The 57,671-nt window shown below is 46.4% G+C and carries 48 protein-coding genes (1 of these 48 cut by a window edge); 43 read left to right on the forward strand and 5 right to left on the reverse strand.

Features of this window, described 5'->3' with window-relative positions; all coding sequences use genetic code 11:
- The first annotated feature begins 47 nt into the window (after positions 1-47).
- Positions 48-722, forward strand: coding sequence for a response regulator transcription factor (locus tag ACUUJN_RS11280; protein WP_023988348.1), 675 nt, complete (start codon positions 48-50; stop codon positions 720-722).
- Positions 719-1,843: a sensor histidine kinase gene (locus tag ACUUJN_RS11285; protein WP_484669641.1), complete on the forward strand. Its 1,125-nt coding sequence runs from the start codon at positions 719-721 to the stop codon at positions 1,841-1,843. The genes ACUUJN_RS11280 and ACUUJN_RS11285 overlap by 4 nt, the downstream gene beginning before the upstream one ends.
- 87 nt (positions 1,844-1,930) lie before the next feature.
- On the opposite strand, the gene ACUUJN_RS11290 is transcribed toward ACUUJN_RS11285, so the two are convergent.
- On the reverse strand, positions 1,931-2,800 hold the full coding sequence (locus tag ACUUJN_RS11290) for a DUF421 domain-containing protein (protein ID WP_068940750.1): 870 nt from the start codon (positions 2,798-2,800) through the stop codon (positions 1,931-1,933).
- A gap of 271 nt (positions 2,801-3,071) precedes the next feature.
- On the opposite strand from ACUUJN_RS11290, the gene ACUUJN_RS11295 reads away from it, so the two are divergent.
- The 27 genes from ACUUJN_RS11295 to ACUUJN_RS11425 all read left to right on the forward strand — a co-directional run bounded on the left by ACUUJN_RS11295 (position 3,072) and on the right by ACUUJN_RS11425 (position 33,514).
- A complete protein-coding gene (locus ACUUJN_RS11295) occupies positions 3,072-3,341 on the forward strand; it encodes a glutaredoxin family protein (RefSeq protein WP_023988351.1) in 270 nt (89 codons plus the stop codon).
- 142 nt (positions 3,342-3,483) lie between these two features.
- Positions 3,484-4,824, forward strand: coding sequence for an LLM class flavin-dependent oxidoreductase (locus ACUUJN_RS11300; RefSeq protein WP_023988352.1), 1,341 nt, complete (start codon positions 3,484-3,486; stop codon positions 4,822-4,824).
- Between the two features lie 17 nt (positions 4,825-4,841).
- Positions 4,842-5,372: an NADPH-dependent FMN reductase gene (ssuE, locus tag ACUUJN_RS11305; protein ID WP_484669642.1), complete on the forward strand. Its 531-nt coding sequence runs from the start codon at positions 4,842-4,844 to the stop codon at positions 5,370-5,372.
- Positions 5,373-5,480: 108 nt separating this feature from the next.
- Positions 5,481-6,371 (forward strand): LysR family transcriptional regulator, encoded by an 891-nt coding sequence (locus tag ACUUJN_RS11310; protein ID WP_013310069.1) that lies wholly within the window; start codon positions 5,481-5,483, stop codon positions 6,369-6,371.
- Positions 6,372-6,531: 160 nt separating this feature from the next.
- Complete coding sequence (locus ACUUJN_RS11315; protein ID WP_023988354.1) at positions 6,532-7,380, forward strand: transporter substrate-binding domain-containing protein; 849 nt, start codon at positions 6,532-6,534, stop codon at positions 7,378-7,380.
- Positions 7,381-7,456: 76 nt separating this feature from the next.
- On the forward strand, positions 7,457-8,236 hold the full coding sequence (locus ACUUJN_RS11320; RefSeq protein WP_023988355.1) for an amino acid ABC transporter permease: 780 nt from the start codon (positions 7,457-7,459) through the stop codon (positions 8,234-8,236).
- Positions 8,233-8,943, forward strand: coding sequence for an amino acid ABC transporter permease (locus tag ACUUJN_RS11325; RefSeq protein WP_023988356.1), 711 nt, complete (start codon positions 8,233-8,235; stop codon positions 8,941-8,943). Before ACUUJN_RS11320 ends, ACUUJN_RS11325 begins: the two co-directional genes overlap by 4 nt.
- The gene (locus tag ACUUJN_RS11330; RefSeq protein ID WP_023988357.1) at positions 8,940-9,692 is read left to right on the forward strand and encodes an amino acid ABC transporter ATP-binding protein; all 753 of its coding nucleotides are present in this window, start codon (positions 8,940-8,942) and stop codon (positions 9,690-9,692) included. Before ACUUJN_RS11325 ends, ACUUJN_RS11330 begins: the two co-directional genes overlap by 4 nt.
- 15 nt (positions 9,693-9,707) lie before the next feature.
- Entirely contained in the window at positions 9,708-10,724 is a 1,017-nt protein-coding gene (locus ACUUJN_RS11335; protein ID WP_484669643.1) for an LLM class flavin-dependent oxidoreductase, read from the forward strand.
- A 56-nt stretch (positions 10,725-10,780) separates the two neighbouring features.
- Positions 10,781-11,938, forward strand: a complete 1,158-nt coding sequence (locus tag ACUUJN_RS11340) for an amidohydrolase (protein WP_484669644.1) — start codon at positions 10,781-10,783, stop codon at positions 11,936-11,938.
- A gap of 187 nt (positions 11,939-12,125) precedes the next feature.
- The gene (locus ACUUJN_RS11345) at positions 12,126-13,061 is read left to right on the forward strand and encodes a dockerin (RefSeq protein ID WP_484669645.1); all 936 of its coding nucleotides are present in this window, start codon (positions 12,126-12,128) and stop codon (positions 13,059-13,061) included.
- A 371-nt stretch (positions 13,062-13,432) separates the two neighbouring features.
- On the forward strand, positions 13,433-14,842 hold the full coding sequence (locus ACUUJN_RS11350) for a discoidin domain-containing protein (protein ID WP_076160212.1): 1,410 nt from the start codon (positions 13,433-13,435) through the stop codon (positions 14,840-14,842).
- Between the two features lie 250 nt (positions 14,843-15,092).
- Complete coding sequence (locus ACUUJN_RS11355) at positions 15,093-16,028, forward strand: ArsR family transcriptional regulator (RefSeq protein WP_279830658.1); 936 nt, start codon at positions 15,093-15,095, stop codon at positions 16,026-16,028.
- Positions 16,029-16,228: 200 nt separating this feature from the next.
- Positions 16,229-17,950: an ABC transporter substrate-binding protein gene (locus ACUUJN_RS11360; protein ID WP_484669646.1), complete on the forward strand. Its 1,722-nt coding sequence runs from the start codon at positions 16,229-16,231 to the stop codon at positions 17,948-17,950.
- Between the two features lie 107 nt (positions 17,951-18,057).
- On the forward strand, positions 18,058-19,011 hold the full coding sequence (locus ACUUJN_RS11365; RefSeq protein WP_339201968.1) for an ABC transporter permease: 954 nt from the start codon (positions 18,058-18,060) through the stop codon (positions 19,009-19,011).
- Positions 19,012-19,026: 15 nt separating this feature from the next.
- Positions 19,027-19,953, forward strand: a complete 927-nt coding sequence (gene opp4C, locus ACUUJN_RS11370) for an oligopeptide ABC transporter permease (protein ID WP_069079650.1) — start codon at positions 19,027-19,029, stop codon at positions 19,951-19,953.
- Between the two features lie 13 nt (positions 19,954-19,966).
- On the forward strand, positions 19,967-20,950 hold the full coding sequence (locus tag ACUUJN_RS11375; RefSeq protein ID WP_053325318.1) for an ABC transporter ATP-binding protein: 984 nt from the start codon (positions 19,967-19,969) through the stop codon (positions 20,948-20,950).
- Positions 20,943-21,911 carry an ABC transporter ATP-binding protein gene (locus ACUUJN_RS11380; protein ID WP_053325319.1) on the forward strand — a complete coding sequence of 323 codons (969 nt, stop codon included), beginning with the start codon at positions 20,943-20,945 and terminating at the stop codon, positions 21,909-21,911. Before ACUUJN_RS11375 ends, ACUUJN_RS11380 begins: the two co-directional genes overlap by 8 nt.
- Before the next feature lie 262 nt (positions 21,912-22,173).
- Positions 22,174-22,443 (forward strand): 30S ribosomal protein S14, encoded by a 270-nt coding sequence (gene rpsN / locus ACUUJN_RS11385; protein WP_028542369.1) that lies wholly within the window; start codon positions 22,174-22,176, stop codon positions 22,441-22,443.
- A 259-nt stretch (positions 22,444-22,702) separates the two neighbouring features.
- Positions 22,703-23,695, forward strand: coding sequence for a cation diffusion facilitator family transporter (locus ACUUJN_RS11390; RefSeq protein ID WP_023988369.1), 993 nt, complete (start codon positions 22,703-22,705; stop codon positions 23,693-23,695).
- Positions 23,696-23,901: 206 nt separating this feature from the next.
- Positions 23,902-25,806 (forward strand): heparinase II/III domain-containing protein, encoded by a 1,905-nt coding sequence (locus ACUUJN_RS11395; RefSeq protein ID WP_484669647.1) that lies wholly within the window; start codon positions 23,902-23,904, stop codon positions 25,804-25,806.
- Between the two features lie 28 nt (positions 25,807-25,834).
- Entirely contained in the window at positions 25,835-27,745 is a 1,911-nt protein-coding gene (locus ACUUJN_RS11400; protein ID WP_028542367.1) for a hypothetical protein, read from the forward strand.
- A 60-nt stretch (positions 27,746-27,805) separates the two neighbouring features.
- On the forward strand, positions 27,806-28,942 hold the full coding sequence (locus ACUUJN_RS11405; RefSeq protein ID WP_075154127.1) for a glycoside hydrolase family 88 protein: 1,137 nt from the start codon (positions 27,806-27,808) through the stop codon (positions 28,940-28,942).
- Positions 28,943-29,339: 397 nt separating this feature from the next.
- Complete coding sequence (locus tag ACUUJN_RS11410; RefSeq protein WP_023988373.1) at positions 29,340-29,837, forward strand: RDD family protein; 498 nt, start codon at positions 29,340-29,342, stop codon at positions 29,835-29,837.
- Between the two features lie 120 nt (positions 29,838-29,957).
- On the forward strand, positions 29,958-30,962 hold the full coding sequence (locus tag ACUUJN_RS11415; RefSeq protein WP_023988374.1) for an ABC transporter substrate-binding protein: 1,005 nt from the start codon (positions 29,958-29,960) through the stop codon (positions 30,960-30,962).
- Positions 30,963-31,253: 291 nt separating this feature from the next.
- Positions 31,254-33,221 (forward strand): ATP-dependent DNA helicase, encoded by a 1,968-nt coding sequence (locus ACUUJN_RS11420; protein WP_339201974.1) that lies wholly within the window; start codon positions 31,254-31,256, stop codon positions 33,219-33,221.
- Positions 33,215-33,514, forward strand: a complete 300-nt coding sequence (locus ACUUJN_RS11425) for a DUF6509 family protein (protein ID WP_023988376.1) — start codon at positions 33,215-33,217, stop codon at positions 33,512-33,514. Before ACUUJN_RS11420 ends, ACUUJN_RS11425 begins: the two co-directional genes overlap by 7 nt.
- A gap of 129 nt (positions 33,515-33,643) precedes the next feature.
- Here the strand turns inward: ACUUJN_RS11425 and ACUUJN_RS11430 are convergent, their stop codons facing one another.
- Positions 33,644-34,006, reverse strand: a complete 363-nt coding sequence (locus tag ACUUJN_RS11430) for a hypothetical protein (RefSeq protein WP_220027749.1) — start codon at positions 34,004-34,006, stop codon at positions 33,644-33,646.
- A gap of 255 nt (positions 34,007-34,261) precedes the next feature.
- Between ACUUJN_RS11430 and ACUUJN_RS11435 the strand changes: the two genes are divergently transcribed.
- The 5 genes from ACUUJN_RS11435 to fabG all read left to right on the forward strand — a co-directional run bounded on the left by ACUUJN_RS11435 (position 34,262) and on the right by fabG (position 40,914).
- Positions 34,262-35,185 (forward strand): PLP-dependent cysteine synthase family protein, encoded by a 924-nt coding sequence (locus ACUUJN_RS11435; RefSeq protein WP_023988377.1) that lies wholly within the window; start codon positions 34,262-34,264, stop codon positions 35,183-35,185.
- A 1-nt stretch (position 35,186) separates the two neighbouring features.
- Complete coding sequence (locus tag ACUUJN_RS11440) at positions 35,187-36,317, forward strand: bifunctional cystathionine gamma-lyase/homocysteine desulfhydrase (protein ID WP_025724184.1); 1,131 nt, start codon at positions 35,187-35,189, stop codon at positions 36,315-36,317.
- 135 nt (positions 36,318-36,452) lie between these two features.
- Positions 36,453-36,791 (forward strand): hypothetical protein, encoded by a 339-nt coding sequence (locus ACUUJN_RS11445; RefSeq protein WP_023988379.1) that lies wholly within the window; start codon positions 36,453-36,455, stop codon positions 36,789-36,791.
- Positions 36,792-37,065: 274 nt separating this feature from the next.
- A complete protein-coding gene (locus ACUUJN_RS11450; protein ID WP_484669648.1) occupies positions 37,066-39,822 on the forward strand; it encodes a PHB depolymerase family esterase in 2,757 nt (918 codons plus the stop codon).
- Between the two features lie 336 nt (positions 39,823-40,158).
- Positions 40,159-40,914 (forward strand): 3-oxoacyl-ACP reductase FabG, encoded by a 756-nt coding sequence (fabG, locus tag ACUUJN_RS11455; protein ID WP_068940776.1) that lies wholly within the window; start codon positions 40,159-40,161, stop codon positions 40,912-40,914.
- A 180-nt stretch (positions 40,915-41,094) separates the two neighbouring features.
- Here the strand turns inward: fabG and ACUUJN_RS11460 are convergent, their stop codons facing one another.
- The 3 genes from ACUUJN_RS11460 to ACUUJN_RS11470 all read right to left on the reverse strand — a co-directional run bounded on the left by ACUUJN_RS11460 (position 41,095) and on the right by ACUUJN_RS11470 (position 42,491).
- The gene (locus ACUUJN_RS11460; RefSeq protein WP_023988383.1) at positions 41,095-41,256 is read right to left on the reverse strand and encodes a hypothetical protein; all 162 of its coding nucleotides are present in this window, start codon (positions 41,254-41,256) and stop codon (positions 41,095-41,097) included.
- Positions 41,257-41,428: 172 nt separating this feature from the next.
- Positions 41,429-42,346 (reverse strand): hypothetical protein, encoded by a 918-nt coding sequence (locus tag ACUUJN_RS11465; protein ID WP_023988384.1) that lies wholly within the window; start codon positions 42,344-42,346, stop codon positions 41,429-41,431.
- Positions 42,339-42,491, reverse strand: coding sequence for a hypothetical protein (locus ACUUJN_RS11470; protein WP_023988385.1), 153 nt, complete (start codon positions 42,489-42,491; stop codon positions 42,339-42,341). Before ACUUJN_RS11470 ends, ACUUJN_RS11465 begins: the two co-directional genes overlap by 8 nt.
- A gap of 300 nt (positions 42,492-42,791) precedes the next feature.
- Here ACUUJN_RS11470 and ACUUJN_RS11475 point away from each other — a divergent pair, with 300 nt between their 5' ends.
- The 9 genes from ACUUJN_RS11475 to ACUUJN_RS11515 form a co-directional block, all read left to right on the forward strand.
- Positions 42,792-44,594 carry a vWA domain-containing protein gene (locus tag ACUUJN_RS11475; RefSeq protein ID WP_023988386.1) on the forward strand — a complete coding sequence of 601 codons (1,803 nt, stop codon included), beginning with the start codon at positions 42,792-42,794 and terminating at the stop codon, positions 44,592-44,594.
- Positions 44,595-44,618: 24 nt separating this feature from the next.
- Complete coding sequence (locus tag ACUUJN_RS11480; protein ID WP_023988387.1) at positions 44,619-48,008, forward strand: tubulin-like doman-containing protein; 3,390 nt, start codon at positions 44,619-44,621, stop codon at positions 48,006-48,008.
- Between the two features lie 3 nt (positions 48,009-48,011).
- A complete protein-coding gene (locus ACUUJN_RS11485) occupies positions 48,012-50,378 on the forward strand; it encodes a transcription initiation factor TFIID (RefSeq protein ID WP_484669649.1) in 2,367 nt (788 codons plus the stop codon).
- A 46-nt stretch (positions 50,379-50,424) separates the two neighbouring features.
- Positions 50,425-51,714 carry a vWA domain-containing protein gene (locus ACUUJN_RS11490; RefSeq protein ID WP_023988389.1) on the forward strand — a complete coding sequence of 430 codons (1,290 nt, stop codon included), beginning with the start codon at positions 50,425-50,427 and terminating at the stop codon, positions 51,712-51,714.
- Positions 51,715-51,732: 18 nt separating this feature from the next.
- Entirely contained in the window at positions 51,733-52,386 is a 654-nt protein-coding gene (locus ACUUJN_RS11495; RefSeq protein ID WP_071558813.1) for a beta-mannanase, read from the forward strand.
- A gap of 16 nt (positions 52,387-52,402) precedes the next feature.
- On the forward strand, positions 52,403-53,668 hold the full coding sequence (locus ACUUJN_RS11500; protein ID WP_023988391.1) for a TRAFAC clade GTPase domain-containing protein: 1,266 nt from the start codon (positions 52,403-52,405) through the stop codon (positions 53,666-53,668).
- Positions 53,665-56,658, forward strand: coding sequence for a GAP1-N2 domain-containing protein (locus ACUUJN_RS11505; protein WP_484669650.1), 2,994 nt, complete (start codon positions 53,665-53,667; stop codon positions 56,656-56,658). The genes ACUUJN_RS11500 and ACUUJN_RS11505 overlap by 4 nt, the downstream gene beginning before the upstream one ends.
- A gap of 229 nt (positions 56,659-56,887) precedes the next feature.
- Positions 56,888-57,355 (forward strand): MarR family winged helix-turn-helix transcriptional regulator, encoded by a 468-nt coding sequence (locus tag ACUUJN_RS11510; RefSeq protein ID WP_023988393.1) that lies wholly within the window; start codon positions 56,888-56,890, stop codon positions 57,353-57,355.
- A gap of 93 nt (positions 57,356-57,448) precedes the next feature.
- On the forward strand, positions 57,449-57,671 hold the start of the coding sequence (locus ACUUJN_RS11515) for an MFS transporter (protein WP_028542356.1). The gene runs 1,160 nt beyond the window's last position; 223 of the gene's 1,383 nt are visible here — the first part of the coding sequence; it begins with the start codon at positions 57,449-57,451; its stop codon lies beyond the right edge, outside the window.

Genomic DNA, 57,671 nt, shown 5'->3' on the forward strand with positions numbered 1-57,671 from the left:
TGACGAGGACGAGAGATTTAAGGCAGAGTTAGTTAGGGGGGATTGAAATGACGTGTGTATTAGTCGTTGATGATGATCCGCATATTCGTGAACTGGTCGGACACTTTTTGAGAATGGAAGGTCTGGAGGTAGTCGAGGCGGTGGATGGTTTGGACGCGATGCGCATTTTTGATCAAATCAAGGTCGATTTGCTTGTTCTTGATATCATGATGCCGGGAATGGATGGTTGGGAGCTGTGCCGTAAGCTGCGAGAGCAGACCGACCTGCCGCTGCTTATGCTTACAGCCAAAGGCGAGACGTCACAGATCGTGAAAGGCTTCGCGCTCGGAACGGACGACTATCTTGTTAAGCCATTCGACCCCATGGTGCTTGTCGCACGCGTGAAGGCTTTATTAAAACGTTATCGTATCATGGCTTCAAAATCAGTGACTGTCGGAGATCTTGTCCTGCGCAGCGATACATTTGAGTGTCGGGCTGGAGAGAAGGAGATTACCCTGCCGCTCAAGGAGTTTGAGCTGCTCTTCAAGCTGGCCAGCTATCCTGGCAAAACCTTTACCCGCGACCAGTTGATCGAACAGATCTGGGGTTATGATTATGAGGGAGACGAAAGAACAGTTGATGTCCATATCAAGCGCCTTCGGGAACGATTTCCGGAGGCAAGGCACTCTTTCCGGATCAGTACGATCCGAGGATTGGGTTATCGGCTGGAGGTAAGGCAATGAAGCGGGAACCGGGATTCCTCCATATCCTTGCGAGACTCATGCTGGTGTTATTGGTGCTGTATCTCAGCTGGACTGCCGCGTACTTTATTACGGCGGCGATCTATTCGCGCATGTCATGGGCTTTTCATGATTTGTTCGTCTTTCTTATTAATGCGACGCTTGGCTTTTTCTTCTTCGGTATTTTCAGTATGACGGTAAGGCGCTTCATCCAACCTAGAGAGCAGCACGCTTTTACCGAAATGATCGATGCTTTAAAACGTATTTCGCAAGGAGACTTTCACATTAATCTGGATTGGGACCTCGGCGGGCGGAACGGAAAACATCGGAGGCCGCATCCTTATGTACAGTTGGTGGACAGTATCAATGATATGGCTGCAAATCTGAAGGCTATGGAAAAACTGCGGGAGGAGTTTATTTCGAACGTATCCCATGAAATCGGCTCACCACTGACCTCGATAATCGGATTCGCCAAGGCGCTTAAGGATGAGAATCTGGATCGTGAGCAGCGAGACCGGTATTTGTCGATCATCGAGACGGAGTGTATTCGTCTATCCAAGCTAAGCGATAATCTCATGAAGCTGGCGATTCTGGATTCGGAGCGGCATCCGTTTCGTCCGTCCCTTTATCGGCTGGACAAGCAGCTGATTTCGCTTATTCTCGCCTGCGAACCGCAATGGGAGGCTAAAAAAATCGATATGACTGTTGAGGTGGATATAGTTGAGGTCAACGCGGACGAGGATCTGATGGGCCAGGTTTGGGTGAATCTTCTTCACAATGCCATTAAATTTACACCACAGGGTGGAAGCATATCTGTTTCTCTTTCAAGTAATGGTGATCAGGCGGTTATCTGCATTGCGGATACGGGACAGGGCATCAACGAACAGGATCAGCAGCGCATTTTTGAACGTTTTTATAAAGCAGACCAGTCACGGGCCCGAACTGCAGGAGGCAGTGGTTTGGGACTTTCCATTGCTTATAAAATAACAGAGATGCATACCGGCTCTATCTCTGTATCCAGCAAGGTGGGAGAAGGAACGGTATTTACAGTTATGCTGCCGCTGCGCCAGAAAGTAATGAAAGGCAGCAGCAACTGTGAAATGTACAACGGCACAGTAATTTAAAAAGGAGCGTCTTCAAAGCCACAAACGGCTGAAGGACGCTCCTTTTTAGTTCCCATACTTATACTCTTATGGCATATGCGTATGTGCTCAGGACTTAGATGTATTTACCGGCTTCATCTCCTGTATAGCTTCTTTCAAGCTTTGTGAGCATTGCTCATATAGCTGTTTTCTTTGTTGCTCACTGGAACCAGATGCGAGTTTTTGCAACTCCGTTGTGCATTGTTCCAGCAAAGTCAGCACGGTTTGATTCGAATCCTGCACCTTGTTTAGCTGTACATTGTCACTATATTGGTCAATGTACAGTTCTCCTTGCGGATCCACCTGCGCGAAAAACACATCTTTGACTGTTAAACTCTTTTCCTTTAGCTTGGCATCCAGCCATTGTTGAGTGATCCCCATATATGCCATTTGTTGCTCCATAAGTTGTCCATCCATAATGACTGCTGTTGGTTCCTTCTCCGGTAATTGCTGCATATTCAAATCCTTAAGTGTCACAGGCTGCTTGTCTTTGGTTAACAGCACATTGACTTCGCCACTGGTTTCCATAAGAGCAAATTCCACGTCAGATACTTTGAATACATTTTTGCTTCGAAGCTGCTCCATGAGTTCATCCAGGGTGAGCCGTTCTTTTCTCAGATTATCCTCTAAAATTTTGCCGTCTTTGATCAGGATTGTTGTCCTTCCATCTGTTATATCTCTGATTTTCTTGCTTTTAATTTGCAAATATTCAATGCCAAGTGTTGTCAGTACCCATACTGACAAGGCTATGAGGCCTAGATACCAGGTGGATTCACGCTCCATAGGAATGGTAGCAGCCAGGTTACCTATCGTGATTCCTGTTATATATTCGAACAAGGAAAGCTGGGATACCTGACGTTTTCCAAGAATTTTGGTGATTAAAAATAATATAGCGACAGCCATTAATGTGCGTATAGCAACCTCGGCCCAATCCTGCATTTGCTCAACCTCATTTCATTTCGCCACAAGGACGCTACTATTCCAAGGATATCCGCGTCAAGGCACATTTAAACTCCAATTCCCCTAAATTTAAATAACCAAGCTGCCAATAAGCGATGAAATACAATATATAATTAAAATTTTCTATCGATGAATTATCATTGTCTATTGCACAAGCGATTGACGGAAAGGAGGGGGGAGGATACATTATAGATATAATTCTTATTTAATTCATCGGGATTATAAACATTAAGCTCACGGAGGTATGTATATGTCGTCCAAACCTAAAGTTGTATTGTGGAGTAAAACCGGCTGTCATTTTTGTGGAGAGATCAAATCGTACCTGGAATCCCAAAATCAGCCGTATGAAAATATCCAAGTGGACGGAAATGATGCGCTGCGTGACGTGCTGGAGACCAAATATGGTATTCGTTATGTCCCTGTCGTCGAGGTAGGCGGGGATAATAAATATGAAGCACTGCTCAACCCGGATCTGGAAGAGTTGGGTAAAGTGCTGGAAAGTTACAATCAAGTAGTATAGGCCAATAGGAAAAGGATCAGTTACTCCGCTGCCTATACAAAATAAGTAGCGGAGACTGCCCTACAAACCATTAGCAGCCTAGCTGCCCTAAAAAAATGATAGCCGTAGGATAACAATTATGTTCAAGAGAGGTGGAAGAGTTATGGCTAAGAATAGACAAATTAAATTTGGTGCGATTATTCACGGTGTTGGGGGAAGCATGACGACTTGGCGTCACCCTGAAGTACCTGCGGATGCGAGTGTTAACTTTGAATTTTATAAAACGCAGGCGCAAAAGGCAGAGGAAGGAAAGTTTGACCTCGTATTTATCGCAGATGGCCTGTTCATTAACGAAAAATCTATTCCCCACTTTCTGAACCGTTTTGAACCAATTACGATTCTGTCCGCTTTGGCTGGGGTGACGAAGCATATCGGACTGGTCGGCACACTGTCGACTTCCTATAGCGAACCGTTCACGGTAGCACGCCAGTTTTCTTCCATTGATCATATTAGCGGAGGTCGTGCAGGCTGGAATGTGGTAACTTCTCCGCTGGAAGGCTCTGCCCTTAACTTTAGCAAAGGCGAGCACCCGTCGCATCCGCAGCGCTATAAAATTGCAGAGGAATATTTACAGGTTACCAAAGGACTGTGGGACTCGTGGGAAGAGGATGCGTTCGTTCGTGATAAGGAAGCCGGCGTATTCTTTGATCCTGAAAAGCTGCATACATTGAACCATAAAGGTGAGTTTTTCTCTGTGCAGGGTCCACTGAACATTGGACGATCCAAGCAGGGACAGCCGGTTATTTTTCAGGCAGGTTCCTCGGAGGATGGCAAAAACCTGGCCGCCAAGGAAGCGGATGCTGTATTTACAGGACATGAAACGTTAGAGGAAGCGCAGCAGTTTTATCGTGATGTGAAAGAACGTGCGGTACGCTATGGTAGATCCGAAGAGGATATTGTCATTTTGCCGGGCATATCGCCGATTATTGGCAGCACGACGGAGGAAGCGGAACGTAAGTATGAAGAGATCACTAATCTGGTGACGATTGAGGCTGCGTTAAAATATTTGGGACGTTTCTTCGATCATCATGATTTCTCACAATATCCGCTGGATGAGCCATTCCCTGAGCTTGATGGTATTGGCAGCAATGCGTTCCGCAGCGGTACAGATAAAATCAAACGAGTAGCCAAGGAACAAAATTTGACCTTACGCGAGGTTGCGTTGCGTTCAGCTACGCCGAGAACCTCTTTTATCGGAACCGCTGAGCAGGTGGCGGATCGAGTGCAGGAGTGGTTTGAAAGAAAAGGAGCAGACGGATTCATCATTGGTTCTGATGTACCCTCGGGTCTGCATGACTTCGTAAATCTGGTTGTGCCTATTTTGCAGGAACGCGGTATTTACCGTCAGGATTATGAATTTAGCACACTACGTGAAAACCTGGGCGTGCCTATTCCTGAGAACCGCTATACAGCAGCCAAATCCAAAGTGAAGGTTGACGCATAACAGAAGGAGGAAAAAATATGTCCAAGGTTGTCATCCTATCAGGCAGTCCGTCTACACAATCCCGTTTATACGGCTTGATTAACTATACAACGGAGCAGTTGCAGCAGGCTGGAGCGGAGGTTACATTACTGAATGTGGTTGACTTGCCAGCTGAGGATCTGGTCACAGCTAACTTTAACAGCCCCGACGTCACAGCATCACTTGCATTGATTGCAGCAGCGGATGCCGTTATTGTGGCTTCTCCAGTCTATAAGGCGTCCTATTCAGGACTATTGAAAATATTCCTGGATTTGGTTCCGCAGGAGGGGCTAAGAGGAAAACCTGTCCTGCCTTTATTTATCGGAGGTACGCTGGCTCATCTGCTGGTCATTGACTATGCCTTGAAGCCGGTTATTAATGCACTGGGCGGAAGACATATTCTTAGCGGGGTGTATGCAGTGGATCAGTGGGTCGAACGTCTACCAGATGGAGCATACGGGTTGTCCGAAGAATTGGTTGCACGGTTGGAACGTTCTGTTAAAGAAATAAATGAGCTATTAAAATTATAGATATTTTCAATATTTCCATTGACAGGTCGTTCAGTGAGTTTTATGATACAAAAAAACCAAGTTAACATATTGGATAAATGTATATAAAACTTACTGGGGGACTTACGTATGAATATCGAGAATATGGAAGCCTTTGTATACGTGAATCATTATGGGAGCTTTAACAAGGCGGCAGAAGCCTTGTTCTTGTCCCAGCCCTCCGTTACAGCACGGATTCAGACGCTAGAGCGCGAGCTAGAATGCAAGCTGTTCGACCGCCAAAGCAAGCAAACGGTTCTGACGGAGGATGGACGAAAGTTTCTTCCTTATGCGGAGCAGATGCTTCAGGTGCTGCAAAAAGGGAAGCAAAAGCTCCAACAGCGTAAGAAAGCCCCTCAGCAAATTCGAATTGGCTGCACGATATCGGTGTCGAACTACATCATTCCTGAGATATTAAAGCAGCTTCGTGCCCGTTATCCAGAGGTTAACTACAAAATTGTGACGGCTACGACGGATCAACTGGTACATAAACTGTTGAACCGTGAGGTAGACATTAGTTTTGTCCGTAAAGTGATGCATCCGGCTATCCGTACGCTTGCTTTTTATGAAGATCCGATTTCCCTGTATGTATACGACGGCCATCCGTTTATGAAAACAGGAAAGGCCAGCATACAGGATATTCAACGTGAAACACTGGTATTTTTCGAATGCGGATCACTAGATTGGATGAGGATTCATCGCGCTTTTGAATCACTGGAGCAGCCACCGGACATTGCTTTTCAGGTAGACAATGTGGTCACGGCCAAAAAGCTGGTATTGGAAGAAGCGGGTATTGCCTTTTTGCCGGATGTCTGTGTGAACCGTGAAGTGAAAGATCAGAAACTGTTCCGTATCCATGTTCCAGAGGTAGCTGGGGTGTCTATGCAGATTAGCATAATAGCGACCAAAGAAGACTGTGCAGTGACCTCGGATTTTGCAGATGCACTGACAGAAGGTTTCCGGGGTGCTGTTTTGTTATAGGAATGTTCTATAGCTTGGTGGATTGACGTATAGGTTTCCAGGTGTTAAATTAATCACATCCTAAAACCAATTAAGCTTATAGGAATTATGAATTATTGGATGTTGTAGCTACCATGTATGTCGCAAACTGCTGATATACAAAGAGATGAGGGGGATTCATATGAAAAAGTGGTTTGCAATATTGTCTGTTATGGCAATCATCCTGGTGTTGGCAGGCTGCGGTTCCTCAGATAACGCGTCTAGCGCGTCAGGTTCAAGCGGAGACGTGAAGAAAATTATCGTAGGCACAGGTACTCAATTCAAAAATGTATGCTTTATTGACGAAAACGGAAATTTAACAGGTTTTGATGTGGAGCTGATTAAGGAGCTGGACAAGCGCCTGCCTCAATACGAATTTGAATTCAAAACGATGGACTTTGGAAATTTGCTGCTAAGTCTCGATGCCGGCAAGATTGATCTGGTATCGCATCAAATGGAAAAAAACCCGGAGCGCGAAGCCAAGTATCTGTTCAACAAAAATCCGTATAGCATTTTTCTGAACAGAGTCGCTGTAGCGAAGGATAACAATACCATTCATTCAATTGATGATTTGAAAGGGAAAAAGGTACTCACCAGCCCAACCAGTAATGCGGCGTATGTGCTGAAAGAGTATAACAAAACCCACGGAGATGCCCTGAATATCGTTTATACGAGTGGTGCAGCCAATGATACGGTGCAACAAATTACGAGCGGCCGTATAGATGCTACCGTTACGACAGACTTTGCGAACCGTTTTAACACCGATGAAAAAGGAGAAGTAGCTCTGAAGACCGTTGGTGATCCTTTGACTCAATCGGATGTACTGTATGTACTGAACAAAAATGAGCAAGGGTTGGCGGATGACCTGGACAAAGCCATTCAGGAAGTGAAGGACGACGGTACGTTGTCGAAGCTGAGCATTAAATGGCTTGGAGAGGATTTCACTAAGTCTCTGGAAGATGTGAAAAAAGAAGGTAGCAGTAAGAAGTAAGGATAGACTTGGACATTTCAGCGGTCAGGGTACTCTATGTATTCTGACCGTTGATGTATAGAAAGGAGGCAGGCATATGAGCAGAGAGTTCAATATTGACTATGTTTTTAGCTTTATCCCGAAAATGCTGTCTTACTTACACATCACCTTGTTTATTGTGGCAAGCTCGCTTGTATTGGGGCTTATCATTGGTCTGTTGGTTGCGCTGCCTCGCATGTATAACATTCCATTTCTCAAACGTGTTTCTCAAGTGTATGTTTCCTTTTTTCGCGGAACACCTATTCTAATCCAATTGTTTCTGGTGTATTACGGCCTGCCAGAGCTACTAAAGCTGGTGGATATCAATTCCTCCAGATGGGATGTGCTGTGGTTTGCCGTAGCGACCTACGCGCTCAATAGTGGAGCCTTTATTTCCGAAATTATCAGGTCAGGAGTAGAGGCAGTAGATCGAGGACAAATCGAGGCTGCGCAGTCCGTCGGCATGTCAGGCTACCAGACCTTTACACGTATCATAATGCCGCAAGCGCTGGCTGTGGTGGTTCCGGTATTTTCCAATCTGGTGATTGGCAATCTGAAGGATACTTCGCTGGCATTTACGATCGGAGCGATGGAGATGACAGGGAAATCACAGACATTAGGGTCGGCTACCCAGCATTTTGTTGAAACCTATATCGCGTTATCCCTTATCTATCTGGTGATCAGTCTGATTTTACAAAAATTGTTCAAGGTGCTGGAAAATACGCTTCTCCGGCATGAGCATCGGGATGCAGTACAGAAAGAACCCGAAAAACGAAAAAGCTTTGTGGTGCGTTACCTGAGAAGTCCCCGTCTTAGTAAAGGAGGTAAAGGCATATGAGTCTGGATTTTGGCTTTATATATACTGCCTTTTTAGGGTTGTTCTCCGCGTTGCCCAACACTTTAATTATTACGGTGGTTTCCGTACTGGCAGGGTTGGTCATCGGTATTATAACGGCGCTGGCGCGAATTTATAAGGTTCCTGTGTTGTCCCAGATTTCTCACGGTTACGTCACCTTTATCCGTGGCACACCGATGCTGATGCATTTGCTGCTTATTTATTTCAGTTTGCCTTTGTTGATTGATGCGGGAGCGAAGCATTTCGGCTGGCCTCTGCATTCCAAAGATGTTCCTTATATGGTATTTGCACTCATTTCGTTTTCCATTACCAGTGGCGCGTATATGTCTGAGGTCGTCCGTTCTGGAATCCAATCGGTCAACAAGGGGCAAATCGAGGCGGCTTATGCCGTTGGTATGACGACGTGGCAAGTGCTGAGACGGATTGTATTTCCGCAGGCGTTCGTGGTGAGTTTGCCAAACCTGACGAATTCCGTTATTGGGATGCTTCATGGCTCTACCTTGGCCTTCACGGTTTCGGTCACAGAAATCCAGGCACAGGCTGAAATTCTGGCATCTACCAACTGGAAATATTTAGAGGTATATATCGCGGCTGCACTGCTATTTTGGGGCTTGACGGTATTAATTGAGCGAATATCCGGCTTGGTGGAGAAAAAAATCAATGTGTTTAATGGAGGTCGAGCATCATGATCCGTCTGCAAAATATAACGAAGTCGTTCGGCAAACATGAAGTGCTCAAAGGCATTGATTTGACCGTGAACAAAGGCGAGGTCGTCGTTATTTTAGGCCCGAGCGGTTCAGGAAAAACGACTCTGCTACGCTGCATTAATTATCTGGAAAAGCCGAATGATGGGGAAGTCAGCATTGGCGATTTTACAGTGAACTGCAAGCGACCTGCGAAGAGGGATGTTTTGGCTCTACGTCAAAAGACGGCTATGGTTTTTCAGCAGTACAATTTGTTCAAGCATAAAACAGCACTGGAAAATGTCATGGAAGGGCTTGTCGTTGTCCGCAAGGTCAAGCAGGAGGAAGCGAAAAAAATTAGCATTGAAGTGCTGGAAAAGGTCGGTCTGGGTGAAAAGCTGAATCATTATCCAAGCCAGCTATCCGGCGGGCAGCAGCAGCGTGTTGGCATAGCGCGTGCCTTGGCGCTGAACCCGGAAGTGATTTTGTTCGATGAGCCGACTTCGGCGCTGGACCCTGAATTGGTGGGTGAGGTGCTGTCGGTGATCCGCAAGATTGCGAAGGAAGGCATTACAATGATTGTCGTTACACATGAAATGGGCTTTGCGCGCGATGTTTCAAATCATGTGGTATTTATGGATGGCGGTCATATTATCGAGGAAGGCACACCGGACGACATTTTTAACCACCCCAAAGAGGAACGTACCAAACAATTCCTGAAACGGATTACACCGGAATATAACTATTCAATTTAGACGGGAGAGGGAGACATGAGTATTAAAATCGGAGTATTGGATCAAAGCCCTATACACGAGGGGGAAACGGCAGCGCAGGCCCTTCGTAATACGATTAAGCTAGCACAGCGTGTAGAGGAATTGGGGTTTACGCGCTTCTGGGTATCAGAGCATCACGATTCCGAGCAGGTTGCGGGCTCTTCGCCAGAGGTACTCATTTCCCATTTGCTGGCACGCACTGAGCGTATTAAAGTCGGTTCTGGTGGAGTGATGCTTCAGCATTACAGCCCTTATAAAGTAGCTGAAAACTTTAATGTGCTGTCCTCTCTTGCACCGGGTCGCGTAGATTTGGGAATTGGACGCGCGCCGGGCGGGTTGCCGAAATCCACACAGGCGTTACAACGAAACGTTCATGACGCGCCTTCTCTCGAAGAAAAAATTGATGAAGTAAGTCGCTATATTCATAATATTCCGTCTGAAGAAGGACCGTTAGCCGGGTTACAGGCGAATCCGATTCCAGAAACACCAGCGGATATTTACGTTTTGGGTACAAGTACAGACAGTGCTGGAATTGCTGCGCGTTTGGGGTTGCCCTACGTTTTCTCGCAATTTATCAATAGTAATGAGCAGATTGCATTGGAATCATTCCGTACGTATCGGGAGTCTTTCGATTATAGTTGTGGACGTGAGCCGAAAGCTCTTTTTGCGCTTTCAGTCATCGTAGCGGACACTTCCGAGGAAGCTGCGGAGTTAGCAGGGGAGCACAAGCTGTACAAAATTCATCTGGCCAGTGGCAAGACGGCTACGGTGGGCACGCTGGAAAGTGCAGAAGAGTTCGGCAAGCAATCAGGTGAAGAATATACAATTGAAGCTACACAAGCGCAAATTAACAAAGGGAATAAAGACGAAATCTATGCTGTGTTGACGGAAATTCAAGCGAAGTATCAGGCCGATGAGCTAATTGTTACGACAGGAATAAGGGATATACACAAGCGCGTGCGCTCGTTCGAGTTATTGCATGAAGCTTTTGCCGGGTTGCCTGTGCAGTCCTAGATGTTGTTGGTCTGAGAGAATTGTAACTATTTTGGGTTCACGAAGGAGGAATAGGGATGAGTGGATCAACCGGGACGAAGGAGCAGGTTTTGGAGCAGAAGCTGGTGGACATTCGCCGCCATCTGCATCGAAATCCCGAGTTATCTAACGAGGAGGTTGAAACTACCGCCTTTATCCGCCGTCTGCTGGAAGAACAGAACATAACCATTCTGGATGTGCCGCTGCGTACCGGATTAGTAGCGGAAATCGGCGGACAGCAGGAGGGACCAACTGTCGCGCTTCGTGCAGACATTGATGCGTTGCCTATTCAGGAAGAGACGGGATTGCCTTATGCTTCGGTGCATCCCGGCAAGATGCATGCCTGTGGGCATGATTTTCATACCGCATCCCTGTTAGGAGCAGCCGTATTGTTGAAGCAGCGGGAGCAGGAGCTGAAAGGCACGGTTCGGCTGGTGTTCCAGCCAGCTGAGGAAAAGGCCAAAGGCGCTGCCCAAGTGCTGGACAGCGGTGCGTTGGCAGGGGTGCAGGCCATATTTGGCCTACATAACAAGCCGGACCTGCCCGTAGGCACGGTCGGCATCAAAGAAGGTCCGCTAATGGCAGCGGCGGATGGTTTTTACATCGAGGTGGAGGGTCTGAGCACACATGCGGCAGTGCCGCATGCAGGGATTGACCCCATCGTGGTATCGTCACATATCATTACGGCGCTGCAATCCATTGTGAGTCGGAGCGTTAATCCGCTGGATAGCGCGGTCATTAGCGTCACGAAGCTGCACAGTGGCAACGCCTGGAACATCATTCCTGACCGCGCCCATTTGGACGGAACAATTCGCACATTTGACGAAAATGTTCGCGCACAGGTGACTAAGCGCTTTGAGCAGGTCGTAAAAGGCGTTGCGGATGCTTTCGGCACGAAAGCATACATCCGCTGGATCGAGGGTCCGCCGCCTGTGCTGAACGATGGTAAGTTGGCCGTCATCGCGGAGGAGGCGGCAGAAGCGGTCGGCCTGGACGTAGTTCGTCCCATACCATCCTCGGCGAGCGAGGATTTTGGGTTTTATCAGAAGAACATCCCCGGTGTATTTGTCTTTGTCGGCACTGCGGGAAGCCAGGAATGGCATCATCCTGCCTTTGATCTGGACGAACGCGCGTTGCCCGGAACAGCGAAGCTACTGGCTTCACTGGCAGAATCGGCATTGATATCCATAGAGTAGGAGTGCGAGCCTAGTCTATGGATACTTATCCCCTCCTTGTAGAGGGGATATTTTTGTTTGACGCTATATCATTCCAATGATAGTGTAAAATTGTAATTTTATTCAAAAACGAGAGTGGGTGTAATAAGAGAGTAGGCGTTGTCCTTTTAGATGTCTCGTAAAAATAAAAGGTATGGAGGTTAAATAAATGCCGAAGAAAAATGGAATGATCATGGCTTCTTTTTCATTGGTAGTGGCTGCTTCTTTACTGGTTGGCGGGGCTAACGTTGGTTCAGCAGCCTCAGATTTGGAAAGCACTTCCGATATAGAGTCGACAAATATTAATTTGGCTGCTGCTGATATACCTGCTAAATTTAAGCCATCGGTAGAATGGATTTGGAAGAATAGAATGGTCAAAGAAGGCTCCACCAACCGTAAAAATTTGATTTTTGATCAAATCTATGCGGGAAAAGGAACGCTAAATTATGTAGTGCGTTGGCAATCCTCTAAAAATATCACTCTTCAGCAGCGTAAAGATATGGCTTCCATGCTGAGTCGCCAAATCAATAATTGGAATAAGCAGTTGAAAGGGTATGATGGCTGGCCTTATAACAATATTACAGTAAAAATAGTAGGCTGGGCCGTTGCGAATCCATCACAGATTCTTAACAAACAATCTAATGAAATCGTTTACACGGATACCATTACGGATGACTTAAGTAAAACAGACCCGAATATTCCAGCTAAACTTCCGGTTGCTCCTAACGCACTATCGAGATTTGAACATTTTATGGACCCTAACTATTCTTACCCAGGTGGCCTGGACAAGCGGTTTGATATGTACTTATGGGGAACGTCCAATTTTCAAGGCGGAGCCGGCGGGGATTGGGGGCAACGTATGCCTGATGATTATATCCTGAACACCTTGAATTCGGATGAAATCCAGATTACAGAGCACGAGATGGGGCATGGATTCGGCTTGCCTGACTTCTATGAAGAACATGAGCGTCCACCCGGTGGGTTTCCTGTGCCAACTATTATGTGGGCCGGAAATTCCCCCAAAATAACAGAGTGGGATACCTGGATGTTGCGTTATACCTGGAGCCAGGTTAAGAAGGATACCTCTCGTTTTCCTAACCGCTAAAAAATGCTAGAGTAGTGTGAAAAAAGCTTATAAATAGAGCCGTTTGTTCCAAAATCAAATTCTATGGTGGAATTGATTTAGTGAATAAACGGTTTTTTCATTTTATAAAATACCAGTTTTGTGCATGCAAAGATCAAGTATATGTTCCAAGATACGATTAAAATGACTAATTTAAATCATTAAGGAAAATATTGACGATGCAATAATCCAGTGATAATATGATTTGTGATTATTTACAAAAAACGACAAGGAGATTTGATAGTGTACTCTTAATCTCCTAGATTAGTTCGCAAACACGAAAAGAGAGGTGATAGAGATAGTTATTTCAAGAAAACTATTGCAATAATACCAATGGATATGGAGGTACATACATGTTGAACAGAAAAGGAATGATGATGGCTTCTTTTTCAGTAGTCATTGCTAGTTCATTACTGATGGGAAACGCTAGTTTTGTATCAGCGGATTCTCATCTAAACGGGGATTCTGTGGTTGCGGCAACGGGTGATTCGACGTTAGCTGATATGCCAGCTTATCTCAAATCCTCAGTGGAATGGGTTTGGAAGAATAGGATGTTGACTGAAGGCTCGACGGTTCGTAAAAATACGATTTTTGATCAAATTTTTGCGGGAAAAGGGACTCTTAATTATGTTATACGCTGGCAATCCTCTAAGCCCGTCACACTGAAGCAACGCCAGGATATTGCTAAAATGATAGATCGGCAGATGAACCATTGGACAGATCATCTTCAAGGATATGACGGTTGGCCCTATAAGAATATTAAAGTAAAAGTGGTAGGCTGGGCTGTTGCCGATCCTTCACTGCTCCTGAACAAGCAGCCTGACGAGGTCATTTATACGGATACCATTACAGATACACTAGCTTCTGAAAAACCGGAAATTCCTGCTGCGCTTCCAGTTGCGCCTAATGAAATATCCCGGTTTGAGCATTTTTCGGACCCGAACTATTCGTATCCGGGTGGATTGGATAAACGCTTTGATATGTATCTCTGGGCCACAGAAAATTTTGGCGGGGGAGCCGGCGGCGACTGGGGACAGCGTATGAATGATGAATACGTTCTGAGTACGGTGAACGCTGATGAGATTGAGATTACTGAACATGAAATTGGTCACGGATTTGGGTTAAACGATTTTTATGAAGAACATGAGCGTCCACCAGGTGGATTCCCAACGAACACCATTATGTGGGCCGGCAATTCCGATCATATCACCGACTGGGATGTTTGGATGCTACGTTATACCTGGAGTCAAATCAAAAAGGATACGGCTCGTTTCCCAATCACGACTAAAGACGACGATGGCCCAATTGAAACAGATCCTGATGAAATCGTGAACATAGCACCTGCGGCAACGGCTAGCAGCTCTTATACTTCATCTTGGGAAAATGTAAGCGCGCTAAACGATGGATTTGAACCTGCCAATTCCAACGATAGAAGTCATGCTGTGTATGGTAACTGGCCTGAGACGGGTACACAATGGGTCCAATATGATTTTGATCAAGAATATACGATATCCCAAACGGATGTCTATTGGTTTAAAGATGGCGCTGGCATTGATGTTCCTAAGTCTTACAAGATTAAGTATTGGAATGGTCGTAGCTGGTCCAATGTCAAGCAGGCTAATGGATTGGGTACTTCGGCAGATCAGTATAATACGACTACTTTTACGCCTGTAAAAACAGCGAAATTAAGAATTGAAATGGTATCCAAAGGTTCAGCATCCACAGGAATATTAGAGTGGAAAGTAGCAGCTAACAAACTTTAAGCATCATATTATTTGTCCAGAGGTTGTCTCCTACAATATTTGTGGGAGACAACCTTTTCTAATTCATAGCTGATCAGTTAGAGTCTGATGAGATCAGGCTTTTTTTGCGCCTTGATTATGGCGTTTGTTTCCTTCATATTTGTATCTATGTTTTGCTAAATTCTCGTATGAATGGATCACTAAGAATGAACGGGTGTACGATAGTATGTATAATGGACATCAGACATGAAAGAAAAGAGGACAGAAAGCGATGAGTCACGACGTGAATGCTCCTTACGATGTACATGTAGCATATGGACCGGTGTTTGAGCTGCTCAGCAGCTTACACACCTTTATTTGCCGCAAGGCTTACAAGAAGACCGATTTATCAGCCGGGTGGGCGGAGCAAGTGCGTAGAACGCTGTCTCCAGGTTTGTCTAAATTGCTGGAGTCCATGGAAATCAATGCAGATTGGAAGGTTATTTATGGACTCGTCTGTATGCTTTCTGATCAGGGGAACGTTGAAGAGGTCGTAGACCGTCTGGAGAACCGGGCTGTACAGCAATTAAATGAACAGGCATCAGCCTTTGGGGTCCCGCTGCCTGACGATATGGAGAAGCTTCGTAAACTTGCTTTGCAACTGCTATCTGGCTGGGACGAGGAGTATTTTCGCCATGTGGATACGAGTATTCTAAGCGGTCTGGAACAGGAAGCTGAACGGAGAAATAAGGAGAAGGGCTTACATAGCTCTATGGAGTGGGTGGATCGTACCACTAATGGCTTCCGGTTCGAGCCTTCCGAAGGGCTGACACGGGTGTTGCTGGTGCCTCAATACCATTTTCAGCCGATTAATATCATTTATCGATTTGGGTCGCTCCTGTTGTGCCATTATTCGGCAGGGATTTATGTTCAGGAGGACGATTTTTTATCCCCACAGGAATATCGAATGATCCGAAGTTTGGGGGAGAAGAGCAGGCTAAAGATTTTAAAATATTTGTACCAAAGCCAGTCCCCACGAACCTTTATTGAGATTGTCCGTCATCTCAAGCTGTCCAAGGGAATCACGCACGATCATATTTTTAAGCTCCGGGCCTCTGGCTTCATCCATGCACATTTTGATGGCGAAACATTACTCGGATATAGCGCACGGCTTTCGGCTGTGGATGAAATGCATCGGAGCATTCTTGGCTATATGGAGCGAAATTAGGCTACACGCACCAGTTAGACTTTAACACTTTAAACAAATAGACGTCGATCATTTGGAATCCAGATGAGTTGACGTCTTTTTTTTTATAAAAAATGGAGTTCTCTCTTTACAGAACCGGAATAGATTCCTATAATGAGATTTATCTTATTAATTACAACTTGTTCGATCGGAATTTACTAAATTAACTCGGGGGGATTATTTTGAAAAAGGGAATTATTCTACTCAGCAGTCTATTTCTGGCAAGTTCTACCTTATTAGCAGCTTGCTCTAGTGGTGGATCAGATAGCGCTAATGAGGCTACTTCGCAAAATAGTGATGTCGCACAGACAGCCGCTACAGCGCAGCCATTAACAAGTCTGGTACAAGCTTCAGATTTATCCAAATTGCCGGAAGTGTCCAAAAAGAGAAGCGACACGATTATTGTTGGTCTGACTGACCCAGCCGGGGTGTTTACTCCGTATTTTAACCAAAGCGGCTATGATGGCAACGTGATTTCGCAGTTGTGGACTCCGCTGGTCACGGTAGACGAGAAGGGGCTTCCGCTGCCAAATCTGGCTAAGAGCTGGGATATTTCTAAGGATAATCTAACGTACACGTTTCATCTGGTTCCCGGTACAAAATTCAGTGATGGCTCTCCTTTGACAGCAGAGGATGTCGCTTTTACCTGGACGTTGATCTATGACAAAGCCTATCCTGGTGACAGCCAAATCCGAAAGCTGAACATTAAAGGCGGCAAAGACTATACGGAAGGCAAGGCAAAACAAATTGAAGGAATCAAGGTGATTGATGCGCAGACCATTTCTGCGACGTTGGAAAAACCAAACGCGCTGGCTCTGCCGATTCTGGGTGACTATGTACTGTCCAAAGCCTACTACGGCAAGGATTACAAGTTCGGACAGCTGGATTATTTTAAAAATTTACATAGTAGCCCTCTGGGAAATGGGGCTTATAAGTTGGAAAAGTTCATTCCAGGGCAAGAAGTTCGTCTGGAGGCGAATGATCACTTTTTCAAAGGCAAACCGAAAACACAGCATTTCATTTACAAAACAGCAGAAGGCGACGCTTGGCAATTCATAGAAACAGGCGATACCGATTTTGCTCAATTCACCGCAACTCAGGAAAATATCGACAAACTAAAAGGGCTTGGCTTTTTAAACATTTTGCCGTATACCCCTAGCACTTATGGATATTTGCAAGTAAATCTTGAAAATGAAAAGCTTAAGGATAAAAAGGTTCGTCAAGCATTGACCTATGGACTGGATCGGAAAAGCATTTATGTCGACGCAGCACAGGGAGCAGGGGCGGTCGCAAACATTCCAGCTTCCCCAATATTCTGGTCTTACACGACCGATGGAATCAATCCATATAACTACGACCCAGAGCAAGCGAAAAAGCTGCTGGATGAAGCGGGCTGGGCAGAAGGTAGTGATGGCATCCGTGAGAAAAACGGTCAGAAGCTGACCATTCACCTGCTGACCTCTAAACGTCCAGAAACAGATACCTTTATTGCGCTTGCGGCTGAAAATTACAAAGCGATTGGCGTTGACCTACAGCCGGAAATCTTTGCAGACTTTAATGCAATGGTCGCCAAAGTAGAAGGTAAAGATTATGATCTTGCCGCCTTTTCGACAGGCATGCTGACAGATCCATCAGATGGAATCGAGCAATTCGTCAATGGAGAAGTCAAGGGATATAACAATCCAAAGGTAAAAGAGCTATATGAAAAAGGCTTGTCTACGACGAATATGGAAGAACGCAAGAAAATATATCAAGAATTATATGTGCTGCTAAACGATGAACTGCCCGTAATTTTTACCAACTATAAGAAGACGGTGTATGCATACAATGGTCGGATGGAACATGTAAAGGTTAGTCCGTTCATTGGCTTGTCTGGTAATCTGTTCGAATGGTCCCTTAAATAAGCCACATTTGCGGGCCCCTTGTGAAGAACATCAGGTTCGGATCAAGGGGCCTCCCAAATGGGGGAAACGTAATGAGTAGCCTGACCTTGAATTGAAAGGAGTTTGTCATGAGCTCGTTTTTAACGAAAAGACTGACGTATATGGTTATTATTTTGTTGGCCGCTTCGATGATGATTTTTTTCCTGTATGCCATGACACCGGGAGATTTCATTAGCGGCAATCTGAAGCTGTCGCCAGAGAGAAAGGCGGAACTGAGAGAAATTTACGGCCTGAATAAGCCTATTCTTGAACGCTATGGAAATTGGCTGGGCAATGCGCTGCATGGAAATTTTGGTTTTTCGCTTGCCCAGCAAAAGCCGGTGCTGACCTTATTTAATGAGTATATCTGGAACTCGTTTTTGCTGGCCGTTGTATCGACCTTCCTGACCTGGTTTATCGCGGTCATTATCGGTGTGGTTGCTGCTTATAAGCAGTATTCATGGTTTGATACTCTGGTAATGGTGGTGATTTTCGCTGCCATGTCTGTGCCCTCATTTTTTATCGGGTTGTATCTGATTAAAATCGCAGCGGTTGACCTGAAGTGGTTGCCACCCGGTGGCATGCTTAATACGGGGAGTAACGCTACAGGTATGGAGTATGTGAAGGAGGTTCTCCAGCATATGACCTTGCCAGTGATCGTTATGACGCTGTTGGGACTGGGGTCGTTGACCCGCTACTTCCGTAGCAATATGATCGACGTGATCCAGCAGGATTATATACGCACAGCCCGTGCAAAGGGCTTAAAGGAAAGAAAGGTACTTTTTACGCACGCATTGAGAAATGCATTGCTGCCTGCCATTACGCTCGTTGGCTTCGAATTACCTGCGCTGTTTGGCGGGTCCCTGATTATTGAAAAGATTTTTAATTGGCCAGGAATCGGTCAGTTGTACATGCAATCCTTTTCGCTCCGGGATTATCCACTACTTATGGGCTTTACGATGCTAATTGCCATATTGAGCGTTATCGGAACACTGTTGTCCGATATTTTGTATCGCATCGCGGACCCGCGTGTGAAAGTGTAAGAAGGGGGCTAAGGAATGTCATCCGTGAGCAGTAATTTGAGCAAGAGCAACGGCAGACTGCGAACAACTGTTAAATCTTCAATGTGGCAGCAAGCGCTCCGGCAGCTGTTCAGAAACAAGCTTGCTATGGCTGGTCTGCTTGTCGTGGTATTTATGTTTTTGCTCTGTTTTATCGGTCCGCTATTTTCTCCTTATTCCGATAATAAAACAAATATATTAATGATGAACAAGGCGCCAAATATCCATCACTGGTTAGGAACAGACAAGCTGGGGCGGGATGTGTTGACACGTGTGATGCAAGCAGGTCAAATTTCTCTTACCGTGGGTTTGGCTTCAATGGTATTGTCAGTCTTTTTGGGGGCTACGCTGGGGGTCATATCCGCATATTTTCGCGGAATTGCGGATCAGATTATTATGCGCGTTGCTGATTTGCTGCTGACGATTCCCAGTTTGCCCCTGCTATTTATTATGGGCGCGCTGCTATCTGACTGGAAGGTTCCACCCGATCAACGGATGTATATTGTCATGCTGATGCTTAGTCTGGTCAACTGGCCGGGGATTGCACGGATGGTGAGGGGCCAGATGCTTAGTTTGCGGGAACGTGAATTTATGCAAGCCGCGACGGTACTGGGACTCTCGAATCGTCGAAAGCTGTTCAAGCATCTACTGCCGAATATTTTACCGTTGTTGATCGTTATCGCTACATTGAATATTGGCGGAGCCATCCTGAGTGAATCTGTGCTCAGCTTCTTTGGCCTTGGCGTGCTGCCCACAACACCGACTTGGGGCAACATGATTGATGCCGCTAACAATGTGCTGGATTTTCAGCAACGTCCGTGGTTGTGGATACCGCCAGGACTGTCTATTTTTGCTACAGTCATCGCTATTAATATTTTTGGTGACGGGCTGAGGGATGTACTTGACCCGAAACATAAGAGGTAGGTGATCATACACCATGGACAATTTACTTTCTATTGAACATTTAAGCACTCATTTTTATACAGAAGAAGGAACGGTTAAAGCGGTGGATGATATCAGCTTCCGTGTGAAGCCAGGGGAAACGGTATGCATTGTCGGTGAATCGGGATGCGGCAAAAGTATTACCGCGATGTCCATCATGGGTCTGATCCAGAGTCCCGGTGGTAAAGTGGCAGGCGGAAGCATCCGCTTTGAGGAAACCGATCTGCTAGAGCTTAGCAGAAATGAGATGCGCACGATTCGCGGACATGAAATATCCATGATCTTTCAGGAGCCGATGTCTTCATTGAATCCGGTCATGACCATTGGTGAACAGCTATCCGAACCACTGATTGAGCATTTGAAAATGGGCCGTAAGGAAGCTCGTAAGCGAGCACTGGAGCTGATCGAACAGGTCGGTATATCCCGGCCGGAGCAGATTTTAAAAAGTTATCCGCATGAGCTGAGCGGGGGGATGCTGCAGCGAATTATGATTGCAATTGCTATTTCTTGTGGTCCCAAGCTGCTTATCGCGGATGAGCCAACCACGGCGTTGGATGTAACGATTCAGGCGCAAATCCTGGATATGCTGCGTGAATTTAAAGCCCAATCCAATATGTCGCTCATGCTAATCACCCATGATCTGGGTGTTGTCGCCGAAATGGCTGATTACGTCATTGTGATGTATGCAGGCAAGATCGTCGAGGAAGGCGAAGTGGTACAGCTGTTTAATCATCCCAAGCATCCTTATACACAAGGGTTACTAAAATCCAAACCGGTGCTTAATCAGCGCCAAGAGGAACTGTATTCCATTCCCGGGCAGGTACCTAATCCGCTGGAGCTGACGACTTCCTGTTATTTTCATGACCGCTGTGGGCAGTGCATGGACATTTGTCGTGTAAAGGAGCCTACATTGAAAGAAGTTTCAGCTCAGCAGAAAGCATCCTGCTGGTTATATGAGGAGGCGGTTGTTCATGGCTGAGCCGTTGTTGGAAATAGACCGCTTAAAAACGTACTTTCCGGTGAAGTCCGGGTTTATGAACCGTACTTCAGGACATGTGCGGGCGGTAGACGATATCAGCTTTACGATCCGTCAGGGTGAAACCTTCGGATTGGTAGGGGAATCGGGGAGCGGTAAAAGCACAGTGGGCCGCACGATTGTTAGATTGACGGATAAAACGGACGGTACCGTAAAATACAAAGGGGTGGATCTACACAGCTTGTCAGCCAAAGGGATGCAGGAACTTCGTCCCAAAATTCAGCTGATCTTTCAAGACCCATATAGCTCGCTGAATCCGCGTGTACGGATTGGTGATGCCATTGGTGAGGCGCTACTGGATCACGGTATAGCAACGAAGGAGGAGGTCCGGCAGATTGTGCTGGACGTGCTCAAGCTATGTGGATTGTCAGAGTATCATATCGACCGTTTTCCCCATGAATTTTCGGGAGGTCAACGCCAACGGATCGGCATTGCCCGAGCGCTGGCGCTTCAGCCGGATTTAATTATCGCTGATGAGCCGGTATCAGCGCTGGATGTGTCCATACAGGCGCAGATTATTAACCTATTCGCCAAATTGCAGGCCGAACGGGGTCTGACATATTTGTTCATCTCGCATGATTTGAGCGTGGTGGAACATTTGTGTTCCCGTATTGGCGTGATGTATTTAGGCTCCATGGTCGAAACGGCATCGCGTGACGAGCTATTCGGGAATCCGTTGCATCCGTATACGAAGGCGTTGCTGTCGGCTGTACCTATTCCGGTGCCGAAGCTGAAGAGAGAACGTATTTTGCTCAAGGGGGATATTCCAAGTCCGGTTAATCCGCCTTCGGGCTGCAAGTTCCATACTCGCTGCCCCTTTGCAATCGACCGTTGCTCCAAAGAGATTCCACTCTATCGTGAGGCTCGTCCAGATCACTGGGTAGCTTGCCATTTGGCTGAATGAACAAAGTTAGTCAGCAAATTTTAAAGCCGTTGAAACGGCAGACCGTTCACAAGAGTGAAGGGGGCTGCTGTTTCAACGGCTTTTTAATGTCGTGATTCAAACCGCTTGGGTTGACAACATACCTGGAGCAGCGGTATATTAAATAGTAATCGTAACGATTACTATTTAAGGTGTGAAATCATGTCCATATCCGTGTTCATCAATCTCGCGGTAGTGATGGTGAGCCTTCATGATTGGCATATATCACAAGGAGGAGCTTTACATGGCCAAGAAGTCAAAAGTCGTAAAAGAGAAGAAACGCCAGGAAATTGTAGCTAAATATGCGGACCTGAGACGTGAATTGAAAGCAAAAGGGGACTACGAAGCTTTGCAAAAGCTTCCGCGTGACTCATCTCCAACCCGCCTGAAAAGCCGTTGCGAGCTGACAGGCAGACCTAGAGGATACTTGCGCAAATTCAAGCTGTCTCGTATCGCGTTCCGCGAGTTGGCACATAAAGGCCAAATTCCAGGAATTACGAAATCAAGCTGGTAAACAGGCACTTATGTCGATCGTCAGCGCATGGAGATTATCTGTGTTGTTAACCTGAGGATATGTCTGATAGAAGGTTGTAACGGGAATGCTTCATGTCGTAGGGGGACATGGGGCATTCCTTTTCTATGGAAAATATTATCGTTTGTATTGATTCTCCTTAGATGGTTAGGTAGAATATGGACGGGTTAAAAATATACATAACAAACGATTACATAATGTGGATATATCAGATTATGTATACCTCAGGAGGAGCTACAAGATGGAAGTGAAACAGAGAGAGGACTCCTTTTGGAGTATGGTCAAAAAAGGAAACAAATCCTCGGGCTCGGCGGCGTTAGGTAATACCGGCATTGCTCTGATTAAGGGGATTGCTTTTGCCTTGACAGGCAGCGGCTCTATGTTTGCTACGATGATGCATTCCATTGCGGATGCAGTGAATCAAATGTTTGTATTCGCGGGCAGTGTACTGGCAGAGAAAAAACCGACAAAACGCTTTCCTACCGGCTTTGGACGAGTGATTAACCTGTTTTGTATGGTTGCCGTTATTGTTGTAACGATTATGGCCTATGAAACCGCATTGGAAGGCATTCATTTGCTGCAGCATCCAGCTGAATCTACACATGGATTTTGGATTAATGTAGTAGTGCTGATTTTGTCACTAGTGGTGGACGGATTTGTATGGAGCAAAGCGATGAAAGAAGTGCTGCATGAATCCAGAGTAGAAGCGAAGGGGCTAAGCATTTTCACCACTGCGTTCCGCCATGTGGGGCGTGCTGCACCGCCAACCCGGCTGGTGTTTTATGAAGATTTGGTAGCAACAACGGGTGGAGTACTTGCTCTGCTAGCAGTGGTGGTCACATCGCTGACAGATTTTAAACTGCTGGACGGAATTTCGAGTATACTCATCGGTTGTCTGATGGTCGGTGTTGCTTTCCGGGTCGGTTACGACAACATGGTAGGCTTGATTGGTGTATCTGCTCCTCCTGATATCGAAGAACGTGTGGCTTCCATTATTCTAGCAGATACACATGTAACGGATATTTATCAAATGCGTATTTTACAGGAGGGACGCTACTATCACGTGGAAGGGTTGATTGAGCTTACACCGGGCATGACGCTGGCAGATGCTGACGATATTAAATTTAGAGTCGAGGACGCTTTGCTACGTGATCCTAATATCTCAGATGCAGCATTGGGTATTCTGGAAGATGACGGGATTAGAAAGTGGAAACAAGAGAAACCCACAGTTTAGAAAAAATGATCAAAGCGAATCTGGACGGGGATTGGCAATAGTGTAAAATAAGAACTTCCATGACCACAGCAACGGGGCATGGAGGTTCTTTTACTTTTTCTCAATTGTTTTACTACCCCTTTGAATTTAGGATGATTGTTAGATACAATGAAAGCGTTAACAAAAAAGAAGGTGAAACAAATGCTTCTCATGGGGAGGAAATGCAAATGAGTCTTCTGAGGGAGGCTTGGCCTGCTTCGCGGCTCGTTAAGGCGCTGGCTGGCGGCATGCAGGATTCAGCAAGGCAACGGTTAAGGAGTAATTGGACAAAAAGGCTGCGGACGACTGTCTCTGAGCCGATATACGCCGAACTTTGGATGGATATTGTGCGTGTCTGTAAAGATAATCGGGAAACATCATGGCCTGAACTGCCGTTGTCTCTGTTTCGGGAATTTACTAATACAGGAGAGCGCAAGCCGTATGAGGATGTGTACTTTGAACGGCGTGGACGACTGGTTGCTATAGTGCTTGAAGCTGTTGTCAAGCCGGAGCCTCGAAAGATGAAAGAGGTGGAAAGCGGTCTGCTGGACATATGTAGCGAGTACACATGGGCGCTTCCTGCACATGTCAATGAAGAGGACACAGTAACACCGCCTTGGCAGCAGGTGGATTTATTCGCGTCCGAAACAGCACAAACGCTGGTTGAAATTTTATTGCTGCTAGGAGAACAACTGGCTAGCCATGTGGTCGCTCAGGTGCACGAAGAGATTGAACGTCGTGTGCTGGAACCCGTTTTTTGGAAGCCTCGTCATTTTGGATGGGAAACCGCAGATCATAATTGGTCGGCAGTATGTGCTTCCGGTTGCGGAATTGCAGCATTGCTGCTGGTAGAAGACGACTTTTCCAGAGCGGTAGCCATCGAGAGTATGCTGGGCGCGCTGGATTGTTTTTTGGCAGGCTACAGAGAGGATGGGGGATGTCCCGAAGGCGTAGGTTACTGGGTATACGGCTTTGGTTATTTCACTTATTTTGCCGATATGCTGCGTGAGTTTACCGAGGGAACTGTGGATATTCTGAACTCGGAAAAGGTTAGGCAAATCGCAGCCTTTGCAGAGCGGGTTCATCTGTCGGATGGCATTTTCGCTAATTATTCGGACAGTAGTGAAACGGAACGATTGCCTTCCGGACTCATTTCTCATTTGAATTCTTTGCAAGGACGACCATCTACACTCCCTTTCCGCGTACCTGGTCTGTTGGAAGACCCCTGTCGCCGCTGGGCTCATGTATTGCGCAACTTGGTCTGGACGAATCCTCTGGCATTCGGGAGCGGTGAGACCGTTACCAATTATTTGCCGCAACTCGGTTGGCTGATGTGCCGCAGCTGCAGTTCCAGCCATAGTGGACCCGAAAGCCAAAAGGGTGAACCAGGTGTCATGCTTGCATTTTCAGCGAAGGCTGGGCATAACAATGAACCGCACAATCATAACGATCTTGGACATTTCATCCTTCATGGCGGTGGCGAAAATATATTGTGCGATCTGGGAGCAGGCTTGTACACGAAAGCCTATTTTTCATCGGGACGAGAGTCGATTATTAATATCTCCTCCGGCGGTCATTCCGTGCCTGTCATCAATGGGACTATGCAGCAATCGAGCGCACAGGCAAAGGCGGCTGTGCTGGATATTGCTTTGGATGAGCAGGAGGAGGTACAGACGGGCACAAGGCTTAAGCTTGATTTGACATCTGCTTATCCTGTAGAAGAATTGGCAGTCTTCACCCGCTCCTTTACATGGAATGTGCTGGAGGGAAACGAGGGGGCAAGGCTTACCGTCACAGATCATTTTGAGTTTGAAACGTCTGGCGTGAGCATGAAGTCACGGGATGTGGAGGAGCTTTTGATCAGTCGTATTCAGCCTAATCTGGGAGCAGGCTTCGTGGAATGGAAGGGAGCGAACGCAGGGGTCAGGTTAGATTATGATGCCAGCGTGCTGCGGGCGGGGTTGGAGGCTGTGAAGCACATAGATCATGACGGAGTTCCTTTTGTGTTTTATAAAACATCGCTGCAACTGGACTCCAATCAATGGAACGGTTCTGCAAGCGTAGATTGTAATCTGTTTTTTACCATACATTAATTTTCATTTTGAATGGGAGGCAGACAGGATGAATAAGCTGCAGACAGGCAGCGTGTACCCTTGGCAGACGGAGCTGGAGAGATTTATTGAACAGGTGGAAAGCGCGCCAAATCGAGTGAATGACGGTTGGACTCACCAACATAAGCTGGCTGTGCTGGAAAAGCTGGTTCGCGCATATGCCCTGCATCAGGACGAAACCGGAGCTATCATTGACCCCCATTCTGAAAGTGAACGGTACTACTCCACCCCCTCCTATGCGTTGGCTGCGGCGGTGTTGGTCAAAGAAGGCCGGCATGATTTACTGGAATCTGCTGCTGCGGCCTTGACGCATAGCATAGCTTGTGTAGTGGAGGAAAAAGCGCCAGATCACCACCCAGACTTTTTTCCAATTATGATGATGGGAGCGTATCGGCTCCTTAAAAATCTGCTGCCAGAACAAGCCATGGCATGGAAGCAGCAACTGAGCAGAATTCAGCCGGAGCAGACCTACATTTTTACGATGAGCAAAATGAAAAATCCGAACCGGATGATCAACTGGAATGCGATTATGATTTCCGGCGAGTTTTTGCGTGCAACGGAAGGAATTGCAGCCGATTCGGAATGGATGGAGACGTATATCCGCAGCTACCATTTGCCTCGTTTTACCAGGTTGGGCCTGTATCAGGATGGTCCGTTGGATCGGCCCAATAGCCCATTTGCCTACGATATCGTTACACGTTTTCATCTGGGCGTGATGCTGGAGAACGGATATGATGGCAGCTGCGCACTCGAACTGCGTGACCACCTTCGCAAGGGGGCGCTCAGCACATTACTGGCGCTATCCCCGCACGGGGAAATTCCGCCGCGTGGAAGAAGCGCCCAGCATCAGTGGAACGAATCGGCGGCGGCCTTTGTCTTTACAACACATGCACAGCAGGCTTTTACAGCAGGAGAGCATGGGCTCGCAGGTGCGTTCCGACGGGCAGCAGATCTATGCTGGCAAGCGATTAGCCGCTGGCAGACGGATGACGGCAAGCTGCATATCGTCCGCAACCATTATCCGTCCGAGGCACGGCATGGCTTTGAGGTGTACTCGAATCATACCTGCTACAGTCTGTGGACGGCGGCTGTGCTGGCCCACACCCTTCTACATGGTGAGGAGATGGATCGCATTTCCCCAACCTTCATCCCGGCGGAGATCGGCAGCCGGGTGTTGGCAACGGATGGCTGGTTCCAGACTGTCATTGCAGCCGTAGACGGGCAGCAAATGCTTGTGCAAACATCGGTCAACGACCCGTACAATATTCCGGGCATCGTGCGTATTCAGCAGTCTGCGCTGCCGTCGCTGATCGGTCCGTCCTCAGCAGGTCATGCAGACCGCGGCTTTACAGGCTTCGCGGAGGGAGATATTTTCCCGTTGAGCTATACCCCGGCCTGGCAAACGGAGGACGGAAAGTGGCACAGCTTGTCGGAGGGCATTCCCGGTACGCTGGAGTTCGACCGGGATGGAGGGATTGACCCGCAGGATGGTGGAGGAACCGTACAGATGGAACAAAGCTCAGCGTCTGACGGAGCAACGGATTTTACACTCCTGTGGGAAGGCCCATTCCCGGGAGTGAGGGAAATCCGAACGCATTATCGTCAGGTACCCGGCAAAATTGAAGTGGCGTATGAGCTTCAAGGCAATATTCAGAATGTAGGGGCACTTATTCCCCTAATGGCGTACGACGGTCGGGAGCGCAGTGTTATTCATCATGTCATGTCAGCTGGGAAAGAAACGGAAAGCATTCGAGTAGAATACGCAGGTGCAAGCCTTGAAGTCATCCCGACGACGGAAGGAACGAACGTGGTTTGGCCGGAAGAATTAGCTTCTGTGGCCTGTCGGAATGGTTTACTTAAGGGAGCGCGTCTGGAATGTGAAGGCAACCGCATTTCCTTTATCATTCGGTTACCTGAATAAATGGAACTGGTGTAGCCATATATATTTTTAAACATGTGGAAAAAGGGAGAGGAAAAAGAAATGACGAAAACAGAAGCGTGGCTGGAGCAATCGTGGGAGCTGGCTTTGGATAAAACGCTTGCCTTGGCGGCAAGACTGGGGGACGCTTTTCCACATGTTGCAGAGGGTGGACGTTATGATAATCGTGAAGAAGCGTGGTGGACAGCAGGCTTTTATCCGGGACTGCTATGGCTAGCCAATCGGGCGCGTCCTGACAGTGTGGCTGCCGGGATTGCACAGCGGTGCGAGGGTCGTTTGGAAAAAATACTCTATAATAGCGAAGCTGTAGACCATGATCTTGGCTTTATTTGGATGCTCAGCGGCGTGGCCGCCCACCGATTGAACGGAGATTCTGAGTCCAGAAGACGTGGGTTATTGGCTGCCAATCTGCTGGCTGCCCGTTTTAACGTGAATGGCCGTTTTATTCGTGCGTGGAACTTCCCCTCGAAGGACATGGATACACGGGGCGTTGCGATTATAGACAGTATGATGAATCTACCCCTGCTTTATTGGGCTTCGGAGGAAAGCGGAGATCCGCGTTTTGCCGCTCTCGCTGTGCAGCATGCAGATACCGTAGCACGTGAATTTGTCCGTTCGGATGGCTCTATCGCACATGTGATCGAATTCGATCCGGAGATTGGAAAAAAGGTCGCCGAGCATGGTGGACAGGGATTTGCTCCCGGTTCTGCCTGGGCACGTGGCACGGCTTGGGCTTTGTATGGTTTTACGCTTTCGTATGGGTACACGCGCGATTCGCGTTATTTGAAGGTGGCCGAGAACACGGCTGACTTTTTCCTGTCCCAGCTGGGCGATGCTTGCCTGCCTGTGTGGGATTTTAGAGCAGAAGAAGAGCACCGCGGGGCATGGGATTCATCGGCGGCGGCAATTGCGGCCAGTGGTTTGCTGGAGCTGGCAAAATATTCGACGCGTGCAGAGCATTTTACAGAAGCTGCAGCATCTATCCTCGAGGGCTTGCATCATACATGTACGGCGTGGGGCGAGGAGCATGAGGGATTGCTGATGAACGGGACTGTACATTATCCTGAGCAAAAATACATCAACGTTCCCATTATCTATGGCGATTATTTCTTTGTCGAGGCATTGGCAAAGCTGCGCGGAGAAGAAGGTTTGTTTAGTGTTGAATGCAAAAAAATATAGTGTATAAGCGTGCAAGAACGAACTCATTTTAATCATACGGTCGTTTGTCAGATTTACGGAATGAATTGTGAAGCAGCGTGTGTGTAATTTCATTTACATATACGCTGTTTTTTTATGCATGAAAAGGCTGGATTTATTTCGATGCCAAAGTACTACTTATAGGGGGTTAAGAGATTGTGGCTGAGCTTATTTTGTACCCAATCAGAGAAAAATCATTGATATAAGCTCTTAACTCCTATGAAAATTTTCATTTTGATGCATGGAAATAGGTCCTTTTACTTGTTTAAGAGCATTTACTCGTAAATTGACAATATAGGTGGGTAACCGTATGATATCTTTTTGTGTAAAGGAATAAACTGGATTTTAAATCTCATTTGCAAAAGGAGTTATACATATCATGACAGCAACAAGTGATTGTACAAAAAGAATATACGGAGGATTTTGGATAAGAACGGCAGCGTTTGTGATTGATCTGATCATCCTTACTGCCATAGTCCTTTTAGTAGGAGGCGCAATTTACATTATCCCAGATCTTCTGGGCATAAAGGAGACGGGTTTCATACAAGTACTGCTTATGTTGTGGCCGCTGATCTTATGGCTCGTAGTGCCATGGTTGTACTGTGTGTTATGGGAATCATCGAAGGTAAGAGCAACACCGGGTAAGCTGGTGTTCTCTTTAATTGTTGTAGACAAGGAAGGAAAGCGTCTTGGATTCTTACATGCCTCAGGACGTTATTGGATTAAAGCCATTTCTTTTGTAATTGCTCATATTATTTATATTGTGGTTGCTTTTACTGCCAAAAAACAGGGACTCCACGATCTTTGTACCAACACCTTTGTTGTGAATAAAAAGGAGTTGCAGCACATGAGCAGCAATTGTCCTTCACTCCAGTAGCTTCAAATATCATGAATTAAGGAAATTTCCGTTGCAGAAGATGGGTCTATTATGTAATATTAAGTGAATGATAATGATTATCATTTTCTATAGACTATATAACTTGGAGGATACATCCATATGCTACATGTAAAAAAATCGACCAAACTCCCTATACTGGCGGGAGTACTGCTCATTATAGCCGTTGTACTATCAGCTTGTAGCTCTCAAGGAAATGTTGCCCAAACTTCCCCTACAGCAGGACAGGCTGCAAACAGCACGGTTCAAAAGGAAGAGGCATCAACAACGCCGACCACCCGAGAATATACAGACTCTCAAAAACGTAAAGTAACGATTCCGGTAAATCCACAGCGGATCGTTTATGTAGGCAGTGATCCGGGGGATTTGCTTGCCTTGGGTGTACGTCCAGCAGGTGCGAGTCTGAGTGTCATTCAGTCACAAATTGTGTATGCGGACCTTACCAAGGATATTACCGATGTAGGCTACCCAGTGAATCTGGAAAAAGTGACGATGCTGAAACCGGACCTTATTCTTCACGACAATTGGGATGAAAAGGCGATTGATACGTTAGCTAAAATTGCACCTACCGTGGCTCTTCATTCCGACCAGGCAACTTTTGAACGTATGCAGGAGCTAGGTAAACTTCTTGGAAAAACTAAAGAGGCAGACCAATTCAAAACCTTATATGACGAGAAGGCCAAACAAATGAAGGCCAAGCTGGATGTTGACATTAAGCCAGGAGAGACAGCGACAGTGTTGTTAGTTATGGGGAAGAACCTGTATGTTATGGGACATCAGGGTGCATCCGTGTCCTTGTATGATGTGCTTGGCTTTAAACCGGCTCCCAAGGTACAAACAGACCTGATTGATAAAAAAGAGCGCTTTGCTACCATTTCTAACGAGGTGCTTCCTGCATTTATCGGGGATGAACTATTTATTCTGTCGGATCAGAGTAAAGAAACAGTTGCAGTTACTAATAATCTGATGAACAGTGAAATATGGAAGACCATTCCCGCGGTTCAAAACAAACGGGTATATACACTCGACAGCTCATGGAATTTTGATGATGCCATCACGAGAGAACGGCTTCTTGAACAAATTCCAGATTTGATGAAGCAAAAGTAAACATGGAACCAGCCAGTGCCTGAAAGCATTAGCTGGTTTCTTTGTTTTCTCATTATGCTATGAATACTTCCCTTGCTTAACCTATCTCTTATCAAGCTTTCTCCACCAAATCCTTCGCCAAATCCTCCTCGTAGCATACTCACACAAACGAACCCTGATGTCCTTTATTTATAGAATTTCATGGCGAAATAAAAAATGTAAGCTGTTCTTACAGTTTTCATGTTCTTTTTAGCTTGTTTTGCGTTATAATGAAAGGATGCACATTATGAACGAATTGGAGGCACAGCCCGATTGACTACTTACCCTTTTGCCTTTGATCCGTCCAAGCCGTTTATTGAGCAGGCAAGTGACTGGATTGCGGATGTATTTTATGAAGTTTTGCCTGAAGTCGGCTTTGAGGTTCGGGATGAACAAATTTATATGGCATTCCAGCTAGAACGTGCCTATAAGGAAAAAAAGACCATTTTTGCAGAAGCAGGTGTGGGCACTGGTAAAACGCTGGTATACCTGCTGTACGCTATTGCATATGCTCGATACATGAGAAAACCGGCGATTATCGCCTGTGCGGATGAATCGTTAATTGAACAATTGGTAAAGCCGGAAGGGGATATCGCCAAGCTGGCACGGCATTTGAGTCTGACGATTGATGCCAGATTGGGGAAGTCGCCGGATCAGTATATTTGCCTGAATAAGCTGGATGAGGTGCGAGGCGGACTGGATGAGGACGCAGATATTTTCCGTGATATTTATCAGGAACTGCCGGATTTTGTTCATTTTCCAGATACGTTACAGTCCTTCACTCCTTACGGAAATCGGAAGGAGTATCCCGAGCTAACAGATGGACAGTGGAGCAGACTCGGATGGGATGTATTTCAAGACTGTCTCGTTTGCCATCAGCGCCATCGTTGCGGTCAGACGTTGTCTCGTGATCATTACCGCAAAGCGGCAGATCTGGTCATTTGCTCTCATGACTTTTATATGGAGCATGTATGGACCTACGAAGCGAGAAAGCGCGAGGGTCAGCTGCCGTTGCTGCCGGAGCACAGCTCTGTCGTCTTTGACGAAGGGCATCTGCTGGAGACAGCGGCACAAAATGCACTTACCTACAAGCTTAAGCACGCTCAGTTTGAGTCTATTATTACCCGACTTCTCGAGGGGGAAGTGCGAGAATCTTTGGCAATGACGATCGAAGATGCGATCTCCCAAAGTGAGGTTTTGTTCGCTGCGCTTGATAAGAACAGTCAGCCTGTACAGGGTTCTAATCGCAAGGAGTTCATCCTGAATGAGTCGCTGATTCGAGAGGTAAACCGCTTTGGTGAATTGATCGGCACGATCGAAGAAGAGCTTGTATTTGAAAGCGGGCTATTCTCTTTGGATGAGTATCAAGTCAAAATTGTGGAAGAACATTTGGAAATGATTCAAACCGCATTGGCTTTGTTTAAGCGTCCTGAACTTCTCATTTCGTGGGTGATGGAGGATCAGGATGGGTTAACGCTTGTGGTTATGCCGAAGATGGTAAAAGAGATTCTCAAAGAACGAGTATTTGCGCAGCATATACCAATCGTATTCTCTTCAGCTACGCTTTCCGTAGAGAGCTCTTTTGACTATATGGCACAGAGTCTCGGTATTGAAAATCCACTAACGTTTTCTGTTGCTTCACCTTATGACTACAGCGATCAGATGCAAGCTGCACTGTACCCGTTGCAAGTGGGGCATGATCCAATCCAGAGAGCGCTGACACTGCTGGAGAAATCGCAGGGAAGAGCGCTTATCCTGTTTCCTTCACAGGAGGAACTGGCTGCATTCAAGAAGGATCTCGTTGCTTACCCGGAGGCATCAGCCTATCGTTTTCTGTACGAAGGTTCGGCTGAAATCAGCCATCTGATCTCAGCTTTTCAGAATGATGAGGAAAGTGTGTTGTGCGCTGTTACATTATGGGAAGGATTGGATATTCCTGGACCTTCTCTGTCGCACGTCATTATCTGGTCACTGCCATTTCCTCCGAATGATCCGGTTTTTACGGCTCTGCGCAAGGATGCAGCAGATCCGTTTATTCAGATAGATATGCCTCACATGGCACTTAGACTCAGACAAGGCATAGGGCGTTTAATTCGCTCGCGTAATGATCGAGGCTGGATATCCATCATGGGCCAGGATTTGAGACGTCAAGAAGTACGCACACAAGTTGAACAACTACTGCCTGCGGGCGTAGAATGCACCGTAATTGAAGGAAACCCGGAGGGAATAAAAACATGTTGAATTTTACAACGTACACAGTAGATCAGATTAAAGATGCTTTTGGTATTTTGACTGGACAGCGTTATGAATTTATCATTGATGTAGAGGTAGAGGAGGACGACGAGCTATACACTGAAAACGGACTGTATATCCGTTGTCTTTATTTAGTAGACGAAGAAAAGACGGGACTGCTAAAGTATGAATTAATTGAAAAAGTAACGAATAGTTACATTGATCTTGAACTTGAAGATGATGAGCTGCAAGCTGTTGAGAACTTCTGTAAAGAACATGTACAGGATGAAACAGTGAAGTAACAGTGAAGTAACAGTATAGAACACTTAGCTAGTACAGCTGGTGTATAGCTAACATATAATGAAGATATCAAGGAGTCCTGGGATGACCAGGCTCCTTTTTTATGGTCTAATGAAGAGAACTTATTTGCTCTAGCGCAGTCTATCCCACACATTCACCATAAACAGCATAGTCCCCCCCGCGAGTAACACCCACCCTATGGCGACCCAAACTCCAGCCTCTGGAACCTCGTAATTTTCACCTATAATTGCCAATATCAACACAGGCAGACCGATATTATGCATCCAAAAATGGATATGTGCCAGAATAGTAACTGAAAGTGCAGGAAAGGTCACATAGATCAGACCTATAATTCCAAGTGCAATCCAACCCAACAAATGAATATGAGACTGAACATTGGACAGGCTGTAATCACCCGACAAGCCAATAATTACACTAAGCAGCACACTGAGGGCAAAATATACGGCAGCTATCTTCAGAAATTGCTTTCCCATATATGAACTCCTCCTTATGTTGCACGGGGATATTTTGTGACATCTTCTCTATCATATCGAGCAAGCAGGCAGGGTGTGTGGGTATTGTGACTGGTCCATTTGACAAAAGCTTCAAATACACATAAAATCTTATTGCATCAATACTTACCGTATTACTATGTTTTCTCGGAGATGATAGAGAACTTCTCCGACAAAAGGCGTTAATTTTTGACCATTGGTTTATTTTGGATTCGCCATTAAAAGGAGCTTGAAATTATGAATGTATATCAAAATACCCTTGAACTCATCGGACGTACGCCATTAGTGGAGCTGAACAGCTATTCTCTACCGAGAGGAATTCGCCTGTTTGCGAAGCTGGAGTTTATGAACCCCGGCGGCAGCGTAAAGGATCGGGTAGGTAAGGCTCTAATTGAAAAAGCATTAAAAACAGGTCAGTTGAAGCCAGGTGGGACATTAATTGAAGCAACAGCAGGCAACGCAGGTATTGGTCTTGCGATGGCGGCGCTTCATTATAATATCTCGGTTATTTTTGCTGTGCCTGAGAAGTTCAGCCAAGAGAAGCAGGACCTGATGAAGGCATTGGGAGCACGCATCGTTCATACCCCGACAAGTGAGGGGATGAAAGGAGCTATCGAAAAAACAAAAGAATTGGCTGCTGAAATAAAAGATGCATACTTGCCACGGCAATTCAGTAATCCGGATAATCCCGAGGCATATTATACGACAATGGGACCTGAAATATGGAACGATCTGGACGGCAAAGTGGACGTATTTGTGGCAGGTGCAGGCTCGGGGGGAACGTTTATGGGAACCTCGCGTTATCTTAAGGAACAAAATGCAGCCCTTAAAACGGTCATCGTGGAGCCGGAAGGGTCCATTTTGAATGGCGGCGAGTCAGGTCCACATAAAACGGAAGGAATTGGCATGGAATTAATCCCTGAATTTGTGGATAAAGGATATTTTAATGCCATTCACACCATTAGCGATGTTGATGCTTTTGACCGTGTCAAGGAACTGGCTGCACGTGAAGGTCTTCTCGTTGGCAGTTCTTCAGGGTCTGCTTTACATGCCGCTTTACTGGAAGCCGAAAATGCACCGGATGGCGCACATATTGTTACCATTTTCCCGGATAGCAGCGAACGTTATCTGAGCAAAAAAATATATGAAGGCGGGATATAAAATGAAACGCAAAACAAAACTGATTCACGGCGGGCTTCCTACCGATCCCCATACAGGCGCGGTTAACGTTCCTATTTATCAGGTAAGCACTTATGAGCAAGAGGAAATTGGCGTCCATAAGGGATACGAATATTCGCGTACAGGCAATCCGACCCGGTTTGCTCTGGAGGAGCTGATCAAGGATCTGGAGGAAGGAAAGCGTGGTTTTGCTTTCGGTTCGGGTATGGCAGCAATCCATGCGGTATTTTCACTGTTTAATGCAGGGGATCATATTTTGCTGACCGATGATGTATACGGAGGCACCTACCGTATTGTAAGCAAAGTCCTCAGCCGTATCGGAATTGAGTCCACATTTGTGGATACGACTGACCTGGAAGCCATCTCCAAAGCAATTCGTCCGAATACGAAGGCATTGTATGTCGAAACGCCAACGAACCCGCTTTTGAAGGTTACGGATATCCGCGCTGTTTCGGAGCTTGTAAAAAAACATGATCTTTTATTGATCGTCGACAACACATTTGCTACCCCTTATTGGCAGACGCCAATTACACTTGGGGCTGATATCGTCATTCACTCTGCTACCAAGTATTTGGGCGGCCATAGCGATGTTGTAGCCGGTCTGGCTGTTGTGAACAGCGACGAGCTGGGAGAACAACTTCATTTTCTGCAAAACGCCATTGGTGCTATTCTCGGCCCGCAAGATTCTTGGTTATTGATCCGAGGTATTAAAACATTGGGTCTGCGTATGGAAGCGATTGAGCAAAATGCGAAGGAAATTGCAGCCTTTTTGGAAAAACATCCGAAGGTTAGCAAAGTGTACTATCCTGGACTGGAAAGCCATGCACAGCATGAACTGTCCAAAATCCAGGCCGAAGGCTTTGGCGGCATCATTTCCTTTGATGTAGGTAGCGACGCTAACGCGGTTGCACTTCTGAAAAAGGTGAAATATTTTACACTGGCTGAAAGCTTGGGAGCGGTTGAAAGTCTGATTAGTGTTCCGGCACGTATGACGCACGCCTCTATTCCAGTAGAACGTCGTGCAGAGCTAGGTATTACCGAAGGTTTGGTGCGGATTTCGGTTGGGATTGAAGATCTGGAAGATTTGATCGAAGATTTGCAGGCAGCATTGTAAGAAAATAATCGTAATGTTCAAGAGAGGTAGCTGAGGCTGCCTCTTTTTTTGTGTATTGTAGAATAAAGTATTGCTTTCCCTTAATAACCGAGTATAATACTTGGTAATAGATTGAGCCATAAGGAGAGAGACCCTATGAAACAGATAAAAACACGCAGTTACCTGCAGGTAGATGACTATCTGGATCTTCTTAATTATGCGAAACAATTGAACGATATAGAGTGGCAACAGGAGCTCAAAGAAGCCCTGCGGCATCAATTGCTGGAGAATGGCAAAGAGACTAAAGATTCTGAGATTAATACGCTGTGGCGGCATTTTGATCAGATTAACGATGAATTGCTGAGGTTGTTTGATCTCTTACGAAATAGTAATAACGCGGCGGATCGAAACTCGTGGAGCGAACAGATTTGGGAGCTAAAGTTAGAACGCATTAAGTTGGAAAAGCAAATTCAAGCGAGTTATGCACATTTTTAAAATAGTAACTTCACCCTAAACATACTATACCCTAGTATTGTTAGCAACAATCATGGCAGCATTAAATAGGTTTTTAGATATAGAAATTTTTAATAACGAAGTGAAGCACTCTGCTTTCTTCGTTTTTTTTGTTTTATCATAGCTACTTTTTTGAGAAGAACAGAGGAGTACGTAGAGGTAATAACGAATAGTTTTATATAGTTAAATTGAATGTTAAACGGAATATAACCGCGACTACGTCTCTGAGGAAACAAAAACCTGGAGGGGGAATGTTATGAGGTTCACACATCTGGAAAAAGCAACAACTGTGCTGTCGGATCATCCGGTACGTCTGAGGTCTGCTTATGCAGTCGGTCCGGTCATGCTCCCGGAAAATTGCGGTGTGGGCAGGGAATGGACAAGTTATTTTGCCCATGAGGAATGGAATTTGGAAAAGGCTTGTGATGAAGAAGGAGTAGAGCTTTCAGCCGGAGGAAAGGCAACTTGCCGATTATTGACCGAGCTGGATCCTCGGACTGCCGAACTAAATCTAGGTGTTTTTCCGCCTTTGGCCGAACAAGAAAGGCTTTTGCTGGTTTCAAATCTTCGTTGTATGGCTGCACAGGAAGTGATTTTCAGACCCTTTGAAGGAACGGGACAAATTTGGATAGATGGCACACTGGTATATGCGGAATCCGGTCCTTTTCGCTTGTATCTGGAGGAAGGCGATCACACGGTAGTTATCATTGCTGCGTTTATTCCCGAGGAGGCCCGCTCTATTCGTATCAGTGGAAATCAGGTATGCGACGAACCAGATGTGACAGAACTGCAACGTGAATTTGTAGAGCGTAATATACGTTTTCATATGGCTTGGTTAGAGGTTGAGAAAAGTGCTGGCAGGGAGGGTGACGACAGCCCGATCTTATTTTATTTACTGCGTAAGGATCGGATAGATCTTCCCTTAGATCAAACGTTATGGGTCGAGGTAACGAATGATGAAGGCATGAAGCTGGATCGCTTTCCAGCACATTGGGAGCAGGAGCAAAGCTATGACTGGGACGAGGAAAAGGCCAGGAATACGGGAATGCTGCACTTCACCGTTACATATCGGGATCATGAGGCTGTGGAGCATCATTTTGTGTATTCGGCACTTGTGCGGCCTTTGTCAGTCGTCGTGGAGGGCTTGCAGGAAGAGTATGACCGGTACATTCAAGCCCGCGCTATAGATATTCTTCATTCTGCGCAGAAAATACAAATAGAGGGCCTGCTTGAGGAATTAAAAAGGTTAACGGATTTGCCGGAAGATCCTTTTGAAATCTGGGATTACCGGGTTGTACGTGAATATATCAAGCTATTAAAACAAATCTTCACGTGTGGACATGCCGAACAGTCACACTCCCCGTCCTTACTTCAAGAAGAACACATCTTTTTGTCTAATGACGGAATTGGGGAAGGATTTTTTGTCTCCCGTTTGGACAATAGTTTGCAACGCTATACCATTCAGCTTCCCAGAAGCTATTCGACTGACCGACAGTATCCTCTGATCGTTCTGATGCCAGGCAAGCGATATGAACTGGGCTTGCCGGATTTTCAGAATCGAGGTTTTGGGCAAGGCTGGGAAGAGGAAGCTATATTCGTTACTTTTTCATGCCGTGGTGTAACGTTGGGCAGTTATATTGGAGAAGCTGCTTTTTTGGAGGCGCTGGATGTCATACTGCAAGCGTACCGAGTGGACGAAGAGCGGATCTATCTGACGGGTTATTCGAACGGAGCATATGCGGCCTGGGCGATGGCACAGGCTTATCCTTCTCGGTTTGCGGCTATTGCGGTTATCTCTGGAGCGCCACATCCCAAGCATCTGATAAATCTGTTGAATATGCCAATATTGAATGTATGCGGAGATCAGGATTACTTATTTGCACAAGCATACACAGCCCCTGTAACAGAGCTTCCATCTGATCATTTTAAAGGTGTCGTAGAGCGGCAGTCTAATCACTGGGATACGCATGAGCTGAGACTTCTGGACGGCGTACTGGGTTGGCTTATGCAATGGAAAAGGGATGTCGTACCTCAGCGTATTGCCTATCGGACGGAACGGGGCAGACATAACCGGGCTTACTGGCTGGAACTGACGCGAATGGATGAAAATGAGGAATATGCCGAGTTGTACGGTGAAATGAGTGCCACAGGTGAGTTGGATATTGAGGCAGTTCACGCCGAAGAATTTATCATTCATCTTTCTCAAGAGGTCATGCCCTTGGAATTGGCCCAAGTTCGTATCGGAGCCCGTATTTTCGTGTTGGACTTGCGGGAATACAGCCGCTTTCGCTTTGTTAAAACACACTCACATAAACGTCCCTCACCTGAATACCGTTTGATTGCCGAACGGGAGGAAGAAAGCAGTGAATGCTTTTCAAAAGAATCGGATGCCAAAAAGGAAATTGTGGATTCGAAAAGCGTGGGAAGAAACGTTTTGAGCCATGGTATGGGTGTGCTTGACGTTTATATGGATCGTCTTCACATTGTCCTTCCATCCAGCTATGCTACACCGGAGGAAGAGCAGGCGGTGAGACGGACGGCGAACGCCTTGGCTAGCCCACGAACAGCGACTTGGAATCCGTATATCGGTGTTCATTATCCGGTGGTGTCTTCCAATGATATTACAGAGGAAGCACTGGCTGATAGCAACGTGATATGTGTCACTTCGGGCTTGTCCAGACATGAGCTGCTTCAGAAGCACCAAGCTGATCTGCAAATTACATGTACGGAGGAAGGGTATACATTGGGCGGCGATTTTACGGCAGGCGAGTATTGTCTGTCATATATTCAACCTAGCCCATGGTCTGCAACCCAGCAAATGCTTGTCGTAGCGACCAATTCCCCCCGTATGTTGGGTAAAAACCTATTTATGCGCAGACTGATTATGCCTGGATATTTTAATGGTTTACACCCATATTTGAATAAAGAGATTATTGTGTATGATAGCAAGGGAGTGCGTGCTTTTAACTTTACTTCCATCAGACATGCGCAGCAAAAACTGCAAGGCCAATAAAGAAGACAGCTAATTAGACACGATAATCCTAAAATAAAAAAACGTCCGGAGTTGGGGAGGGGGACTGACCCCTTAGTGAGACAAATCAAAACTCCTTCAAGAGAGCTCAACCATGTCGAGATATGGAAGTAGCCTTGTGCGTCCACTTTATTGACAAAGCTAAAAAATGTGAATATCATCATAAACGTTTTGAATCCTTCTTCTATCCAGGGAAAGGCACATAAAGTGCACAGGAAAAGATTAATCTAGTCATGCAATCTATTAATATTCTTATAAGATATTTTTTTTGATCTATTTAGAGAGCAAATGCTCTCTCTCCGAAGGAGGGAAAACATAATGGAAAATTCATTTGAAAACAAGTCGGTTATTGTAACTGGTTCGAGTAAGGGGATTGGTAAAGGAATCGCCAAAGTCTTTGCTGAAAAGGGAGCTAAAGTAGCCATTATTTCTCGTAACCTAGATGAGGCCGAGATATGCGCTGCCGAAATCAGAGCATCCGGTGGATACGCGCAAGGCTTTAGAGGTGATGTCACGGATCGATCTTCTATGGAAATGATGGCACATTCAGTATCGGTGGCCTTTAGCGGCATTGATGTGTTATGTGCTAACTCAGGTATTGCCCCTATGACTACAATTGAAGAAATGGTTGCTGAAGAATGGGATAGCGTGATGAATACTAATGTGCGTGGAGCTTTATTTTCTGTACAGGCTTGTCTGCCATTCTTAAAAAAAGCTGAATATGGAAGAGTGGTGTTAACATCTTCGATTACGGGGCCGGCGACAGGATTTGTAGGATGGTCGCATTACGGTGCGAGTAAGGCTGCCCAACTCGGTTTTATTCGCAGTGCAGCGCTTGAGTTAGCTCCGTTTGGTATTACAATCAATGCGATCATGCCCGGTAATACAATGACTGAAATGATACAAACCTTCCCAGAATACATTGAAACCATGCTTCCAGCTATTCCATTGAAACGGTTTGGAACCGTTGAAGAAATGGGACATGCAGCTGCGTTTCTTGCCTCTAAGGAGGCTGGCTTCATCACGGGACAAACAATTATTATCGACGGAGGACAGAGCTTGCCTGAATCTTAATAAAAACAAGTTTGTACCAAGAGGAATAAAATGAATCCTTGAGTAGTCATACCCCTGTCAAGTAGACGAATGAAAAAAGCTAAGCTGCAAGCGCGTGCCGATACTCGATCGGGGCGCGCTTTTTGAGTTTATCCTGAAACCGCTGAGCTTCGCTCCGTCACCAGATTTGAATATCGCTTTTTAAGTAGTCCACCCCTGAGCTATCAAGTAATCTCGTTCTTCTTTGATACTGGAAAAGGAGGTACGTGTACGCCCCTTCATCGGGCTGGATGAACCCTTGCGCCAATCGAGCGGTTCAGCATTTCGAACCTTCTTCACCCAAACTTTGAGTTGGTTAGCCATACGAAAATCCCCTCCAGGTTCACTCATACCCTCATGGTAACACACAAGGTTTTTTTAGAGTGTCTACTTGAAGGGGATGATACCACCCAGGCGATCCTGACGGTTTTTTGCTGCTTTATTGCAGTGGTTTGTCATGGTAATGACGTCATATATAGAAGGGCGTTAGGACAGATCAGTTTTTATACTGCTCCATCAGGTACATGATCTTTACTTCATCGGCCAAATCTCCAAAGGGTTCTAACGGATTCTCTTGAATGATATGATATAAACGCTGGACTCGTTCCTTTGGCAGTTTGCGTACATATCTGGAAATGAAAGCGGCATGGGTGACTACGTAGCGCTTTTTACGGACAGCTGCACTGGCTACGCGGACGAGAATATCTTCGCCCCCTGCCAATTCCAGAATACGGCGCTCATAAAAGACTACGTATCGGAATGTCCGGTCCTTGATCAGCTCACGATTGAGTCTGGCAATCTCTCCGATATATCTGACCATAAGCGGCTCGAAGCTCTTGATCAGGAGAGGATCGAGCGTTAATTCCATGTCTTTGCGGAGAACAAAAGATTGCAGCAGGGCGACCTGCTGGAGCCTTATCCGATCATTGTGAATGAGTACAGCCATCTCACGCAGCATTTCATAGGAGACACGCTCACTGAGCTGCCGCAGGGCAACCGCGTTTTTATGATTAACGTTTAGTCCTTCCTGGATCTGCCCTATACGACCTCTGAACAGACGTATAAGCTGCCTACGCTGTTCATAAGGATAAATACCCTGCTGTAGAAGCACCAAGGGCAGCAGAAAGAACGCACCGACGATACCGCATAGAAACATTTGTTGCTGCGAGTGGCCGAAAAAAACAGTAGCGGCCAGCAATATGACGCCGACGGCAAGGTCTTTACGAAAATAACGTTTGGCTCTAAGTTTGGCATATTGCTCTACAGGAACTAGTGTATCCCGACCACATGATGTACATTTCTCTTCCCAAAGGGCGGTGAATTGTCCACAACGCTTGCAGACTCTTAGCTTTTGGAAGGCGTGCTCTGTGCGGGTAAATGGGCGAAATTGTACAGCTTGTTTGGAACTATTCATTGCGCTCACTTCTCCGGTTCAGCAGTGCCAGAAGCTCGGTGTCGATTTGTGTAATCGACGGGGCGCGTTTTTTATGTATATAGTAAATTAGTGATTTGATGGCGACAAAAAGAAACATAATCGCCAGACATCCGTATGAGATCATAGTGTACTTCCTCTTTCTGCTTGGATTTTTACTTCAATATTTTACATGGGCGGGTTTCGCTACTGTCATTTTTGTCGTATAAAGGAGAAGGCTGGTGCCCGATTGCCCTTGTTGGGGTATAATTATATCATTACTGCAGGATATTGGTAAAATCTCGCGGTATAACAGGCTTTTTGGTTGGATTCAGACCATTTGGGCAGTATTTTCAGCTGGCGTTCATGTAAAACTCATTATAATTTAATAGTAGGGGAGTACAACTGTAATTTAGAATGAGAATTAACCGGCAAAGGGGTACAAGCGATGTTTAGTAGAGACAGAAAATGGTTTTTGGTCATCGGAATCATATGTACAATGATCATGACCTCGATTTTGGCATGGCAGCCACAGATGGCGAATGCCGCTTCGCCCTCTGCTTCTAAGGTGGATGCGGTGCTGGTCGTCGATGTAAGTAATTCAATGAACACCAGTGATCCTGGGAAAATTGGCAATGAAGCCATGAAAATGTTCATTGATATGCTGTCGACGCAAAATGACAAGGTCGGGATTGTAGCGTATACGGATGTCGTACAGCGCGAGAAAGCCTTGCTTAATATTACATCCGAAGCGGATAAGCAGGAACTGAAGACGTTTATTGACGGACTGAACCGGGGGGCGTATACTGACACCTCCGTGGGTGTCAAGGAAGCGATCCGCATTTTGCAAGATGGTAAAACAGCTGGACATGCGCCTATGATCGTCATGTTGGCCGACGGTAACAACGATTTTAATAAGACGACAGGCAGAACCGAAAGCCAATCCGATCAGGATATGGCACAGGCTGTAGCCGAGGCTAAAAATAGCGGCGTTCCGATCTACACCATCGGCTTGAATGCAGATGGGAAGCTGAATAAAAACAAGCTTGCCGACATAGCGCAGCAAACGGGCGGCAAGTCCTTTATTACAAGCTCAGCGGATGACTTGCCGAACATTTTAAGTGAAATTTTCGCCAGCAATTTGAAGTTGAAAGTGGTGCCTTTGCAGTCCATTACGGCAAACGGCGACTATCAGGATGTAACGGTAACCGTACCGAACGATAGTGTGCTGGAGGCTAACATTTCGATCATGTCCTCGAAACCGGTGGATGCGAGACTGATAGACCCGTCGGGCAACACCAAGCCGATTCCTTCGAGCGATGTGCTGCTGTCCAAGTCCAAAAGCTACTCGCTGATTAAACTGCTCAAGCCTGTGGCTGGTGACTGGAAGCTCCAAGTCAAGGGAGTCCAGCAGGATCAGATTGATATTAATCTGGTGTTTAACTACGATCTGGAGCTGAAAATGGACGCACCGTCCGCCAAATCATACAAAAAAGGCGATGCAGTTCAAATTCGTTCCTACCTGACGAGCAATAGCCAGCAGCTTCAGGATCAGGAATTGTATGCGAATATGAATGCTGTTCTGAAGGTCAAGGATCTGGATTCCGGTACAACGAATGAGGTGCCGTTAACCAATGCAGGGGATTCTTTTACCGGTAGCTATACGATTCCAGATGAGCATGACTACGAACTAACCGTTAGAGCAGAGGAGAAGAGCTTCTACCGTGAAACACAGCCTGTAACCATCAGTGCTAAAGCAGGGGCGACGAGCGGTACGAATACAGGCACAACGCAGCCAACAACACCTGCTGAAAAGTCCAAGCTAATGCCACTCATTCTTTTAGGGCTGGGACTGCTCATTCTGCTGGTTGCCGCATATTTCATCTGGAAGGCTGTCAAAAAGGCCAACCGTGGCTTTGTCGGTCAAATCGTACTGGAAATCCGGGATGAGAACACTGGCGAAAAAACGTATCCACAATACAAGAAGCTGAACACCTTCCGGGGCAAATTTAATCTGCACCAGTTGCTGCAACTGGCACCGGAATTTGCTGGAACCGACAAGGTCGTGTTCACACCAGCCAATCAGGATCGTATCATTGTGCGCAGTACCCCCGAGATTACGATTGAGAAATCCGGACGGGCTGTAGACACAGGCAACGGTCTTGAACTCAAAAACGGTGATCGTCTGACCATCCCGTTAGCCAGTGTGGACAAAACCATTTTACTGGAATTTATTTCAGTAAACAGCTAAACGAACCCTTAGGAGGTCATATCTATGAAACCAGTAGTTAGAGAGCATATCCAACAATTAGACGTATCACTCGGCGGGGGGATCGTAAGCGATAAGATCAGAGTTGATACTATTGATAATCCTATTTTAATTATCGGACTCGGAGGCACGGGAATTGATGCCCTTCTCCGCTTGAAATATCAAATTAACCGCAGATTCAAGCTTCCAGCAGATCCGATCTCCAAGAAAAAGAGCGATAAACCGGACAATGTGGAATTTCTCGCTTTTGAAACGAATGAACAAGACCGCAACAAAAAATACAAGGGGATTGGTTTGGACCCCATCAATGAGTTTGTACTGCTATCCAATGCGGAAATCGGCGGATTGCTGCAAAACCGCAGCATTCTTGAGCCGTACATTACCGATTGGCTGTCTCCAGAGCTGAGCATTACCGATGGTATGAATGGGGCGGCAGGGGTACGTCAGGCAGGACGATTGCTGTTGTTCACCAAAATCAATCAGGTCGTACAAAGTATTGATAAAAAAATCAAAACCTTGTCTGAAGGCACCAACAAGAAGCTTATGGTGTTCCTGCTGTCCGGTTTGTCCGGCGGTACAGGAAGCGGTACTTTCCTCGATATCTCATATATCGTCCGAGGAATTATTGAGCGTGACTATGGTTCTGCAGGTGTAGACCGTGTAAATACATTAGGTTATCTGTTTACACCGGACATTAATTTAGCGAACAAGAGCCTGAGCGAGCATACACGTGAATATATTAAAAAGAACGGCTATGCTGCACTGAAAGAGCTGGACTATTGGATGAATGTAGACAGCCGTGGTGAACGCTTTAAACAGCAGTACGGAAATATTTTGACCGTGAACTCGCCGCTTCCGCCGTTTAATCTGTGTCATCTCATTTCGGCCACGAATACGGAAGGCAAGCTGTTGGAAAATGCTTATGATTACTGCATGAATGTCACCGCCGAGAACATCACCAACTTTATGGCGAGTGAGGAAAAACAGTCAGGTGAAGAGTTTGCCATTCATGACTATATCAGCAATATCCGTACCAACATCGCACAAATGAATAAGGCCTATCCGGCAAACTACGATTACAATATTATCGGGGCTTCCTCGGCGGTACTGCCAATGGAGGAAATGACGACATATCTGGCCTATCGAATGTTTGGCAAAATGTCCAAAATGTTTGAGCAATCGCCAAATCAAGAGGATGTAGAGAAGTTTGCCCGCAAGTTGGGCGTGGATCTGGATAGCATGATTAAAAACTTTGAATCCCGTGTACCTGAGCCGCTTCCGGGCTTTGAAAACAGTGAACGGTTGAGTTATAGCAATGTTGTTAAAATGCAAGTTGTCAATATGGACACCGAGCTGGAGCAAACGTTCCTGACGCGTGCCCGCGAAGAGTATATCAAAGCGAAGAAACAGCTTCCTGGCGAAATTACAGGACAGTTTACGGACCAAATCCGCCGGATGTTTCTGCATCCTGAGCAAGGGCCGTTTTATGTATCCCGCATGATTTATACTGAAAAAGGATTTAGCTTGCTGAAAATGCTGCTTTCATATGTTGAGACGTTGCGTGAATCACTGCACCGTATTCCAACGGACATTGAATGGGCGCGTGAGCAGGCGAATGAAAAGCTGGGCGATGCCAAGAGCGCGTTTGTGTCCAAGGATAAAAAGAAAAATGCGTACATTGAAGCGAAAATTAACGAATATTGGCTGCGGGCTGATGTGGAACGTACAGAGCAGCTCATTGAATTTTATGAAGACCTGTATGACCTGTTGAACAAGGAAAATAGCCGCATTTATAATGTATTTACTGAAATTTTGAACGCATTGAGCGCAATTTTCGAGAAGAATGGCGATCTGCTGATTAACGGCGAGGAACAGTCCGATCACAAAGGTAACAAAACGTACTATTGGAATCTGGTAAGTGTACCGGATATTTCTGAAGTTGTGACCAAGCTGCTGGACAACCGCAACGGTGATGATTTGATTCGTGATTTTGCCCAAGAATTGCTCGAAAATTCAGATCAATGGGTGAAGGATCAGGATATGGACATCATTAGCTCAATCTCCAACTTCTTGACTGATAAGTTTGGTGATCTCATTACCCGTTCCATGGAGGATTTCCTCGTCATGAAATACGGGCAAGATGAAGCCATTGAAAAATTTGTGGAGCGCTACATTGCGAGCAAACTGGATGAGGAAGCTGTACCTGTGTTCCATTTGAGCAATAGCTCTGGCAACTTGTACTTCCCATCATGGGGATTCGTTTCAGTACCAGTACAGTCGCCTAATATCCTGAAAGGCGTTCGCAATTATCAAAATAATGCAATTGGCAAATCACACTTTACTATTAAAGAGAGTGAAGTTCGTAACCGGATTTTCTGGCTCAATACGCGTAATGGTGTACCTCTGTTTGTATATACGCCGCTCAAAGTGTATGAAGAAAGCTATGAAAAAACGATTCTTGACCGCGAAGGTATTGGCCGCCATCTGGTGCAAACAGGTCAGAACAACTGGACTAATCTGCCGTCGCCGATTCCTGAAAAGTCATGGGGCGAAACTTACGTCAATTCGCGTGTGCAAGCTTACAATGCCCGCATTCGTAATGATTTTGACCGTGCCAAGTCACTTGGCGTGATTCGGGAAAAGGATGTCGATCAGAATACGAGCAGCCGCTTCACTGTAATCCGTTCACATGCGCTAGATCTGAATGCGATGCTGGCAGGCTACGATATGCGCTTGCAGGAATCCAAGCCGAATTTGGGTGAGGTAAAAAGAGCATGGTCTGAGTTGAAACGTCTGCTGGCTGAAGGGCTGGAGCAGGCCGGAAGCAAGGACATCTTTGGCAGCATCAATGAAGAGATGGCGAAGGAAAACCTGATCCGTTCACCAGAATTAACACAGGTGGTTCGTGAAGAACTGGCGAAATATACACTAATTGAAGCGAAAGCCGCTGAATTGGAAGCTTTGCTGGGCAAATATCAGGATGAAGAAAAATGGCTGGATCAGTTCATTCAGGCACTCTATACGGACACGATTACGAAAAAAGGTGCTTTGTACGTCTATGATCGCGACGAAGAGGAAGAGGCTTGGGAGCCATTTGCCAATGTCATGAAGAGCCGTAATTATGTAGAGTTTGAAGTGTTTACAAACTTCCGTGGTTTGGAAGAAAAGAAATTTGCTGCTCTAATGCGCAAGGCGGATCGCCGTGATGCTGTATTGACTTCATCTGAGGATATTACACCATTGCTGGCGAAGCTGGATGAACTGGCTGCAACTTACACAGAGGCCCGCAATCAATTGGAATATGAAAAGGTGGAGCTCGCTAACGGAGCGGAACTTTATGCATTCTATGCTCAAATGGCTGGAAAATTAAACGACATCCGCAGAAAGTTGAAGTAAAGTATGAGAGAGCAGCTGTTACGTTATGCGGCTGACTATGCAGCCGCAGAGGACCAATTAATCGGAAGCGGGGATGGACGCAGTAGCATCCATTTCCCGTCCGTGTTTCTTTTTATCGGTGATCGCATGAACCCGGTGATGAACACCATTGCAGATATCAACCGGACCAAGTGGGATAACAGCACGGGAGTAACGTATATTCAGATCCGCTCGCAGGAAGAACATGCGGCTGTAGATCGTTCGGTGGATGCTATTGTTCATACGATAGCGGTACCGGAGGAAAGTGGCCACCAAACGATACGCCGTGACTTGCACCAGGCTTTTTATACACATGAATCGCAGCTAATTGAGCTTAACACCGCGTTGCGCCGGGCTAGTGGACATCTGGCAGATTACGGTCGGTTGTATTCTTCGTTCGAGCGTGTCCATTTGTCGATTTTGACGACAGCGGATGACCCCATGAACGTATTAATCCCTGAAATTACGCTGTTGGCGGAGTATATTTTTGCACAGTCTTTTAAATCGGTACAAATGGATCTGTATGTGTTGGTGAATGAAAGCGATCAGGCTGTCCAATTCGGCTACAGTAGTGCAACGTCCGTTGCTTTCATGCGGGAGCTGGACTATATCCAGAGTCCAGAGTATACGTTTACGGCACCGCTTCATATGACCGAGGACAAATTGACCATTCCAGTATCCCATGCTCCATCACCGTTGTTCGATCTCGTCTATGTGCTGTCCGACAAGAACGAACGCGGCGTAACGGTGCCGAATAGCCTGCGGGAAAGCTGTGACATCATTTGCCACATTCAGCTTCTTAAAAACCGCTATCAGGCAGGAGATTCCTATCGGTCACAGGATGGGGGATACAACAATACATCGTTTAAAAACAACATCATGACGGAATCCGGGCGGCAGGGTTATGTGTCGGCTGGATTTTCCCGAGTCAACCGCCCTAACCAGTCAATCGCACTCACGGTGCTGTATCACTTTTATGTAAAGCTGCTAGAGCGTATGAGAACAGAGCAGGAGTGGGACATACGCGATAAGCTGAATTATTTTGGTTTAGATGCTGCTGAACGCGGTCGCACGCGAAATGATCTCGTTCCTGGTAATGAGGCGATCACGGACATGAGCGCACTGATGACCAGCGGAGCCAGCTACGGCTCCTTGAAGCGAATGACATTACGTGAGGCGGAGGAAGCCTTGTTCGGTCAGGGCTGCGAAGCCTTTTTCCGCGATAACTGTGAACGGATTATGCACAAACGGTTGGGAGATTTTCAGGCGGAATCAGGTCTGCAGTTGGCTGTGAATGCAGCTTCCAAGGAATATCCTGAAATCGGCTTATTCGAGTTGACAGACTGGACGGATGAAAATAAAACAGGAAATGTGCTTACGGCCATTCGGGGGCTGATTCGGGATACGTCCAATGACTTGCAGATTAGTACCGCTGAACTGGACACCCTGTATAGCGGTCAGGTGGAGGACCAGCCTTTTCAACGACTGCCACTCATGGATAAGCATAATGTGCGTAGCTTGATCCGTTACCTGACCGAGACGGTTTACGGGCACAAGCTGCACATGCTGCGGATTCAAGCGGATTTGGAGCTGCTTCGTCGCTATGAACTGGCACTAGAAAAATGGCATGCACAGGCGAAGCATATTACAGTACAGCTTTCCAGCCTGGAGCGTGAACTGCATCAAGCTGCAACGGATAGTATTCGGCAGGCTGATAGTTACACAGGTCAAAACCTGTTCGAGTATTACGAGCGTGTGACGGAGGATGTCATGCGTGAGCTGGAAAGCAAGCGGGGAAAATCTATATTCTTTGATACCCGGCATATGGGGCCTGTATCCGGATTGCTGGACGGGGGCCTGTCCGCATTGGTGGATCGACTTACGCAGACCTGTCGAACCTTGATTCTCAGTTCACAGCCGTTTAATCAGACCTTCGAAGAAGAATTATTGCGGCGTGCCAATGTAGCTGCTGCATATGAAAATCGGCTGGTCGTTCCGAAGGATGAGCTTTTTAAAAAACTGTATCAAACGTTAGAGGAACATGGTGGAATTAACGTACGTTTGCTCGACTATACCCATGAGCATCGGTATGAAGAAAAGTACTTCTTTGGTGACTACGAAGGCGAATTTCTTCCTTATGCGATGGATGTGGACATTACTTCGCGTATTTACAAGTTGGGTTTTGTACATGAGCGTCGCAGCAGCGGGGTGGAAAAGCTGCATTTGATGGGCGGCTTCCATCTGGAGGATCTGATGGTTTACCGCAACGGCAAAACGTATTATGAGACATATACTGCGAATGGTTTCGTGTTTCACGGAATCGACGTGGACCGGTTGCCGGAATTGCGGTAGCCACATATTAATCCTACTTTAATGATGGAAGGAAGCAACGATTCTTATGAAGCAACGTAAATTTAACGTTCTCCTATTACTGTTCGGCTTGTTGGGTGCTGTAGTAGGCTTCATCTTGGGAGAGCTTATTCTTCACAAATTGATAGGGCACTGGCCGCATATCGTCGTGATTGGGCTGTATTTTGGCATCATGGCACTGTGCATTGGCCTAGGTTGTCTGATTGGCGAACTAATTTCGCCACAGTTAAATGGGCATTCATGGCGGCAGCGCTACTCTGGGTTATCCTGGAAGTTACTGGTGCCTGCTACACTAGTGATGTTGTTCGTGGCAGGTCTGCTATTGGAGTTGGGCTATCAGGTTAACCCTGAAGGGCGCAAGAGCGTACAGGACCTCGTGCTTGTGATTGATAATTCCGGGAGTATGCAGCAAACAGATCCCGATAATGAGCGCCTAACGGCTGCCAAGAGTCTGATTGGCCAAATGGATGGAGACAAGCGGGTAGCCATTGTTTCATTTGAATCTGCTGCGCAGTTGGTTCAGCCATTTACTCCCATTGGCACAGATGCAGAGAAGCAAGCGGTTTATTCCAAAATCGATAGTATGCAGACTATAATGTCAGGCGGTACAGAGATCGGGCTTGCTTTGGACGAGACGATCAAAGAGATTGAAACCCAAGGTAATGCAGAAAAAGGTTCTCTCGTTATCATGCTCTCTGATGGCTTTAGCGATCTGGATACCCAGACAGCATTGGCTCCTTATATCGCCCGCCAGATTCCGATTAATACGATCGGGCTGAAACTGGCAGAGTCGGATGGTATAGCCTTATTGCAAAATATTGCTGACCTGACGGGCGGAACTTATTCTAATGTAGCCAATGCCCAAGGACTTACTCAGGCGTTCGGAAAAATATATAACAAAATCGGTGATCGCACACTGGTAACGGAGCGGACAGGTGAGTATGCCGACAGTCTGTATTTTGCCATTTATCGCGTAACGGCGCTGGTCATTATCGGCGCTTTATTGGGATTGGCTCTTGGGCTGATGTTCGATAACCGTTTTCTCGCACGGAATTTTGCGATTGGAGGAGTCCCGGCAGGCTTGCTCGCTGGTTTTATTTTGGAAAAGGGACTATCTGGCTCGCCTATAGGCGACTTGATGATTCGTTTGGTGGCAGCGCTCGTACTGGCAGCCCTTATTGCTGTCTTTTCGCTTGTTCTGCCGATTGCGGAAAATACTCGCCGATCTTCCGGTGGAGGAAGTCAGGGTGCGCCATCAGGACGCCGGAGAGGGGCACCGGAAGCCCCGACGCGCAATCGACGCAGCAGTGGATTTTAGAACGGGAGGCTGGAACTTATGCAGTATAGGGAAGCACAGCCCGGTGATCCTATTATTTCGGAGCTGAGCCACAAAATTGATGACAACCGGGTTGTGTTACGCTGGCAGTGGCCTGAGGGCGCAGCCGTGGTATATATTGCGAAACAATCAGCCGATGCAGGTGTGAATGGGCAAAATGAAGGTGAAGTTTTACCGCCTTTTTCAAGCCTAAAACTTTTTACACGCGAGGAGTATAAGGCTGCTGGCAGCTATCGTGACCGAATTGAAGGCATTGGACGCGTGCGGTATATCGTATATCCAGCTGTTCGGGAGGATGGAGACACTTACGTGATCCGTCAGCAAGACGGAGCCAACCAACTGGAGTTGAGCACGGGGAGGGCTAAAATCAGATATGCAGTTCACCATAAAAAAAGCTGGTTTCGCAGCCGCAAAACCGTCCAGATTCAGGTGACAGCCGAAGTTCCTGTCCCGCAAGAGGCGCTTTGCTACGTGAAGAAGCGCGGGGGTTATCCAGCAGACCGGGACGATGGAACCTTGTATCCGTTCACGGCACCTTTTGCCGCGGGACGGAATGTTTTACCCGCTGTTGAAGTGGGGGGAGATGAATATGTGCGGCTGTTTTTTACGGATGGCCAGAAATATGGCACGGTATATGAATTAGTCCCTGAATGAAAGGAGGCCGCAACCGATGAGTTTTCTTAGCAATTTATTCAGAAGAAAGCCACAGGCAGCGCCAAGGCCGTTATTTTATGATATTGTGTGCCCTTATTGCTTTAGTAAATTTTCCCCGGAGGAAGTGGTATTCCGTGCTTCTCATCACCGTGAAGATGACGAGGACTACGCTTTGGGTGAAGATGAGCTGTTGAACAAATATCGGGAGCGTTTTGGTTTGGACAGTGTGCATGATATGGAGGCGATTTTGCATCCCCATGATGTCCCTGAGGAACATCGATTGTATTCTGATCATGTACTGACAGGACTGACGGACCGTTATGGCGAGCTGACGCGTCACCGACTGTGCCCGCACTGCCATAACGAACTGCCCGTGACCGCGGGTAAGGTGCCTAGCAATATCATTTCGATCATTGGAGCTTCGCAGGCGGGGAAATCTGTTTATATGACCTCACTGATTCACACGTTGCAGCATGTTACGGCCGATCATTTTGACGCGGCTTGCATGCCGCTCAATGCAGAGATCAGCCGAAAGTTCCGCACCATGTATGAGGAACCCCTATTTGAACGAGGGGATCTGCTTACATCGACACAAAAAGAAAAGATGCAGGAGCCTTTTATCTTCCAGTTTGTATTTAAGGATGAGGAAAAGCCGCCACTGACGCTGGTATTTTTTGATGTCGCCGGTGAGGGAATGGTAGATCAGGACTATCTGGGACTGCATGGACAGCATATTAAGAATTCTGCAGGTATTCTCTTTATGGTCGATCCACTGCAAATCCGCTCTATTCGGGAGCGCATTAAGATTAACCTTGGCGATAAGCCGGGTGAATGGGTCTCGCAATACGATGAACCGCGTGATGTCGTACTTACGATGTTCGGTGATTTTATCGCTTATCAGGAAAAAGGGAAAACGGATATTCCGACCGCTGTCGTCCTGACCAAAAGTGATATGCTTACTGCGTTGGCAGATGAAGAAGGCACATACATCAAGACGAACAGCAATATTTTTAATCCGATGGAGCATCGCAAATATATGGATTTGGATGAGTTCGCGAACATTGATGGCGAAGTTCGACGCTTCATCGAAAAGGTGGATAAGCCGTTCAAGGGCACGATGGATGTATATTTTACGGATACGGCCTATTTCGCAGTTTCCGCGCTGGGTAGCAATCCGGTGGAGCAAAAGCTGCAAGGGTTGGTTAGTCCGATCCGTGTGGATGAGCCATTCATTTGGCTGCTTTATAAGTTGAAGTACATTGAGGGGAGAGAATCACAGTGAGTTATTCTACCTCTCATTTAATACAACAGCAGATGTACACACGGGAACGGCGTGGTATTTTCCGTTCTACGGAAGGCTTCGATACAGTGGCTAATTCCAAAGGATTGGATGCTTCTTTTATTAAAAAGGTGCTCCATCCCTTATGTGTATATGATGCGCCTGCTGCTTTGACGGCGCGTGGTGAGAAACAGGAAAGCGTCTATCCGGAAGCTATACATCTGGTACGGACGGAGTCCGGGGATGTAGTGCTTGGCCGCAGTATTTATAAGGCCGCGGATTTTACTGGGCTGCGGAGCGCCTTTTTCACGCACAACTATGTGATTCCAGCCGGACATGGTGAATCTCCGTCTGACTATAAGCAGTGGCTGAACACATCCTTTGTTGATACCTATGATATTGAGCAGGGAACGGATTTGCCGGAATTGGAGCGTCTACCGGGTGGAAGTGTATTTCCGGCTGTTGACCCGTCTACAGTGCTGACTCAATTACAGCTGAGCGAAGAAGTGTTCAAACAGCTTTTATACGCAGTCATGATGTCCGCAGCAGGTCGCAAAAAGGTATATGTAGCGCTGAATGTTCCTGTAGAAGCGGTCGGATCTTCAGCCAAGCAGCTACTGGGTGTGCTGTATGCGGCACTGCCTTATGCATTTCGTAACAGACTCGGATTTCTTACATATGCACAGGAACCGAACAGCAGAAAAGGCATTCACTTGATGTTCGTTGAGCCTTTTAGTTTGCGTCCCGGTGATCGGAATGTGGAAAAGGACTTTGTATTTGACCTGTCTAACCATAGTCGAATACTTAATGTGGATGCAGAGCAGGTGAGACAGCCGTATTTTGACTGGATTGTTCGTACGTTGCTGAATGGTGAGACGCCGGACGATTTCTTCAAATTTGCCGAGCAAATGCTGACAGGTATGGAGGCCGGGCGTGATTTGACGCCATCCAGCTATCATGAGCTCATTACGTTGTACAGAATTGAGCAGGGAGAGCGGGCATTATACAACGAACAACGAATCGCTGTGTTACGAAGCTTGACTGATTATTTATCGCCACCCGATGCGCTGCCACGTAAAATGAGGCTGAATGATCTGTTTCTGTCGTTTTTTGATCATGAATTTGATCGGGTGAAGGATGGATATATTCCAGACGTAGGTCTAGTCGATAGTTTCAAGGACTATTATAAAGTTCATGCACGCAGCAGCGAAAATCGGTTGGTGGAATATTTAATCCGTTCGCTAAACAATGCTTATACTGCCAGAAATACGGAAGCAGTTACGTATATTTATCATACGATTGAAGAAAATCCATCATTAGGCAAGGCATATTTTACGAAAGTGTTGGGTAATCCAGCACTTACAAAAATGCTGTTCATTCCCTACATGGACAGTCAGATGAAAAGAACACCGGATGCCAAGGGACTGCTGGCTGTTGTGCACGAATGGGGCAGTCGGTATATCGAAGTGTCGGCGAATGCCGATTTTCAGCTTTTGGCAGAATCTGCGCTGATGGGCAGACTGCGTGCCGAAAGAAAACCAGTAGAGGCTGTGGCTGCCATTCACCAACGCTTGCGTCAATGGGACAGCAGCTCTGCCGTAGGCAAACTGTCCCCGTTGGAGCAATCTGGATTGACAGAGCGCTTGCAGGAAGCGTCGGATCGGTATTTACTTACCGAAGTAGAGCTAAAAGAAATATCACCCGATCAGGTCGTACAGATTCCATTTTTCACACGGCCCGATTTGGTGCAGTGGGTTGGAAAGCTGCCTGCTCCTCTCAAGGGACAAGCAGTGCGATTGATTGCGGCTTACGATTGGTTTAATACGGAGGAACCGGAACCGGCGGTGCTGGACGGCCTGGAGCCTGGCGAAGTAGAAAAGGTACAGGATTGGGCTTATGGCTGGCTGCCCCAGCAGCTTGCGGAAGGCCATTTTGCCCGTCTGTTGCCTGCTTTCTATCGTTCTGACGGGCCGGGAGAAGGAATATTGGACTTCGCTCGCCTAGTCGGTTCGATCCGCAAATGGGCGAAGGATAACGATACGATGTACCGTTTTATCCGATGGTCAGAGGAACACCCCGAGTTTGCTACTCCACGTGGCGGTTTCGAACCGGCGTATCGACGTGCGCTACTTCTATTCTTCCAAAAGGAAGGACGAGAGGGATTGCACAAAAAAACGCTGTGGCGTCAATATTTTGAACCTGCAAAGCCTGCTTTTAAAAATTTCTATTTGGCAGCAAAGCGGGAGACGGACACGCCGTTGGTCAAAACACTTCGTCGTTTCCGTAAAGGTGGGGTGATTTCCGGGATTGTGCTGATTGTCATTGTAGGTACGCTAGGTGGCCTTAAAGCAACCGGAGTGATCGGATCTGTTGACACACCTGCGCCTGTTGCTGCTCCGAAGCCTGTACAACAGCCTGTAGAGCCTACAGTGCCCGTAAAAGAGGAGCCTACGGCGATAGTGACACATGTGCCTAATACCAAGTCCACTACGAAAATGGTCAAGCTGTTGTTTGCGTTTCAGACATCGACAGAGCAGGCAGAATTTAAGCCGAAGAAGCTCGTCATTGTCGGGACGGATCAACAGGAGCACTTATACGAAAATTTTACGCTTGCTGAACAGAACGACAAGGAAGTAGCCATTAAAGCGAACAATGATCCATCCAGTGACGTAAACACTGGGAGCGCCACTACAAAAAGCACGACAGCAGATGGACAATCCACAGACAGTGGTGGTAAACCCAGTGGAACAAGCGGTGATCAGTCTGGAGCAGTGACAGGCAATACGGACGGAGGCTCGACTTCAGAGATTTCTACTGAGGGTAGTGGTAATGGAACCAATACAGACACTGACGCACCATCGGAGTATGATCTGAAGAAGTATCCTTATCGTACGCTGTTGACCATTTGGCAACGGCTGGAGCTGAATGATGCTAGTACGGTTACCGTTGATGGAGAAGAATATCCGCTAGTTCAAGTGAAAACTGCGGACTAAGCAACAATAAAACAGTAATGAATGATGAATGAAGTAAAAGACGGGTTTCCTTCAAGGGCTCGTCTTTTATTATGCCTATATTTCCATAAAGGATGAATTCAAAATTTGAAATTCACCTTATCTAATAAAACATCATTTTACGAAAGTATTGACACCAACTAGGCAGCTGATTAAAATTAGTTGGAATTCAAACTATTAAAATTAGATAGATATGGAGGTTAGTAGTGAGATGGGAAGTGAGGTGTATCCCGTTTGTCTTCCTTGGGAGGAAGAGAGTACGATGTATTTAATTAAATGGATTTTCACTACCGTCCGGCGCGAAATTGAAACAGCACTGCGCCCTTTGGGGCTCACCTCCCCACAATCGCAGACGCTCTATATACTGGCGATGTCGCCTGGAGTCACCAATACGGATTTGGAAAAGCTATTGCTTATTGATAAATCAAGCGTTACCAGCCTGGTTAACGGGATCGTTAAGAAAAACTGGGCAGTACGCAAAAGTCACCCGGAAGATGCACGAATGAAGCAAATCTATTTGACTGAGGAAGGTTTGGAGATTCACAAGACAGCTGAACGTACCATTGAGGCAATTAAAAGCTCGGTAGGTGAAACGTTATCTGTCGGAGAATCGGAGACGCTGCGCGGCCTGCTTAAAAAAATTCTCCACGATTACCGTTATGCGAACACCCGCGTTTGAGCGGATATATATAGAGTTTACCCGGATAGGGATATTCAAAAGCAGTGAAATACGATCTTAGATAAGAGGTTTACAGGAGAGGGAGACAACCAAATGATAAATGAACAAACTTATCCCAATGCGGATAAGCTTATGCGTGTGTTGGCTTTCACACTTGTTTTTTCAGTGATGAACGCTTTTATGTTTAATGTCGTTATGCCTGTGATTCGGGAGGAGTTTCATATTAGTGCTTCCGATGTAAGTTGGCTGCTGACTGGCTATATGATCGTGTATGCGGTTGGCTCGGTGACCTACGGCAAATTGGCAGATAAATATC

The sequence above is a fragment of the Paenibacillus sp. LRG-1 genome (assembly GCF_057220305.1).

Coding starts and splice junctions, on each gene's coding strand:
- ACUUJN_RS11280 (WP_023988348.1), top strand. CDS start 48: ATGACGTGTGTATTAGTCGTTGATGATGATCCGCATATTCGTGAACTG.
- ACUUJN_RS11285 (WP_484669641.1), top strand. CDS start 719: ATGAAGCGGGAACCGGGATTCCTCCATATCCTTGCGAGACTCATGCTG.
- ACUUJN_RS11290 (WP_068940750.1), bottom strand. CDS start 2,800: ATGCAGGATTGGGCCGAGGTTGCTATACGCACATTAATGGCTGTCGCT.
- ACUUJN_RS11295 (WP_023988351.1), top strand. CDS start 3,072: ATGTCGTCCAAACCTAAAGTTGTATTGTGGAGTAAAACCGGCTGTCAT.
- ACUUJN_RS11300 (WP_023988352.1), top strand. CDS start 3,484: ATGGCTAAGAATAGACAAATTAAATTTGGTGCGATTATTCACGGTGTT.
- ssuE (WP_484669642.1), top strand. CDS start 4,842: ATGTCCAAGGTTGTCATCCTATCAGGCAGTCCGTCTACACAATCCCGT.
- ACUUJN_RS11310 (WP_013310069.1), top strand. CDS start 5,481: ATGAATATCGAGAATATGGAAGCCTTTGTATACGTGAATCATTATGGG.
- ACUUJN_RS11315 (WP_023988354.1), top strand. CDS start 6,532: ATGAAAAAGTGGTTTGCAATATTGTCTGTTATGGCAATCATCCTGGTG.
- ACUUJN_RS11320 (WP_023988355.1), top strand. CDS start 7,457: ATGAGCAGAGAGTTCAATATTGACTATGTTTTTAGCTTTATCCCGAAA.
- ACUUJN_RS11325 (WP_023988356.1), top strand. CDS start 8,233: ATGAGTCTGGATTTTGGCTTTATATATACTGCCTTTTTAGGGTTGTTC.
- ACUUJN_RS11330 (WP_023988357.1), top strand. CDS start 8,940: ATGATCCGTCTGCAAAATATAACGAAGTCGTTCGGCAAACATGAAGTG.
- ACUUJN_RS11335 (WP_484669643.1), top strand. CDS start 9,708: ATGAGTATTAAAATCGGAGTATTGGATCAAAGCCCTATACACGAGGGG.
- ACUUJN_RS11340 (WP_484669644.1), top strand. CDS start 10,781: ATGAGTGGATCAACCGGGACGAAGGAGCAGGTTTTGGAGCAGAAGCTG.
- ACUUJN_RS11345 (WP_484669645.1), top strand. CDS start 12,126: ATGCCGAAGAAAAATGGAATGATCATGGCTTCTTTTTCATTGGTAGTG.
- ACUUJN_RS11350 (WP_076160212.1), top strand. CDS start 13,433: ATGTTGAACAGAAAAGGAATGATGATGGCTTCTTTTTCAGTAGTCATT.
- ACUUJN_RS11355 (WP_279830658.1), top strand. CDS start 15,093: ATGAGTCACGACGTGAATGCTCCTTACGATGTACATGTAGCATATGGA.
- ACUUJN_RS11365 (WP_339201968.1), top strand. CDS start 18,058: ATGAGCTCGTTTTTAACGAAAAGACTGACGTATATGGTTATTATTTTG.
- opp4C (WP_069079650.1), top strand. CDS start 19,027: ATGTCATCCGTGAGCAGTAATTTGAGCAAGAGCAACGGCAGACTGCGA.
- ACUUJN_RS11375 (WP_053325318.1), top strand. CDS start 19,967: ATGGACAATTTACTTTCTATTGAACATTTAAGCACTCATTTTTATACA.
- ACUUJN_RS11380 (WP_053325319.1), top strand. CDS start 20,943: ATGGCTGAGCCGTTGTTGGAAATAGACCGCTTAAAAACGTACTTTCCG.
- rpsN (WP_028542369.1), top strand. CDS start 22,174: ATGGCCAAGAAGTCAAAAGTCGTAAAAGAGAAGAAACGCCAGGAAATT.
- ACUUJN_RS11390 (WP_023988369.1), top strand. CDS start 22,703: ATGGAAGTGAAACAGAGAGAGGACTCCTTTTGGAGTATGGTCAAAAAA.
- ACUUJN_RS11395 (WP_484669647.1), top strand. CDS start 23,902: ATGAGTCTTCTGAGGGAGGCTTGGCCTGCTTCGCGGCTCGTTAAGGCG.
- ACUUJN_RS11400 (WP_028542367.1), top strand. CDS start 25,835: ATGAATAAGCTGCAGACAGGCAGCGTGTACCCTTGGCAGACGGAGCTG.
- ACUUJN_RS11405 (WP_075154127.1), top strand. CDS start 27,806: ATGACGAAAACAGAAGCGTGGCTGGAGCAATCGTGGGAGCTGGCTTTG.
- ACUUJN_RS11410 (WP_023988373.1), top strand. CDS start 29,340: ATGACAGCAACAAGTGATTGTACAAAAAGAATATACGGAGGATTTTGG.
- ACUUJN_RS11415 (WP_023988374.1), top strand. CDS start 29,958: ATGCTACATGTAAAAAAATCGACCAAACTCCCTATACTGGCGGGAGTA.
- ACUUJN_RS11425 (WP_023988376.1), top strand. CDS start 33,215: ATGTTGAATTTTACAACGTACACAGTAGATCAGATTAAAGATGCTTTT.
- ACUUJN_RS11430 (WP_220027749.1), bottom strand. CDS start 34,006: ATGGGAAAGCAATTTCTGAAGATAGCTGCCGTATATTTTGCCCTCAGT.
- ACUUJN_RS11435 (WP_023988377.1), top strand. CDS start 34,262: ATGAATGTATATCAAAATACCCTTGAACTCATCGGACGTACGCCATTA.
- ACUUJN_RS11440 (WP_025724184.1), top strand. CDS start 35,187: ATGAAACGCAAAACAAAACTGATTCACGGCGGGCTTCCTACCGATCCC.
- ACUUJN_RS11445 (WP_023988379.1), top strand. CDS start 36,453: ATGAAACAGATAAAAACACGCAGTTACCTGCAGGTAGATGACTATCTG.
- ACUUJN_RS11450 (WP_484669648.1), top strand. CDS start 37,066: ATGAGGTTCACACATCTGGAAAAAGCAACAACTGTGCTGTCGGATCAT.
- fabG (WP_068940776.1), top strand. CDS start 40,159: ATGGAAAATTCATTTGAAAACAAGTCGGTTATTGTAACTGGTTCGAGT.
- ACUUJN_RS11460 (WP_023988383.1), bottom strand. CDS start 41,256: ATGGCTAACCAACTCAAAGTTTGGGTGAAGAAGGTTCGAAATGCTGAA.
- ACUUJN_RS11465 (WP_023988384.1), bottom strand. CDS start 42,346: ATGAATAGTTCCAAACAAGCTGTACAATTTCGCCCATTTACCCGCACA.
- ACUUJN_RS11470 (WP_023988385.1), bottom strand. CDS start 42,491: ATGATCTCATACGGATGTCTGGCGATTATGTTTCTTTTTGTCGCCATC.
- ACUUJN_RS11475 (WP_023988386.1), top strand. CDS start 42,792: ATGTTTAGTAGAGACAGAAAATGGTTTTTGGTCATCGGAATCATATGT.
- ACUUJN_RS11480 (WP_023988387.1), top strand. CDS start 44,619: ATGAAACCAGTAGTTAGAGAGCATATCCAACAATTAGACGTATCACTC.
- ACUUJN_RS11485 (WP_484669649.1), top strand. CDS start 48,012: ATGAGAGAGCAGCTGTTACGTTATGCGGCTGACTATGCAGCCGCAGAG.
- ACUUJN_RS11490 (WP_023988389.1), top strand. CDS start 50,425: ATGAAGCAACGTAAATTTAACGTTCTCCTATTACTGTTCGGCTTGTTG.
- ACUUJN_RS11495 (WP_071558813.1), top strand. CDS start 51,733: ATGCAGTATAGGGAAGCACAGCCCGGTGATCCTATTATTTCGGAGCTG.
- ACUUJN_RS11500 (WP_023988391.1), top strand. CDS start 52,403: ATGAGTTTTCTTAGCAATTTATTCAGAAGAAAGCCACAGGCAGCGCCA.
- ACUUJN_RS11510 (WP_023988393.1), top strand. CDS start 56,888: ATGGGAAGTGAGGTGTATCCCGTTTGTCTTCCTTGGGAGGAAGAGAGT.